This window comes from Candidatus Syntrophosphaera thermopropionivorans, assembly GCF_004353895.1.
Classification (GTDB): Bacteria; Cloacimonadota; Cloacimonadia; order Cloacimonadales; family Cloacimonadaceae; genus Syntrophosphaera; species Syntrophosphaera thermopropionivorans.
Map to the genome: position 1 here is coordinate 1 of NZ_SMOG01000001.1, position 57,671 is coordinate 57,671.

At 37.0% G+C, this 57,671-nt stretch carries 37 protein-coding genes, 4 tRNA genes and 1 pseudogene (1 of these 42 running past the window's edge); 24 read left to right on the forward strand and 18 right to left on the reverse strand.

The genetic code is table 11. From position 1 onward, the window contains the following. The 8 genes and pseudogenes from E0946_RS07195 to E0946_RS00035 form a co-directional block, all read left to right on the forward strand. Positions 1 to 345, forward strand: a pseudogene (locus E0946_RS07195) (hypothetical protein); the annotation flags it as partial. Positions 346 to 625: 280 nt separating this feature from the next. Beyond that, positions 626 to 937, forward strand: a complete 312-nt coding sequence (locus E0946_RS00005; RefSeq protein ID WP_133200423.1) for a hypothetical protein — start codon at positions 626 to 628, stop codon at positions 935 to 937. Positions 938 to 1,137: 200 nt separating this feature from the next. Continuing rightward, entirely contained in the window at positions 1,138 to 1,743 is a 606-nt protein-coding gene (locus E0946_RS00010) for a hypothetical protein (protein WP_243713666.1), read from the forward strand. A gap of 175 nt (positions 1,744 to 1,918) precedes the next feature. After that, positions 1,919 to 2,449, forward strand: coding sequence for a 16S rRNA (guanine(966)-N(2))-methyltransferase RsmD (rsmD, locus tag E0946_RS00015; protein ID WP_133200424.1), 531 nt, complete (start codon positions 1,919 to 1,921; stop codon positions 2,447 to 2,449). Positions 2,450 to 2,578: 129 nt separating this feature from the next. Further along, positions 2,579 to 2,664: transfer RNA gene (locus E0946_RS00020), tRNA-Ser, on the forward strand. A gap of 22 nt (positions 2,665 to 2,686) precedes the next feature. Next, a tRNA-Ser gene (locus tag E0946_RS00025) sits at positions 2,687 to 2,778 on the forward strand. 8 nt (positions 2,779 to 2,786) lie between these two features. Next, positions 2,787 to 2,861: transfer RNA gene (locus tag E0946_RS00030), tRNA-Gln, on the forward strand. 10 nt (positions 2,862 to 2,871) lie between these two features. Beyond that, a tRNA-Gln gene (locus E0946_RS00035) sits at positions 2,872 to 2,945 on the forward strand. 30 nt (positions 2,946 to 2,975) lie between these two features. On the opposite strand, the gene mltG is transcribed toward E0946_RS00035, so the two are convergent. The 5 genes from mltG to E0946_RS00060 form a co-directional block, all read right to left on the reverse strand. Next, the gene (gene mltG / locus E0946_RS00040; RefSeq protein WP_133200425.1) at positions 2,976 to 3,986 is read right to left on the reverse strand and encodes an endolytic transglycosylase MltG; all 1,011 of its coding nucleotides are present in this window, start codon (positions 3,984 to 3,986) and stop codon (positions 2,976 to 2,978) included. Further along, positions 3,983 to 4,411, reverse strand: a complete 429-nt coding sequence (gene ruvX / locus E0946_RS00045; RefSeq protein ID WP_133200426.1) for a Holliday junction resolvase RuvX — start codon at positions 4,409 to 4,411, stop codon at positions 3,983 to 3,985. The genes mltG and ruvX overlap by 4 nt, the downstream gene beginning before the upstream one ends. Next, entirely contained in the window at positions 4,399 to 4,986 is a 588-nt protein-coding gene (locus E0946_RS00050) for a hypothetical protein (RefSeq protein ID WP_133200427.1), read from the reverse strand. The genes ruvX and E0946_RS00050 overlap by 13 nt, the downstream gene beginning before the upstream one ends. Continuing rightward, the gene (locus E0946_RS00055; RefSeq protein WP_133200428.1) at positions 4,970 to 5,530 is read right to left on the reverse strand and encodes a hypothetical protein; all 561 of its coding nucleotides are present in this window, start codon (positions 5,528 to 5,530) and stop codon (positions 4,970 to 4,972) included. Before E0946_RS00055 ends, E0946_RS00050 begins: the two co-directional genes overlap by 17 nt. A gap of 201 nt (positions 5,531 to 5,731) precedes the next feature. Next, positions 5,732 to 6,241: a hypothetical protein gene (locus tag E0946_RS00060; RefSeq protein ID WP_133200429.1), complete on the reverse strand. Its 510-nt coding sequence runs from the start codon at positions 6,239 to 6,241 to the stop codon at positions 5,732 to 5,734. A gap of 339 nt (positions 6,242 to 6,580) precedes the next feature. On the opposite strand from E0946_RS00060, the gene E0946_RS00065 reads away from it, so the two are divergent. Then, positions 6,581 to 9,376 (forward strand): FlgD immunoglobulin-like domain containing protein, encoded by a 2,796-nt coding sequence (locus E0946_RS00065; protein WP_133200430.1) that lies wholly within the window; start codon positions 6,581 to 6,583, stop codon positions 9,374 to 9,376. A gap of 761 nt (positions 9,377 to 10,137) precedes the next feature. Here E0946_RS00065 and E0946_RS00070 read toward each other — a convergent pair. Further along, positions 10,138 to 15,117, reverse strand: a complete 4,980-nt coding sequence (locus tag E0946_RS00070) for a carboxypeptidase regulatory-like domain-containing protein (protein ID WP_133200431.1) — start codon at positions 15,115 to 15,117, stop codon at positions 10,138 to 10,140. 680 nt (positions 15,118 to 15,797) lie between these two features. Between E0946_RS00070 and E0946_RS00075 the strand changes: the two genes are divergently transcribed. Genes E0946_RS00075 through E0946_RS00110 form a run of 8 tightly spaced genes read left to right on the forward strand, consistent with a single transcriptional unit; the run spans position 15,798 to position 24,874 of the window. Continuing rightward, on the forward strand, positions 15,798 to 17,057 hold the full coding sequence (locus E0946_RS00075; RefSeq protein ID WP_133200432.1) for an adenylosuccinate synthase: 1,260 nt from the start codon (positions 15,798 to 15,800) through the stop codon (positions 17,055 to 17,057). A gap of 14 nt (positions 17,058 to 17,071) precedes the next feature. Beyond that, positions 17,072 to 18,262, forward strand: coding sequence for a hypothetical protein (locus E0946_RS00080; RefSeq protein ID WP_133200433.1), 1,191 nt, complete (start codon positions 17,072 to 17,074; stop codon positions 18,260 to 18,262). After that, positions 18,259 to 19,380: a DUF362 domain-containing protein gene (locus E0946_RS00085; RefSeq protein WP_133200434.1), complete on the forward strand. Its 1,122-nt coding sequence runs from the start codon at positions 18,259 to 18,261 to the stop codon at positions 19,378 to 19,380. Before E0946_RS00080 ends, E0946_RS00085 begins: the two co-directional genes overlap by 4 nt. Continuing rightward, positions 19,380 to 19,760 (forward strand): FtsB family cell division protein, encoded by a 381-nt coding sequence (locus E0946_RS00090; protein ID WP_133200435.1) that lies wholly within the window; start codon positions 19,380 to 19,382, stop codon positions 19,758 to 19,760. The genes E0946_RS00085 and E0946_RS00090 overlap by 1 nt, the downstream gene beginning before the upstream one ends. A 4-nt stretch (positions 19,761 to 19,764) precedes the next feature. Further along, entirely contained in the window at positions 19,765 to 21,414 is a 1,650-nt protein-coding gene (locus E0946_RS00095; RefSeq protein ID WP_133200436.1) for a GGDEF domain-containing protein, read from the forward strand. 56 nt (positions 21,415 to 21,470) lie between these two features. Next, positions 21,471 to 22,574: an ABC transporter ATP-binding protein gene (locus E0946_RS00100; protein WP_133200437.1), complete on the forward strand. Its 1,104-nt coding sequence runs from the start codon at positions 21,471 to 21,473 to the stop codon at positions 22,572 to 22,574. Between the two features lie 33 nt (positions 22,575 to 22,607). Next, on the forward strand, positions 22,608 to 23,366 hold the full coding sequence (locus E0946_RS00105; protein ID WP_133200438.1) for a hypothetical protein: 759 nt from the start codon (positions 22,608 to 22,610) through the stop codon (positions 23,364 to 23,366). After that, positions 23,363 to 24,874: a hypothetical protein gene (locus tag E0946_RS00110; RefSeq protein ID WP_133200439.1), complete on the forward strand. Its 1,512-nt coding sequence runs from the start codon at positions 23,363 to 23,365 to the stop codon at positions 24,872 to 24,874. The genes E0946_RS00105 and E0946_RS00110 overlap by 4 nt, the downstream gene beginning before the upstream one ends. A gap of 5 nt (positions 24,875 to 24,879) precedes the next feature. Here E0946_RS00110 and topA read toward each other — a convergent pair whose 3' ends face one another. Then, positions 24,880 to 27,099: a type I DNA topoisomerase gene (gene topA / locus E0946_RS00115; RefSeq protein WP_133200440.1), complete on the reverse strand. Its 2,220-nt coding sequence runs from the start codon at positions 27,097 to 27,099 to the stop codon at positions 24,880 to 24,882. A 25-nt stretch (positions 27,100 to 27,124) separates the two neighbouring features. Next, positions 27,125 to 30,289: a preprotein translocase subunit SecA gene (secA, locus tag E0946_RS00120; protein WP_133200441.1), complete on the reverse strand. Its 3,165-nt coding sequence runs from the start codon at positions 30,287 to 30,289 to the stop codon at positions 27,125 to 27,127. A gap of 560 nt (positions 30,290 to 30,849) precedes the next feature. Here secA and E0946_RS00125 point away from each other — a divergent pair. Together E0946_RS00125 and E0946_RS00130 are read left to right on the forward strand one after the other, a co-directional pair. Next, positions 30,850 to 34,650, forward strand: a complete 3,801-nt coding sequence (locus tag E0946_RS00125) for a C25 family cysteine peptidase (protein ID WP_133200442.1) — start codon at positions 30,850 to 30,852, stop codon at positions 34,648 to 34,650. Between the two features lie 96 nt (positions 34,651 to 34,746). After that, a complete protein-coding gene (locus E0946_RS00130) occupies positions 34,747 to 38,442 on the forward strand; it encodes a C25 family cysteine peptidase (protein ID WP_133200443.1) in 3,696 nt (1,231 codons plus the stop codon). Positions 38,443 to 38,537: 95 nt separating this feature from the next. Here E0946_RS00130 and E0946_RS00135 read toward each other — a convergent pair whose 3' ends face one another. From E0946_RS00135 to E0946_RS00150, 4 genes are read right to left on the reverse strand one after another with little or no spacing between them, the layout of a single operon-like run. Then, positions 38,538 to 39,833 carry a serine hydroxymethyltransferase gene (locus E0946_RS00135; RefSeq protein ID WP_133200444.1) on the reverse strand — a complete coding sequence of 432 codons (1,296 nt, stop codon included), beginning with the start codon at positions 39,831 to 39,833 and terminating at the stop codon, positions 38,538 to 38,540. Next, the gene (gene rpiB / locus E0946_RS00140; RefSeq protein ID WP_133200445.1) at positions 39,830 to 40,270 is read right to left on the reverse strand and encodes a ribose 5-phosphate isomerase B; all 441 of its coding nucleotides are present in this window, start codon (positions 40,268 to 40,270) and stop codon (positions 39,830 to 39,832) included. The genes E0946_RS00135 and rpiB overlap by 4 nt, the downstream gene beginning before the upstream one ends. Beyond that, positions 40,267 to 41,187 (reverse strand): phosphate acyltransferase, encoded by a 921-nt coding sequence (locus tag E0946_RS00145; protein WP_243713667.1) that lies wholly within the window; start codon positions 41,185 to 41,187, stop codon positions 40,267 to 40,269. The genes rpiB and E0946_RS00145 overlap by 4 nt, the downstream gene beginning before the upstream one ends. Further along, on the reverse strand, positions 41,184 to 42,098 hold the full coding sequence (locus E0946_RS00150; protein WP_133200446.1) for a phosphate acyltransferase: 915 nt from the start codon (positions 42,096 to 42,098) through the stop codon (positions 41,184 to 41,186). The genes E0946_RS00145 and E0946_RS00150 overlap by 4 nt, the downstream gene beginning before the upstream one ends. A 767-nt stretch (positions 42,099 to 42,865) precedes the next feature. Here E0946_RS00150 and E0946_RS00155 point away from each other — a divergent pair. Further along, positions 42,866 to 43,807 carry an SPFH domain-containing protein gene (locus tag E0946_RS00155; protein WP_133200447.1) on the forward strand — a complete coding sequence of 314 codons (942 nt, stop codon included), beginning with the start codon at positions 42,866 to 42,868 and terminating at the stop codon, positions 43,805 to 43,807. A gap of 18 nt (positions 43,808 to 43,825) precedes the next feature. Then, the gene (eno, locus tag E0946_RS00160; protein ID WP_133200448.1) at positions 43,826 to 45,103 is read left to right on the forward strand and encodes a phosphopyruvate hydratase; all 1,278 of its coding nucleotides are present in this window, start codon (positions 43,826 to 43,828) and stop codon (positions 45,101 to 45,103) included. A gap of 529 nt (positions 45,104 to 45,632) precedes the next feature. Here eno and E0946_RS00165 read toward each other — a convergent pair. Together E0946_RS00165 and E0946_RS00170 are read right to left on the reverse strand one after the other, a co-directional pair. After that, positions 45,633 to 47,831 (reverse strand): FG-GAP-like repeat-containing protein, encoded by a 2,199-nt coding sequence (locus E0946_RS00165; protein ID WP_133200449.1) that lies wholly within the window; start codon positions 47,829 to 47,831, stop codon positions 45,633 to 45,635. A gap of 118 nt (positions 47,832 to 47,949) precedes the next feature. Then, entirely contained in the window at positions 47,950 to 49,323 is a 1,374-nt protein-coding gene (locus E0946_RS00170; RefSeq protein ID WP_133200450.1) for a B12-binding domain-containing radical SAM protein, read from the reverse strand. A gap of 215 nt (positions 49,324 to 49,538) precedes the next feature. Between E0946_RS00170 and E0946_RS00175 the strand changes: the two genes are divergently transcribed. Both E0946_RS00175 and E0946_RS00180 read left to right on the forward strand, forming a co-directional pair. Beyond that, positions 49,539 to 50,444 (forward strand): CBS domain-containing protein, encoded by a 906-nt coding sequence (locus E0946_RS00175; RefSeq protein WP_133200451.1) that lies wholly within the window; start codon positions 49,539 to 49,541, stop codon positions 50,442 to 50,444. Next, positions 50,441 to 51,730, forward strand: coding sequence for an ArsB/NhaD family transporter (locus tag E0946_RS00180; protein WP_133200452.1), 1,290 nt, complete (start codon positions 50,441 to 50,443; stop codon positions 51,728 to 51,730). Before E0946_RS00175 ends, E0946_RS00180 begins: the two co-directional genes overlap by 4 nt. Before the next feature lie 17 nt (positions 51,731 to 51,747). Here the strand turns inward: E0946_RS00180 and E0946_RS00185 are convergent, their stop codons facing one another. Then, positions 51,748 to 52,425 (reverse strand): SOS response-associated peptidase, encoded by a 678-nt coding sequence (locus tag E0946_RS00185; RefSeq protein ID WP_133200453.1) that lies wholly within the window; start codon positions 52,423 to 52,425, stop codon positions 51,748 to 51,750. A 95-nt stretch (positions 52,426 to 52,520) separates the two neighbouring features. On the opposite strand from E0946_RS00185, the gene E0946_RS00190 reads away from it, so the two are divergent. After that, positions 52,521 to 53,171 carry an endonuclease III domain-containing protein gene (locus E0946_RS00190; protein WP_133200454.1) on the forward strand — a complete coding sequence of 217 codons (651 nt, stop codon included), beginning with the start codon at positions 52,521 to 52,523 and terminating at the stop codon, positions 53,169 to 53,171. A gap of 5 nt (positions 53,172 to 53,176) precedes the next feature. Here E0946_RS00190 and E0946_RS00195 read toward each other — a convergent pair whose 3' ends face one another. The 3 genes in view from E0946_RS00195 to E0946_RS00205 are tightly spaced (at most 32 nt apart) and all read right to left on the reverse strand, a layout consistent with a single transcriptional unit that may run on beyond the window. Then, positions 53,177 to 56,449 carry a tetratricopeptide repeat protein gene (locus E0946_RS00195; RefSeq protein ID WP_133200455.1) on the reverse strand — a complete coding sequence of 1,091 codons (3,273 nt, stop codon included), beginning with the start codon at positions 56,447 to 56,449 and terminating at the stop codon, positions 53,177 to 53,179. 32 nt (positions 56,450 to 56,481) lie between these two features. Beyond that, complete coding sequence (locus E0946_RS00200; protein ID WP_133200456.1) at positions 56,482 to 56,985, reverse strand: FumA C-terminus/TtdB family hydratase beta subunit; 504 nt, start codon at positions 56,983 to 56,985, stop codon at positions 56,482 to 56,484. A 25-nt stretch (positions 56,986 to 57,010) separates the two neighbouring features. Further along, a protein-coding gene (locus E0946_RS00205; protein ID WP_133200457.1) for a fumarate hydratase crosses the window boundary here: on the reverse strand, positions 57,011 to 57,671 show its 3' portion. Its footprint extends 209 nt past the window's final position; 661 of the gene's 870 nt are visible here — the last part of the coding sequence; its start codon lies beyond the right edge, outside the window; it ends in the stop codon at positions 57,011 to 57,013.

Genomic DNA, 57,671 nt, shown 5'->3' on the forward strand with positions numbered 1-57,671 from the left:
CTCTATGCCGATATCGCAAAAAATATGAAGAGATTATCTCCCTCTCCAGGATACCGACAGGACCTCACTAACTATATCAATGCTTATAACTCTATGAAAGAATATCGGGAACATCCTCTCAATAACTGGTATAATGCCTTCACTAAATTGATGTGGAATATGGCAAAAACCTACTCTCTTAATGGGATTCCTCTCACGGAAAATAGCACCCTTATTGACCTTACCACTCTGACCCGTGAAGACATTATAGAAAATAACCTTTCCTGCAGAACCGTTAAACAAGCTATTGAAGCGGGGTTGTTACCAGAAGTTCCCGGATATGAATTCTATAATAATGAAATATAAAAGACTCCCAATGGCCCATAAAATCCATAGCATTAAGACCAAATTTTAATTACTCAGCTATACCTTACAGTCCAGAAGTCAAAATCATAGCTATTCCTGAATCAGGGGAAGAGCTTGATTTTGAAAAACGAATCCTTGCTTAATTAATTTAAATAGGTTCAAACGACCAGGCAATATACCCTTCTGGTTTTTTCTTTTTGAACGGATTCTATTCTTTAATTTACCGACAAAAGGAACAAAAGAAGACTTACCTGAAACAGGTATATCAAACCTTTTACCTGTGAATCCTGAAATTAACTTGGTCTTCACTAAACATAATGATAACCCGGTAACTATAATATGGGATAGAGGTGATAAGATAAGTTTTAATCGCTGTTATCTGGCATGGGAACTGAAGTTAAATAAAATATACCAGCAAAAAATACCGGAATCTGTTACTATGAGGGCTTATATTGATATTTTCCATAATGCTCTGGATGTTTGTAACTTAGCACTTAATCCATATGCAGGAAAAGCATTGATAAGTCCCACCTTAGATTTAGTTATCAATTATGGTAATCCCCTGATAACCAGAGCTTTAATCTGGAATTAATACTCAGAATTGTATAAGATACCCCAATTTTCTTAATCTGGAAAGCTGATTTCCTGGATTACAAGTCCTGTTCTCAGCTTTTATCACTTGAATTCAAAAATATAAAATAGCCAGTCTCAGTTTAAAATATTTCAATTAAAGCTCTTATTCTGGAATACAGGATAAGGTTTTCATTGACATAAATTGGCAGTTTAACCTTTATGAACTATATTTTAGATAAGGAAGAAGGTATGAAGACCAATAATCCAAGTTGGACACCCACGCTAACTCTGGCGAAACTTTTTGAGGAGCAAAAACAGTTTTATGAAGCGTTAGCAATTTATGAACTTATCTATCAAACGGACAAATCTCCTGCTATACAGGAACATATAGAAGAGATGCATTCTCGCATTGTGAATAATCCTAACAATCGTTATGATCCCAGGATAGAGCAGCTTTTCACTCCCGAAGAATTAGCCTATTTCAAGATTCTTGACCATCAGGGTTTTGAAAATATGTGCCAGGCAAGGGAAAAATTACAAGAGGGTTCGCTGACTACTGAAGTATATATTGAAGAAGATGAGGATTATTTAGAGCTGGAAGATGAGGACAATGTTAAGATTCTCTCCCAGATACTGGAAGAAATAGAACAACAAGCTCAACTTAATCTAATGGAACCGGAAAATGAGATTACTGAATACACTATTCAAGACCTCCTGATGGCTCTACTTTCTAAATTTAACAAAGAGCAAAAGCTGACTGAAGTAAGTCTCAGCGATATAGTGTCAATCATTCTGGAGATGCAGGGCTCTAAATTAAATTCTTAATGACCCCAAAAAAGGAGCAAAAATATAACAAGCTCTGTGAAAAATGCGCTAAACACTGCAAGCAAAGAGCCGATGTTAAAATAATAACCTGTCCTGACTTTGAAAAAGCCTGGGAACAGATGACGATTAAATGGGTGCTTTCTTCATCCTCTTCTAAAAAGGCAAAGAAGTAAAAATGCGTATTATAACAGGTAAATATAAGGGTCGCCCCCTTCAAACAGTTGAAGGTCACACTACTCGTCCCACTTCTGCTTTCAATCGTGAACTGGTATTCAGTGTCTATCAGGATTATACGGACAAAAGAGTTTTAGACCTCTATGCGGGAACGGGTTATTTTGGACTTGAAGCTCTTTCTCGTGGTGCTATCTGGGTAGATTTTGTAGAATTTGCTATTCCAGCTTTAACGGTTATCCTCAAAAATGTTCAGAATTTAGGATGTAGTGATTTTTGTCATATCTGGAGAAAGAATGTCTTTGCTTTTCTCAGAAGCACGGAAGAAAAATGGGATGTAATCTTTCTGGACCCTCCTTATAATAAAAGATTACTGAATCCCACTCTGGAACTTATTTTTGACAGGGATTTACTTAATCCCGAAGGAACAGTCATTGCTGAACACAGTCCTGAAGAAACTGTGGCAGACATTTATAAGGACAGAATAATCAACTTTAAAGAAGGAAAAACCACCTGTTTCACTTTTTTGCAGTAAGAGAGAAACAAATTAAACAGTTCTTTAAAAGTCAAACTGATAAATTTAAGTGAAAATATTTTAATAAACAACGGAAAGAAACTGATTGACAAAAAAGGCTGTTTAAGATGAAGAGATAAAAATGGTGAGGGAGGATTAGTCCTAATTGGTAAGGCAGCGGTCTTGAAAACCGCCGGGTTTTACCCATGGGGGTTCGAGTCCCTCATCCTCCGCCAGTAAATATAGTGTTTTTTAAATGGAGAGGTGACCGAGCAGGTTTAAGGTGCACGCCTGCTAAGCGTGTGTGGGTCAAAAGCTCACCGTGGGTTCAAATCCCACCCTCTCCGCCAGAATTTGTTGGGCAGTCGCCAAGCGGTAAGGCAGCGGGTTTTGGTCCCGCCATTCGGGGGTTCGAATCCTCCCTGCCCAGCCAGATTTTTTTATGGGATGTCGTCTAATGGTAGGACAGCGGACTCTGGATCCGTATGTGAGGGTTCAACTCCTTCCATCCCAGCCATTTTAAACCCAGTCATTTGACTGGTTTTTTTTATTCCCACTCTTTTCTGCGATATTTCTTAGTTTTCGCTAAATGTTCCTCTGCAGTCCGGGAAAAATCGTTCCGCCCATCTCTATCCGAAACAAAATAATAATAATCAGTCTGAGCAGGATTCAATGCAGCCATAATAGATGAAAGTGATGGATTGCATATAGGTGTTGGAGGAAGTCCATAATTTATATAAGTATTATAAGGCGAAGGGATTCTGGTATCTTCAAAAGACAGGACTTTCTTTTTTATACCTTGTTGTTCCAGAATGTAATTTACTGTAGGACAGGATGCCAGCTTCATTCCTGCTTTTAGACGGTTATAAATAACTCCCGCTACCAGTTGTCTCTCTTCAGGATAATTACTTTCTTTCTCCACGATGCTTGCCAGAATCAATATATCATAAAAATTATCTATAGCATAAGGGTCTATCTTTGCTTTCTTTAAAGTATCAAAGAAATTCCGCGTCATCGTTGATAAAATTTCCTGAACTGTAACATCTGGATCAAAAGCATAGGTATCCGGATAGAGAAATCCTTCCAGAGATTTGACTTTGAAACCAGTAAGTTGAAAGACGAATTCCGGATTAGTTGCTGCTTTATAGAGGTCTTCATAACTGGCTAATCCACTTCTTTCTAATCTGTGCAGGGTTTGATATAAAGAGAACCCCTCAGGAATAGTCACTCTAACTGCGGTAACATTTCCTTCTTCCAGCATTTTTAAGGTTTGCAAAAGGTTATGTTTCCCGCCAAGAGTGTAAGTTCCCGCAATAAGATGCTTATCCGTGCCTCTCATAGAAGCAAGAGTGCGAAAAAGAAATTTACTCCTGATTATTCCATTCTGCTCTAATTTTTCTGCAATGGTGGCAGCAGTATCGCCCATATTTATTTTGAGCAGCATTTCTTCTGAAGATATGGGAGCATATATATTCCAGAGCAAAACTATCACTAAAACAAGAAGGATAGCTAAAATTAGAATCCATAGATACCGAGATAAATTTTTAAGTTGTTTCATTGATTTTCCAGATAGCTTTTTAATATCATAGCCGCTGCCATTGCATCCTGAAGCTGGCGGCGCTCTTTCCAATCATAACCCATTTTAATCAATTCCTTAATTGCCTCATCGGTACTATACCTTTCATCCCAGGATTGAACTGTGATGGTAAGATGTTTGGACAGTTTAGACATAAAATTTTTGGTTTCAACTGTCTTTGGAGTGTCTCCACCTTCAATAGCATAAGGCATTCCTATTAACACCAAGGTCACCCCATATTCATTTATAATAGATTCAATCTCGGATACTAAATGCTCAAATCCTTTATTTTCTAAAACTTTAAAAGGAATTGCAAGAATGCGCGAAGGATCAGATAAAGCCAGACCTATCCTTTTTTCTCCATAATCCAGGGAAAGAATTCTTCCCTCTCGTTTTACAGATTGGATTCATCCCTCCAAATTGCTAGATACCATCTATTATTCATTGGTTTAAGGTAAAAACGAGCTACTCCACTGGCGGTAATCATAGAATTGGAAGCATAATAACTAAGTTTTAAATCGAACATACAAGGGATAATCACCCAGTCTTCGTGTCCTACCTGAGGGTCTATTTCCCAGCTACTTTCAGGTGGTATCTGAAGATGTAATTGCAACTCATCTGGAGGAGGCATTGAACCATCTGAAGACCCCGTAGTAAAAAGATTTTTAGTATATAATATCTCCTGGTCATAGCCCCACCAATCATCCCTTAAACCATCATTATTAACATCCACACCGATCTGATTAACTTCTGAAGATATTAATTCAAAGCGGAAATCTTCAGAAAGCAATTCTTGGTATATATTTATGTTTCGCTCTTTATAGGATAATTCCAGATTCTCCAGCACTTCTTGAGGGGTGCGATTTTGAATAGTGGTATCAGAATGGTCTTCCATACGAGGTCTAAAGGGATTCCAGCAACTGGTCAGTAATAATAATACTGATAACAATAAAAGAGATAATACTCTATTGGGAGAAGTCATATTTCAATTTCCCCCAGGTTGGATAGCTTGCCACTCTATAATCAAACCATTTGCGAATATACCAGTAGGCACCAGATTTAATAAAATGAAGCTCAAGCTCTCCTTGATATTGTTGTGGGATAGATTTATCAGAAGGATAACGTATTAGCTCATATTTCCGATAGATTTTAGCTTCTGTAGCAGTTATGTCATCTGGTTGAGAAACAATCTCCTGTAAATTTACTTGAACACTATCCGTCCAGGCAAATAGATTAAGCAGCATATCCTGCTCCTGTTGAGCATTCCAGCTGACAGGAAAGTTATAATCATTAACATCCTGGGCAGCAAAACGAAAGTTAAAATCTTCTGTAAAAAGACTTATATATTTAACCGCATTTCTACTATCTTCATAGCAATACTCCAGATTCTGTAAACATAAATCCCAGCTAGTCATATAACTATTCCAGGATGGAGGTTTGGCTGGAGTTTCAGCTTCCCGTAAATCAAAAAGATTACAGGAACTGAGAATTATAAAGACTAATAGAATAGGTATAAGTTTTTTCATATTTTCAATTTAAGCCTATATCTTGAATTGTCAATAGATATTTTGTCCCTCAAGCTATTAGTTTATATTTCAAAAAATTCTTAATATATAGAAGAAGTGAGGTTTCTATAAATTCACTTTTCCCCACGAAGGACAAAAATCAACCCCCCAAAATAAGAAGGTTGACTAAGAATTTCTTTAAAAAATTTTATCGGGTTAGTATTATTGATAAATCCAATCTTCTTTGATGGTAGGTTTCACTTCCGGATTTGGGTCTTCTATATCATAGGTGTTTTTTGCTATGTCGTAGGTAACTTTAATTCCTTCTTTGCCAAACTCTTTAGTAGTAGTCATAATAACCGTTCCATTTTCTTGAAAGCTGAATTTAAATTCGGGAGTATTGACCTTAGCGGGGTCAATAATTTCTTCTATCATTGAAGGCCAGGAGGCAAAGGGATCATTCTTTTGATATTCCTTAGCTAAGTTACTAATAAGGGTAAAATTAGGCAACACCTGTTCAAATTTCTTTTCTGCTAATAGTTCTTTTTCTTTCTCTTCCTGCATCTGCTTCATCCCAAAGATAAAGATGAAGATAACTCCCGCTAAAATTATGAAAATTAACAGTTCAACGATTCCTATGGAATGACCTTCTTTCATTTCCATATTATTTGTTTTCTTAGCTGGAGCAGGTTTATTTGCTTCTTTTTTTCTATTATTGGCTTTGTCAGGCATTATACCTCCAAAACATAAATCCTTTTTTTCACTTTTATAATATTATGATTTTTGTCAAAGTATTTGTTTGATTTCATTAGTAAATTGCAAATTTAATAGCCCGTTCCCAACAATGTTCTGGTTTTTCTCTTCAAAAATATGTTTTTCCTAAGATTGGCTTCTTTCTTGCATATATAATTTAGAAAATCAACTTTTTCAAAGTAGAAAAATTAAATTGCCTTATTTTAATACTCTTTTAAAAAAAACTTTAATGTCTAAGATAGGTTCAACCCCACTGAGTTCTAATCTAAAAAAGATGAAACAATTTTATTTTAAATCATAATTAAAAGGAGATAAAAGATGAAAAAATCAATGACCATCCTGCTGTCGTTGATAATGCTGATATTTAATTTATCAGCAACTATGTTTTGTCCTGATACTGGCGAAACCATTCCTGGCTTTGCCAATTCTAATTATTTTGAACCATCTACTCCAGAAAATATTGACATAGGAGCAAAGGATGTCAATTCCTGGAGTGGAACAGGACCCTGGGGAGGAAATATTCGTTACCTCACCACTGATCCCACTAATCCCAACCGTGTTTTTGCTGCCAGTGGTTCAAGTTTAACTGCAGTTGAAGGTGGAGTTTATTACAGTATTGATGGCGGAATAAACTGGCTTCCCACCACTTTACCCCGTAAAGCTTATAATGCAATAGCTTCTTCTCCCTCACAACCTGGAGTATTTTATGCTGGAGCTCGCAATGGACTTTATAAAAGCACAGATTATGGAATAACCTGGCAAGCCGCTGGACAATCTTCATCTTATATTTTAGGTTTAGGTGTCCAAGCTAATAATGGTAATGTAATTGTAATGGGAAAATCCGGTAATGTCGGTTTTTTAGTTTCTAATGATGGAGGTGCAACCTTCAATTCTGTTGGTGTAAACTCTGGTTTTATGCGTCATTTTGCCTGGCACGAAAACAATCCTCAAAGAATGTATGTAGTAATGGGAAGTTCCACTTCTTCGGTGTTGACCAGTGTAGATAACGGTCAAACCTGGACTAATTTTGGTCCAGCAGGAGATGGATGGGGTATGTATGCTTCTCCTACTGATAGCCTTTTCTGCTTAATAGCTCACGCAAATGGAATATACAGAACTACTGATGGAGGATTAAACTGGACTAATGTGCTGGGTGGCACTTTTCGCAATGTTACAGAATTCAATGGTTCATATTTTGCCTCCTCTAATGCTGGGGGAATTTTTGAAAGCAATGACCAGGGTTTAACCTGGCAAGTTACACCTCATCCAGTTGTTCAATCTACCTGGCAAGCAGCTACTTCTACCAGTGCTGGAGCACTTTTTGGACACTGGGGTGGAATATTTCGCGTCACAGGTTATCAACAACCTATAGTTCCCTCTCATACAGGGATCAATCTCGCCCTGGTACACGGTCTGGCTTATTATGCTGATACTAATGAACTCTGGGGTGGAACTGAAGGAAGTGGTCTCTATTGCAGCACTGATAATGGTCTAACCTGGGAACATAAAGTAAACGGGTTGAACAATTGGATGGTTTATGAATTGCAACCGACCAATCACCAATTCTATCATTCTGGCAGAATGTTGGTTGGAACTTTGGATGGTGCTTACACTTCTATGGATGGAGGAAACACCTGGTCTTATGTGTATTTCCAGGGTACTCAGGTTTCTGCCTGCGAAGTCCATCCTACTAACCCAAATATTTTTTGGCTTGGCTCTGCTTCCGGTGAAATTAAATATACTACAGATGGTGGTCAAACCTTTAACACTTCAGGTGGCGGATATTTTGGATACGCACCTCGTTTAAAATTGGGAAAAGCTCCTGATGGAAACTTACGTCTCTTCTTATGTTTCCAGGGAAGTGCTACTGCAGTTTGGTATTCTGACGATGGAGGTGCTAATTTCGTTCCTACTACCGGATTAGAAAGTACCACTTATCAACCTATGGTCTCTATCAGACCAATTTTGGGAGATCAGCCACAAATTATTTATGCTTCCACAAACTCAGGAGTTTTTAAATCAACCGATAATGGAGCTACCTACTCTTTAACTGGAATGACTGGTTTCAGTTGGAGCGTTTTAGCCGGACCAGGTCAACAGGTTGTTTCAGGAAAGGATAATGGAGTTAGTTATAGCACTAATGAGGGAACTACCGCTACCTCTATAACCCAGAATCTTGAAGCTAATGCCACGATCTGGCAAATAGCCTGGGGCAGCAGTACCAATCAGGTATATATCGCTACTCGTGGAAGAGGCATCCTGGAAAATCGCTTTGACTCGGAAGAATATCTACCTCCTACTAACCTAACTGCAAATCCACTGGATAGTGCAATCCTGTTAAATTGGACTCCTCCAGCAGGAACATTACTTCCTGTTTCCTATATTATCTGGCGAGATGCCTATCCTCTTGTATCTCTTCTTGCTTCTCAAACCTCCTATACCGATTCAGGTTTAATCAACGGACAAGAATATAAGTACTTTGTATCTGCGGTTTATGAAAACGATATACATACTTCAAGTATACAGATAATCACAGCAATACCTGCAATTCCAACTTATCAACCTGTGGTTAATCTAACGGCTGAAGTCTCCAATTATGATGTAATTCTTAGCTGGACTGCACCCGGAGCTGGTGAAACTGGGTATAAAATCTATAGAGATGACAACCTTATCTATACGATAACCGACCCTTCTATTACCAGTTACACTGATACTGGACTTACTGCAGGCAATTATTTATACGGTGTTACAGCAACTTATCCCACTGGAGAATCTGCACCAGTTACAGTTAGTGTTACTGTTGTATCCAATTATGACCCGAATATACCGGGATTAATCACAGAACTGAAATCCTGTTATCCTAATCCTTTCCAGAACTCTACCTCTATTCATTACTCAGTAAAAGAACAGGTACCAGTGGAAATACGTATTTATAATGCCCGAGGTGAATTAATCCGTAAATTGGTAAATGATAACAGAGCACCAGGAAATTATAATATTGTTTGGGATGGACGCATGCAGAATGGTTCTCGTGCTCCCAGCGGAATCTATTTCTATCAGATGAAAGCAGGTAACTTTAATAGCCAACCCCAAAAACTGCTACTGATGAAATAAGCATATGAGATAGGCTCTATTTCATAAAAAAGGGAAAGATTGAACATACCTTGATCTTACCTTAATTATAGAAATGAAAAGGATAGGAATTATCTTTTAGAAGAGCATAACTCTCTCTGATTAAAGATTTCTTTATCCTTTTCATTTCTTTTACCATTTATATATTAATTTTTAGGGTTCATTATCATCAATCGGTGTGAAGATGTCCTCATCTGCATCATGCAAAATCAGCTAAAAACATATCCGAAAGAAATTGAAAGCGGGATAAGTAATAGTGTGCAGATGTCTTCATCTGCACCAAGCAGTATAACCTTTACACTTATTTGAAAGAAATTGAAGGCGGGATAACTTTTACATGTGGTTTTATAAGTAATTTTATAAGTTAATCACGCACTTGTGAGCTTGCGATAAAGTGAAAGTCATTAGGACATTATGCAAAGAAGGACCTTTGCATACCATAACCTTTGCATACTATAACTTTTTCATACTATTCCTTTGTATACCATTACCAATTTATATAACATTTTGAAGTTAAGGATATTTCTCAACTTTTATTATAGGCTCTGACAAATTTAAATCTTACTAATACAATCATAATATAGACCTAAAGTCTATACTAAGTTATAAATAAGCGCTGGCAAGTTTAAATTGTGCACGAATACAATCATAGAAATAAACTTAAAGTCTATAATAAATAAGCCCTGACAAACCGAAACTTGGTACTCTGTCAGGGCTTTTATTCTTTTTGATAAAGAAGTTTTTTACTTCATCAGGATCATCTTCTTAGTACTGCTATATTTACCACTGCTCATCTTATACAGATATACACCACTGGCTACAGGCTGATTATGATTATCTCGTCCATTCCAGACTACTGAATAATGACCTGGAGTTTGGACCTCATTCACCAGAGTACGTACCAGCTGTCCCTTCAAGTTGTAGACCTCTATGGTCACAGGACTGGTCTCTTTCACACTGTAGCGAATAGTGGTCTCTGGATTGAACGGATTAGGATAGTTATTAAACAATTCTGTTGCCAGAACAGGAATATTCTCATCATCTACTGGTGTTACACTTCTAACCATCACATCATCTACCAGGAAAATAAAGGCATCATCAGAGACACACTGGATTCCCAGATAGACATCACTGTTCATATAATTGGTAAGAGGATAGGTGTATTCCGTCCAGGCTACCGGTGCTTCTACTGGGTTGTCTCCACTGATAATAATAAAATCAGAAGGATTTGTCCCACTCGTAGAGACTCCCACTTTAAATCTTTCTAATCCATATTGATTGGTATAGGAGCGTGCCCAGAACTTCAATTCTACAGGATAATGTAAAAGAGGACTGATTAACCAATCATTATTAGGTGGATTAATGCTGGCAAAAGAAGCTGCTTCCTTGATGCCACTATGAGGATTGGCTCCGGTCAAAGGAGGAGTGGTAGCGGAAGGTACAAAGATAATGTATGCCATTGGAGAACCAGAATTGGGAAAAGTAACATTCTGTATTCCCACAGTATTGCTCTGGTCTACATCTATCAGTGTCCAGGGTGCAAAGCTAAGAGCAAAATTGGCATAACTTTCAAAACCATCCTGGAAAATTAATATACTTTCGTTCAATACAAAATTAACCGTAGTTGTCTGTCCAGTTACTACAACTACATTCTCTTGAATAGCAGGTAGATATCCTGAAGCAAAAACGGATACTGTATGAGTTCCAGTTTGAACTAACATACTGTAGGCTCCACTGGTATTGGTAATAGCAGTTACATTCCCACAGGAAACAATAGCTCCTGCTATGGGAGCATTAGAGGTATTACGTACTACTCCAGCAATAGTGCCAATATAAGTTACTTTAATTAAAGTATTGGAAAAAGCTGCTTCAGATTGGACATTATTGCTATAGACAGATTTTACTGCCCATTTATAAGTACCATCAGGTAAGTTAGACCAGCCTGTATCAATAAATGTAGTATCCTGAATAGCTGTATCCGTTAATAAAATCCAGGAACTTTCATTGTTTTCCTGTCCCTGTAAGAGACGCCAGACTTTATAGCCCAATAATATCCTATCCTGTACAAAAGATCGCGACATCTCAATTCTGGATATTCCACTCTCCCGCATTCTTGCTCTATTAGAAGCTTCTTTTTCAGCGAACGCTGCCGCTTCCCTTTCTGATAGACCTCTCATTTCAAAAGGAACAGAACAAACAGGCGAATTTATTACCTTCCCTTGAGCAGGACCGACATATACATCATCAATATACCAACCCGCATAATTGACTACCGTAGTAGCATACATTTGGAACTGGATTTCTACTTCGGACAGACCAGCATAGGAACTGAGGTCAACCACTCTTTCTTGCCATTGGGTATTGGTGTAATCCCAGGAAGGACCCCAGATTACTGTCCCATTAACCGCTACTTGACAGAAATCAAAATCACCAAAGACATTCTCCCAACTCCAGAAACGAAGTTCAGGATTGAGAATACCAGCCAGATTAAAAGTCTTGGTGAGATAATTGAAGCCCCCGGAATTGGTATAGTTGGTGTAAATTTTAGTGCCCCACATTCCTGTCCCAGAATAGCAAGTGGGGGGTGGAATTACATTAGTTCCGGTATATTCCGGTACCCAGTTTGCTACATCGTAGGTATTTGTCCATTCCCAATCACCTAAAGGATTAGACCAATTAGAAGAAGGTACCCATCCACCATCATTGAGCTCAAAATCATCCACTCCAGAGATATTTGTTGAAGAAGGACTACGCCAGGCTATAGAAACATGGTTTTGGGTTGGAATTTCTGTGGCTATTACCTGGGTTGGAGGATAAGCAAGTTCATTAAGAACTATATCTCCCATATTTACATTAGTTGAACCGACATCCACCGTTCCCGTTGCATTCTGATATCCAGAACAAGAGGCAAGATAGCTATAAGTGTGATTCGCATATACATTATTAATAGTAAACTGACCAGAAGCATTAGTAGTAACCTGATAATTCGCATAACCCGTAAGATTTATGGAGGCATCAGCAAGTCCTACCGTAGGTTGGTCACTTCCTACAATCCTTCCAATAACTGTTACCTGAGGCAATGGAGTGAGCACAAAGTTAGTGGTCACCGTCTCATTTTCTACTACATTAACGGTATTGGTAGCATCATTATAACCAAATTTACTTGCTTTAACCTGATGCGTTCCCACCTGGACATAAGGAAATGTGAAAGTTCCCGTAGAACTGGTAGTGCAGGATAAGGTAGTTCCAAGAACCACGACCGTTGCTCCTTCCAGCGGAATATTACCTGGTCCGTAAACTGTACCCGTGATAGATCCTAAACCCGAAGTGATAAACATCAAAGTTGTCTTGGGAAAAGTAGCTGTCGGTGTAGCTGTAGGAGGATTGGAAGGATCATAATCTACCGTATCACTAAAGACATTGCGAGTCCTATTTGCAACTGTTCCAGTTTGAGTGCGAAAGAGATCTGAGGAGCTATAATATTGAGTATCCATAGGACGCTCAACCATTACTACCAGGTTTCCTCCACCATAAGGATAAGGGTTGGTGAGATGGATCAAGATATCATTCTGCCCGCTGGGATAATCCACATTGTCACTGAATACAGAAGTCAATTGAGTTGAGGGTATCCATCCAGCTGCAAGGTCAGTCTGAGTGGTCTCTCCTATCCAGATATTAGTTGGCATATTAGGTAGATTAGTCACAAAGTTATTATAAAATTGGATATCGGTAAGCAAACCTCCTACATTGATTTCTGAAGCAAGATATACGGTTTCAAAGAGGGAGTTCTTATAGTACATATCTACTGGCATACGACCGGTGCTGGTTCCTGTGCCTATTGTTACGCCTATCGTACCTTGAGGATACACCAGTACATTTAAATTAGAGCTCTGATTATTTGCAGCTATTTCATCTCCAGTTAAGGATACTTCACCATAAATATAAGTAGTACCAGATTCGGTGGGAGTCCAGGGAATAGTGAAATCCAGAGTCTGTAGAGAAGCAATAGCTGTTCCTGCTACAGAATTAAGCAGAATTCCGTCTTCTTTCATTAATTTGACCGTATAGTTAGTCTGGGTTGCGGTTCCATTATTCTTTACTTGTATGATATAGGGGGTAACTGCGCCCACACTGGTATTGGGAGGACCACTGATACTCAAGCATCCTAAATCATTTACAATTGCTTGTCCCGTGTAGAAAATGGTAGTCTTAGGGAATTGACCGGACACAGTTGCACTTGCTGGAGGATTGGCAGGATCATAGGTGGTACTATCACTCTGAACTTTTCGTGCCCTATTAGAGCCTACCGTCTGAGCTAAGAAATAATCGGATGAAGAATAATACTGAGTATCCATAGGTCTTTGGACCATCATTACCAGATTTCCAGGAGTATGCATATAAGGAGTCTGTAAGGGTATAGTGATGGTATTAGTTCCTTCTGGATAAGTAACATTACCGTCAAACACCAGAGTTAATTGTGTGGAAGGTATCCAACCAGCACTCAAATCTGCTAAATTAGTTGAACCTAACCAGATCTTGGTTGCTCCGTTTGCCGGAGAATCAGCAAACTGATTGTAGAAAGCTAAAGAAGTTATGGTTCCACTGGTAAAACCAAGTTCATCAGAATAATAAAGACATTCAAAAAGTGAATTCTTATAGAAGAAATCCATTGGGATACGAGCTGTTTGATCTCCTGCACCTATGGTTACTGCTTGTACGCCTTCTGGTTGGACAGCAATATTAAGAGGAGGAGTTTGATCGTTATTAGGATTTTGATCTCCGGGTAAGACTACCTTACCATAAAGGACACCAGGACCTGCTGTAGTAGGTGTCCAGGGAATAGTATAGGTTAAAATTTCACTAGGTTGAATGGTAGTTCCATTTACCGAACCAACTTCCTGAGTGTCTAATAATAATTTAACTTGATAAGTTGATTGAGCATTACTACCCCGATTACGAACAGTTACGATGTAATTATAACTCTGACCTGCAGTAGGAGTGGTGTTTCCAGTAATAGAAAGAGCTGCTAAATCATTCGGAACAGCTACTACGGGATTAAACTCATAAACAGTTCCTTCACCGGGCCATACATTAACAGCATTATTTGCAGTAGTAGTAGAAGCAGTAGCCGGAGTACCTGGTGTCACACTATAGAACCAGCCTGAACCTCCAGGAAGCATATTGATACCAATGGAGGCAGAAGGGTTATTTGGTGTTCCTTCGGCTGAGCCATAGACAAAGTCAATTTTACCATTTTCATATAATCTAACCTGTAAGTTGAAAAAAGGGGATAAAGTTGAACTATAGTTCCACCTCAGGTTAGTATATTGAATGGTAAAAATGCGATTAGGAGCTGTGCCGGAAAGTAGATATTCACAAGTACCTGCTGCCAGGCTGCAGTCATCCCATAGGGGTGCAATGACGGGAACAATAGTGGTAGAAGTTAAATTATTACTCAAGTTACTACTCGTCTGAGAAGTACCTAAACCAATCCAGCCATTTGATGAGATTTTAATCTCTGTATAGCTATTTTCTCCATAGGGGAAGGTAAATTCAATAGGAATAGCTGAGGAAATAGCATCATCAGAGGAAATACCTGCATTTGTTCCCGTGATGGGAGTGTAGGTCCCATTTGTGGCATTGAAGGTATAGTATTCATCAATACCTGCAAAAGCAAAACCTATGATTACCCCCATCAATAAAATTAAAATGAATCGCTTCATTATCTTTCTCCTCTTTTGTATATTTACAATATTATTTAAAAGTTTATATGCATAAAACTGTCAATTAAAATATACCAATTATTATAGAAATATTAGGTTGATGTTGCAAATATTCCATCTTCATAAGACAGAAAGAGTTTCACTCTTTTTATGATGTTAATGTTCCAGCTAATTTGATTTCCTTAGTGGGCAAAGTCTTCCCTGGCTTGTTAATTTGCCTGGTATAAGAATATCTCTATCATGCTGATATGCTTAGGGTGCTCATTCTTATGGTATTCAGATATTTCTGGGGTATAGATGCCAATGGTGTGCAGATGTCCTCATCTGCACCAAGCGTCATCAGCTAAAAGCATATCGGGAAAAAATTGAAGGTGAGATAACTTCAAAATGTAGTTTTATAAATAATTTCATAAGCTAATCACGCAACTGTGGTCTTAGCGATAAATCATAATCTTGAGGACTTGATGCAAAGGAGGACCTTTGCATACCATTAGCTTAGCATACCATTACCTTTGTATACCATCATCTTTGAATAACATTACCTTTGAATACCATAAAGGGTACCTTTATATACTATTCATTTTTCATTTTAATCAGCTTTAGATAACGTACCAGACAAGAAATAGTTTGACAGAATAGAATTATAGAAAAAAAGAGAAGTATTGATAAAGGAGCAGTTTATGAGTTCTATAACCATTCTGGGATGTATGTGGGGTGATGAAGGAAAGGCAAAGATAGTAGATTTTATTGGTGCAGAAGCTGATGTGGTTGCTCGTTTTCAAGGTGGAGCTAATGCTGGGCATACTATTGTGCTTGAAGATAAAAAATATATATTCCATACAGTACCTTCTGGGATTCTTTATCCTGAAACAAAATGTGTAATTGGCGCGGGAACAGTGATTGATCCTTATGGGTTAAGGGACGAAATGGAATCACTAATAGCACAAGGAATAGATTTTACTAATAGATTATTTATTGATGACCGAGCAGGATTGGTTTTATCTTTACACAGACAATTGGACCAGAAATCTGAAGAAAATCTGGGAGCAGGAAAAATTGGAACTACGGGAAAAGGAATTGGACCTGCTTATTCTGACCAAGCTGCCAGATGTGCATTACGAATAGGAGATTTACGCTATCCAGAATGGTTAGAGCAGAGGCTGGATAACTTTTATAAATACCATCAGATAACTCTTTCTGCTTCTGAGCGCAAAGAAGAGTTAGAATCTCTTCTGGAAGTGGGAAAGTTTTTTCAACCATATATAGCCCAGACTGACCAAATGCTAAGGAATTGGTATAGAGAAGGGAAAAGCATACTTTTTGAAGGAGCTCAGGGAACTCTTCTGGATTTAATCTATGGCACTTATCCTTTTGTCACCTCTTCTCATACCGTTTCGGGAGGTGTTTGTATAGGAACTGGTTTCCCTCCTCGCTGGTTAGATAATATTTTAGGTGTCTTTAAAGCTTATACTACCAGAGTTGGAGCAGGACCTTTCCCAACTGAAATAGAAGGACCGCTGGCAGATCAGATTCGGCAAAAAGGAAATGAATTTGGTTCAACTACTGGACGTCCCCGTCGTATTGGTTGGTTTGATGCTGTAGCTGCTCAATATAGTGCCTCTTTAAATGGCATAGATAGTTTAGCCATAACTTTATTGGATGTATTAACTGGTCTTCCCGAGTTAAAGATATGCACATCCTATCTTAAACATAATCAAAAACTACCTGGCTTTGTTACTCATCCGATAGAATTAAAAGAGATTCAACCTGAATATCTTACACTTCCTGGATGGGATATAGATATCAGTAAAATGCAGAAATGGGATACTTTACCGAAAGAAGCAAAACAATATCTTGAGGCAATTCAAGACCTGCTTAAATTGCCTGTAAAAATTGTCTCAGTCGGACAGGATCGTCGTCAAACCATAGTTAATAAATAAAGAGAAGGTATAAAATGAAAAAAGGTTGCTTATTACTTTTATTATTGGGGATAGGATGTATTTTTGCTCAACCATTAGAGTTTCCGCAACCCCAGTTTATCACTCCTATCTTTGATAGTTTCACCCGAAACTACGTATCTACCAGCGCTATGGGTCGTGGCTATACTGGAATAACTATTCCTGGAGGTATGGATAATGCGCTTTTGAATCCAGCAGCCTATCTACCTGATAAACCTGCTCTTCATCTGGAACTGTTAGCCAAACCCTCTATTAAAGTAGATTTTTATGCTGCTCAGGATACCAGCACAGGCTATAATATGACTGCTAATGATAGATTGACCTCACCTGTTCCTTTTGGTATCTTTGCTGTCGGAAGTTCTGTGAATGACCATATCAGTTATGGATTTCTCTATTCAATGCCCAAAACGGTCAGGATGGAAGATTTTAGCGTGGCAACGAATATGGGAATGAGCTTGATTGTGCGCTATCCTACTTTTAATTTGCATCAGTTCACTGCTAATGCTGCTTATCATAAAGACCAATTTCACTTTGGAGTAAATCTACATAATCAGTTTTACTATCTTGGAGATGTGACCTTTCTTCGCACTTTTGATAGAGTCAGGGACACCAAATATCTTCTGCGCCCTCAGTTTGGCTTTCTTTATACAGGAGAGAATATAAACACTGGGTTAACTCTGGTTCCTCCTCAAAAAACTAACTGGGATCTTAAATATGTTATATACGATACAAAACTTCCTTTAAATGTTTCCGGAGGAGTAGCCTATAAGCATAATGGAACTCAGCTGGCAGCAGAACTGGAATATGAGCAATGTAGTGCTATATGTGATGAATTTAAGGATCGTTATACTTTTCACTTAGGTGCAGAAAAGACGATTGAACAATATACCTATCGTCTGGGTTATATCTATCATCCAGAAGTCTGGCATGGAGATTATTTACTTCCTGATGCTGCATCAGATACGATTTCTATTTGGTGGGATAAAATTCTTCCTGGTGGAACGGTGAAAAAGAATACTCAACATATTCTAACTGGAGGATTTAGCTGGCATCATAAAGATGTCAATGTCAATCTTTCTGGATTGGTGAATGTAGCTAACACTGCACCAGTAAGTCAGATAAGCCTCTCTGTAGATTTGTATTTTAGTGCTTTTCAAAGGAAAGATTTCCTTTATTTTGGTAAATGACTAAGGTTCAAATTCGGCGTTTAGATGATTATAATTTGCCTCCTCTGCAAGAAGCAGTGGATGAATTTCTTAATCAAGAATTTAATTCTCACTGGAAACATAGTAAAAAAGTTTTATTAAAACCAAATCTTCTGGGCGCTTTTCCTCCTGAAAGAGCTGTGACCACTCATCCTGCTCTGTTAGAAGCTCTCATTCTCTATTTTCTGGATTTGGGCAAAGAAGTATGGATTGGAGATAGTCCAGGGGGAACAGCTAATGTTGAAAAGGTGTGGCAGACTTGTGGATTACAGGATTTAGCGGAACGTTATCCAGTAAGACTGCTCAATCTTTCCACTACAGGCTATAGAGAATTAATCTATGAAGATATATCGGTCAAAATCTCTGATATTCTCTGGAATTTTGGAATAATCATCAACATTGGTAAACTTAAAACTCATAGTTTAGTCGGTTTCACTGGAGCTCTGAAAAACCTTTTTGGATTGGTACCTGGTTTGGCTAAAAGTGATTATCATAGACTTTATCCCAACACCAATGATTTTTGTAGATTGTTAGTAGCAATCTATCAATTAACCAAAGAATACATATCTTATAGTTTTATTGATGGTATTTTGGGAATGGATGGACCAGGACCTTCAGCTGGAAGAGTTCGTAAATTTGGATTGCTTCTGGGCTCTAAAAGTATATCCTCTCTGGATTATGTAGCTTCAAAACTGATGGGTTTTAAGTTAAAGGATGTGCCTTATCTCTGGGATGCTTTACATAAAGATGGACAGTTAATCTCTGATATCCAGATTCCTACCAGCTTCCAGGATTTCAAATTGCCAGATGTGGATATCCGAACGGTTAAAATGAGCAATAAGTTTTTGCGTTATGTCCCCAGGATAGTTCGTTATCCTTTTCAACGCTTATATGACCGTCGTCCGATAATAGCATCCCGTTGTCAAAAATGTAGCATTTGCGTAAAAAGTTGTCCTGCTAAAGCTATCTCTCCTCCAGATAAGATAAACTTTCCTGTTATAGATAGAAAGAAATGCATCAAATGCCTCTGCTGTCATGAGATGTGTCCCTATGAGGCAATAGATATTCATAAGACTTTATTAGCAAAGATGGTGGGATAATGAAAAAACAAAGTAACAAAAATAGACGGTTCCTCAATTTCATCTATGTTCTGCTTATTTTATTGTTGTTAAGCTGGATTCTTTTCTGGGGAAATAATAGTTTTTATAAAAAATGGAAGCTTAAACGAAAAATAAACCGTATGGAACAACAGTATAACGCATTAAAAGCACAAAATGACAGTCTTGCTAATTATAACTACCGATTAAAGACCGATCCAGAAGCAGCAGAAGAAGTAGCAAGAGAAGAGCACGGCTTAATAAAATCTGATGAGACAGTTTTTATCTTCAAAGAAGCCACTAATGATAGTCTCAAGCAAGATCAACAGACTGGTAAAAAATCATCTAAGTTTCCTGTAACTAAATCTATTATAAAAAAATAGGGTTATGGCTAACCAGAAAGTTCCACTATTTTCAGCACAGGAAGAAAGAGAGCTAAGAAAGCAACTGTCTTTATTACTCTGCTGTTCCCAAGCCAGTCAATCTCAGGATATAATTAATCAACTGCTTCATTTTTATGTTCCAGATAAAACTAAAAAAGAACCTTCTTTAACCAGATTTCGCTATTTCTCTGCTGCTCTTATAGAACAGTTAATAATACTTCTTCAAGATGAACAATTTTTAAAGCCTTCCAGATGGACGGATTTTTTTGAGCTTTTAAACTATTTTCCTTTATCTTTAGAGAATCCTATCCCTCATCATCTCAAAGAGACCATATCCAGTTCAGCTAATGACAATCCTTTTTATCAATCTGATAACTTTATTCCCTTGCAGCTATCTTATCTTCTTGCTCAATTGGAAGATAGTGATACTGCTTACTCACTATTAAAACAACTAAAAGAAGATATTTCTATAACCACATCTTTTTTTCATTTAATTTATAATCTCACTCTTGCCAGATTACTTATTCTGAAAAACAAAAGATTGGATTTTACTGAGCTCTGGCTTAAGTTAATCTATAAATACTATCAAGAAGATGGAAGCGAAACTGCTCTCCATTTAATCCTCCAATGGCAAAAAATGATTCCCTGGGGGAAAAATGCCTCTTTAAAGAAAAAAGTGCTGCAAACCTATTCAAGTGATTGGAAGTATAATAAAACTCTGCTTTCCGCATTTATACTGAATGAGTTGGTTACCCTGGAGAATCATTTGATTAAACCAGAAGAAAAAATAAGATATGTTCACATTTTGCTGTCCCTACCTTCTTCCTATATGTCTTTTGAACAGTTGCAATATCTATATTTTTTCGCCGGGAATTATTATTCGGGAGTGGAACAAAACTTCCCTAAATCTATCAGAGCATATCATCATTCCACTTACTATCTACATAAGAGCTGGCTGGCTCTGCAAAATTTATCTCAATTTTTGAGAGAAAATCTTTCCCCAGAACAGATGGTGCAAATTATGCCCTATCTGGAAAAAAAGGTTATCTCTCTGGCTAATCAAATTAATTTACAAAATAGCACCTATGTTGATACTTTGCACAAGAATTACCTTTTGATAAGTGACCTGTATCATCAGGTGGAAGCTCTTTCTATAACAGACCATCTCACTGGTTTGAAAAATAGGCACTATCTGCATAATAATCTTTATCATACTTTCCAATTAGCTGTTCGTCATAAAGTACCTATTAGTTTTGCCATACTTGATATTGACCATTTTAAACAAGTAAACGATATTTATGGACATCTGGCAGGAGATTATGTACTCCAAACCCTTGCTGAGTTATTGTTGAGTTTTTTCAGAAAAAGTGATGTTATTATTCGCTATGGAGGTGAGGAATTTCTCTTAGTTCTATTTGATATAAAGAAAGAGAATATGTTGAAACTGATGGAAGAATTTCGTGCTAAAATAGAGAATTATGAATTTATCTATCAGGAGAATAAGTTTCATATTACTATCAGTACTGGTTGCGTTTGCAATTGCTTTGCTTGTTTAAATGACACTGCCTTAAATTCCTATATAGAAAAGGCGGATAAGGCACTTTATACCGCAAAAGAAGCAGGACGGAATACAGTAGTTTGTTTCACAGAATAAAATTCCTGCTTGACAGCTTATCTTATATAAAATATTGATTTATTGAAGGAGTAGTAATGGCAAGAGTACTTGTTCAAAATCTTAATAAAATATATGATAATAATGTTCATGCCGTTAAAGATGTAAGTTTTGAAGCGGAAGACAAAGAATTTTTAGTGTTAGTGGGACCATCCGGTTGCGGGAAAAGTACTATCTTGAGAATGATTGCTGGTTTAGAAGAAATTACCAGCGGTAATATCTGGATAGGCGATAAACTGGTCAATGATGTCCCCCCTAAGGATAGAGACATTGCTATGGTGTTTCAGAATTATGCCCTTTATCCTCATATGACCGTCTTTGATAATATGGCTTTTGCCTTAAAGCTTAGAGGTGAAGATAAACAGGTTATCAAAAAGAAGGTTCAGCATGCAGCGGAGCTTTTAGGTATTCAGGATTTGCTGAAACGCAAACCAGGTCAACTTTCAGGGGGACAGCGTCAGCGTGTAGCTTTAGGGCGTGCTATTGTCCGTAATCCCAAGGTTTTTCTCTTTGATGAACCTCTTTCTAACCTGGATGCAAAGCTCAGAGTGGCAATGCGTTCTGAAATCGTTAAACTACATAAACAACTGGCTAATACAATGATTTATGTGACACATGACCAGGTGGAAGCAATGACTATGGCTAATCGTATAGCGGTTATGAAAGATGGCATCATCCAGCAGATTGATACCCCTCTTAATATTTACAACCATCCTGCTAATATTTTTGTTGCTGGTTTTATCGGTTCTCCTGCTATTAATATGGTGGAAGGTAGAGTGGAAAGTGATAATTCAAATCTGCTCTTCTCAAGTGAAGACTTTAAAGTTCAGATATATCCTGAACATCAAAAACTGCTTATCTCCTATGTCAATAAACCCATTATAATGGGAATTAGACCAGAAGATATATATGATGCACGCTATGATTCAATGGCAGAATTCCCTCAGCAAATAGAAACCATCTGTGACTTAGTAGAACCTCTGGGAAGTGAATATCATGTAGTTCTGGCTACTTCTCATCACAATTTCATCGCTCGCTTGGAACCTAAAGAACTTCCCAAAATGAATGAAAAGCTAACTATTAGCTTAAATATGTTTAAAGCTCATTATTTTGACCCTGAAACGGAACAGTGCTTGGTTTGAAAATGTTCTGATTCATAACGATAAGAGGCTTTTATGCATTTAAAGGTAGGTAGCTTTCTCCTCATTCTTTTATTATTTCCCACCTTAAATGCTATCATAACTCTGGATACTGCTTCCACAAACGCCTTATCTGGCATAACTATTCTCTCAAATTCTATCGCTGATTTTGCTCTTTCTCCCAATATTTCTAACACTGGTATAGCTTTTTCTGCACATATTCCATTCGGTATGACTGATTGTACAGTATATTGCTTAAATACTGCCACTCAGTTTAATCCTTTTATTTTAAGTACTGGTATTGCTCATCTGGATCAGGGTGACTATCGTAATCAGGATTACTTTTTAGGTCTGGCTTTTCACTACAAGAATCTAACACTTGGTTATACTGAACATCTTCAGTATGAAAAAATCAGTACTGGTAATAGTTATCACACCTGGTTGAGTAATATTGCGTTAACCTATTCATGTCCCGAATATGGTGCTGAAATCAAATCTTTACATTTAACTTCATCGGATGAAGAATGGCATATCTCAGCTATGGTTAAAATCATAGATGAGGTTTATGGTGCTGGCAGTTATGTTTATGTTCCAAATTATGAAGATAACTATCGGATTGCTACTTCTATTAAGCTGAACGAACCTCTTTCTTTGCTGGTATCCTGGCAAAATACACCTTCACAATTGGGTATGGGAATTAAATTAAAGATTAAACGGGGAGAGCTTACCTATGCCATCAGAACCCATCCAGAACTAAATCTTTCTCATAGCCTTGACCTTGGTTTCAACTGGTGAAAAGCTTTGTTGTCATCTCTTTCCTGTTATCTTTAACTTTTTTACTTTATTCCCAATACTATGATGAATTAATTGAACTGGATACTCCTGCTTTAGTAGATTCTGCCTGGAATAACTATTATCAGGAACTGATGGAGCTTGAAAAGCCGCTTAATGTTAGCACTCGTCTCTATCTTCAAGATACGAATAATTACTGTCTGAACAGTCTACAATATGAAATTCCTCAGGGAATATTGCTATTAAATAATCGGTATAATATAGATACAGGAAATAATGATTGGGGACTTCATCTTAATCTTAAAACGGATAGAGTAAATTTGGTTTTGGGTTCCTATAGAGTTCGTTTTGGAAGAGGGTTAGTTTGCGGGACTGGTTCTCGCAAGTTACCAGATTCTCCTTTTAAGCTTTATATGCCAACTTCTCCTTCTACATACACTCCTTCAGGTGCAGCTTTTATCTATCAAGGTAACTCATTGCAAACCCTGGCATTTGCTTCGGTCCAGAATAGAGTAGCCAGGTTAAAAGATGAAAGAATAACAAGCTTACCAACCACTAATTCAGATAATTTATCTCATACTCAGGAAAATATTTATGGCACTTCTGTAGCCTGGGTAAATAACTCTTTTCAGATTGCTGGATTACTTTATAGACAGCAATATGATAGAGCTTTTAACGATTCCCTTTTAGTATCCAATCTTAATGCTTACAGTCTTTATGCAGCCTTAAAATTACCTAATAATCAGATAAGTACAGAATTATCATATGCTAATCATCAACTTAGCACTATTCTATCCTGGAATTATCATTTGAAATCATTCAGCCAGACTCTATCCTATGCTCAAAACACTATCTACCATCAATTTCCCTATGCTCTTTCAGCTTCTATTTTAAATCATAATACCGACCGAAAAGAGATAAACTGTGATTTGAAGTGGAATGTTCTCACTAATACAAATTTACAGATACATTATAGTATTAATATAGGTCCTGCTTTTTCTGGAGAGCCTTTTTCCAGATTCATTTCTTCTCTTGCTTATAATAAAAGAGGTACTCGCTGGAAATTGAACTTCTATCAGTATGACCGAGAGTTAATCACCTGGATTGATTCTACTTATATTTCTACTATACCTGAACATTATAGAATCCAGACTACTGGTCATTTACCAATAACAACCTATTTGTTTCAGCAATTTGAATTTTCCTATACTCTCCAAAATAAAGAGGATTACACCAAAAATACCTACCATTTCCAATATTTTCTGGGTTATAAAAAGTCAATCTGGGAAATGAGATTGGGGTATACCAGCTGGCAAAGTCCACATAACTTTTATATAGCAGATGAAATTAGTCCTGAATATTACAGTATGTGCAGCTCTGAAGAAACAGCCATTTCCATTACTACTAGCTTAAAATTTAAAGAAGCTAATTTTTCTTTATATGGTGAAAAGTCTCTCTTATCTTCTAAAAAATACAGGATTAGGATTCAGCTAAAAGTATCTATCTTTTAGTTTTATTATTCCATCCTGCTCTTGCATTTAGGGCATTCTTTATAACTATCACCTTCTCTGGTCTTTTTCTCCACCAGATAAGGATTTCCACATTCCGGACAAGAGATAGGAAGGGGTTTATAAGAACTGATAAATTTACATTCGGGATAACGATTGCAGGAATAGAAGATATTTCCTTTTTTATTGCGTCTTTGAATTAGTTCGCCTTTACCACATTCTGGACAGGTAACTCCTGTTGTCTTATTTCTGGAATACTTACATTTAGGATAGTTGCTACAAGCAATGAATTCACCATATTTTCCCTTGCGTTCTATCAGAGGACTTCCACATTTAGGGCATTTCTCTTCCAGGGTTTGTGGTTCTACAATAACAATGTTCCCTTTATCATCACGAATGAATTTTTTGGTATTTTTACAGGCAGGAAAACGACTACAGGAAAGAAATTCGCCATTTTTGGAATGCCTGATTACCATCTTTCCTTCTTTACATACATCACACACAATATCTGTTTCTTCAATGAATTCCTGTTTAGATTTCTTCACATCAACTTTATTTAATAGATTCATCAGTTCCTCATAATAGTTTTTTACCAGCTCATGCCAGATTACTTTATTTTCTTCCACTTCATCCAGTTTTGTTTCCATATCGGCAGTGAATCCTACATTGAAGATATCATCAAAATTAGATACCAGAAAACGATTTACATCAATGCCTAATTTGGTTGGGAAAAAGTTCTTCTTTTCCATACCAACATATCTTCTTTTCCGGATTGTACTGATAATAGTAGCATAAGTGGAAGGTCTTCCAATGCCTTTTGCTTCCAGTTCCTTAATTAAAGAAGCCTCTGTATATCTTGGAGGTGGAGTGGTAAAATGCTGAGAAGATTCAATTTTCCCATATTCAAGGTTGTCTCCTTTCTCATAAGCAGAATCTATGGCTTCCCCAGATATTATCTTCATATAAGGATAAACCTTCAAAAATGCCTCATCTTCTACTACATTTCCATTAGCACTGAAAATTGCCTTTCCCACAGTGACTTCCACCTTGGTTCTTAGCAACTTAGCAGGTTTCATCTGAGTTGCTACAAATCTCTGCCAGATTAGAGTATATAATTTTAACTGGTCTTTGGTGAGATTTTCTGCTACACTTTCTGGGGTATAAAAAGTATTGGTGGGTCTTATAGCTTCATGGGCATCCTGAGCAGTAGATTTATTTTTATATACTCGGGGTGCAGGATTGATAAACTCTTTACCAAATCGCTCTTTTACCAATTTTCTACAATTTTCTATTGCCTCATCAGCAATGCGTAGACTATCCGTACGCATATAGGTAATAAGACCTGTTCTTTCCCCTTTAAGGTCCACTCCTTCATACAATTCTTGAGCTATTTTCATTGTCTTTTCCGAGGAAAAACCCAGAATCTTGGATGCTTCTTGTTGAAGTGTACTGGTAATAAAAGGAGGTAGAGGTTCCAGCTTATGAGTGTTTCTCTTTAAATCGGAAATAACTGCTGGGGAAGCATCTATCTCTTCTATCAACTTTTGTGCCGTAGCCGCATCCGGAATATCTATTTTCTTATTTTCCCATTTTTCCAGAGCTGCCTTAAAAGGAGGAAGATTATCCCTATGGAATTTTGCTTCTAATTTCCAGTATTCTTTGGGTACAAAGTTCTGGATTTCTTCTTCTCTTTCACAGATTAATCTTAACGCCACACTTTGCACTCTTCCAGCACTTAGTTTCTTTGCAATGACCTTCCATAATAAAGGTGAAACTGTATAACCTACAATACGATCAAGCACTCTTCTTGCTTGTTGTGCATCCACTTTAGCCATATCTATGGTAGTAGGATTTTTAATTGCATCTTGAATAGCTCGGGAGGTAATTTCATTGAATACAATACGAAAAACTTCCTTACCGCCTAGTTCTTTCTCCAGAACTTTGGTCAAATGCCAAGCTATGGCTTCTCCTTCTCTATCATGGTCACTAGCTAAATATATAGTATTGGCATCCTTAGCTGCTTCTTTTAGTTCATTGATAACCTTACTTTTCTTCTTATCTATCCTGTAAACTGGACGAAAGTTATGGGCTATATCAACTCCCAGTTCATTTTCTGGTAAATCTCTTATATGACCCATTGAGGCTTTAACATCATATTTATGTTCTAAAAACTTAGAAATAGTATTAGCTTTAGCAGGCGATTCTACAATGATTAGATTTTTAGGCATTAGGTTCCTTTTCCAACTTTTTTATTTATTCGTCGTTTTCAAAACGTCCACAGCATTTCTTATATTTTTTCCCACTTCCACAGGGACAGGGATCATTTCTACCAACATGCTGAGCTACACGAATGGGTTTTTGTTTTACAACCCCAGCATCTGGCTCAGAAAAATTAGGTGGTTCACTCATATTCTGTTGACCAGGTCTCAATTCTTGAGATTTCAGGAATGCACTAACATTTTCATGTTGCAATTTGGAGTCTTTCATCATATTCTGGACTTGTTCTTGAGTCAGAATATAGGTGGTAAACACTTTTTTGGTTACATTTTCCTGAATGCGAGAAATAAGATTTTGAAAAAGTTTAAAACTTTCTCTTTTATATTCTATCAGGGGGTCTTTTTCTGCATAAGCACGAAGATATACTCCTTCTTTAAGGAGGTCCATTTCATGCAGATGGTCGCGCCATTCTTCATCAACTACTTCCAAAAGACAACGGCGTTCAATTTCTCGCATTGATTCGGAACCCACTTGTACTTCTTTCTTTTCATAGGCTTGCAAAATCAGCTCTTTTAAAGTATTCCTTAAAAGAGGTTCACTTAGATGGTCTGATTCCAGGTCTTCTGGCTCTATGGCTACATTTAAGGCAGATTTGAACCATTGAGTAAGCCTTGCCAGATTCCATTCATCTGGGGAACTATCAAAGGAAATATTTTCCGAGATAATCCTGTCTATTGTCTCTTCAATCATCTCTTGAACTTCACGCTTTAGTGAATATCCTTTCAAAACACTTCTACGATAAGAATAGATAACCTCTCTTTGTTGATTCATCACTTCATCATATTTTAAAAGATTACGACGAATCTCAAAGTTATTTTCTTCCACTCTCTTTTGAGCTCTTTCCACCGTTTTTGTCATCCAGGGATGTCTGATGGCATCACCAGGTTTCATTCCCATTCTGGTCATCATTGGCGCAATTCTTTCTGAACCAAAAAGACGAAGAAGGTCATCTTCCAGAGATAAATAAAACCTTGAAGTGCCAGGGTCCCCTTGACGTCCTGCTCTTCCACGTAATTGACGGTCTATTCTTCTACTCTCATGTCTTTCACTACCAATTACATGAAGTCCATCTAAAGGCAAGCCATAAGGATATTCTGGTGTTATGGAAGGGTCTATACCCCTATATTCTTCAATACTTTTAGTCACCACCCCCGGTCCAAGTTTGATATCAGTCCCACGACCAGCCATATTGGTAGCTATGGTAACTGCACCAGGTTGTCCTGCTAAAGCTATAATCTCAGCTTCTCTTTGATGTTGACGAGCATTTAAAACATTATGAGGAATATTACGACGTTTTAGCATACGACTGATAGTTTCCGAAACTTCCACACTTACTGTACCCACTAAGACAGGCTTATTCAGATTGTGCCAGTAAATAACCTCATCAATCAAAGCCTGATATTTCTCATTTTTAGTCATATAGATTACATCTTCATGGTCAATTCGGGTAACAGGAACATTGGTTGGTATCGTTATTACAGGAAGATTATAAATCTCTACAAATTCAGCTTCTTCCGTTGCTGCAGTACCAGTCATACCTGCTAATCTTTCATATTTTCTAAAGTAATTCTGCAAAGTTATTGTAGCAAAAGTCTGAGTGCCTGCTTCTATTTCTACATTTTCTTTGGCTTCCAGAGCTTGATGAAGACCATCAGAATACCTTCTTCCTGGCATTAATCTTCCGGTAAATTCATCTACAATGACCACCCGATTATCTACAACCACATATTCTACATCTTTTTCAAAAAGGGTATAAGCTTTTAAAAGTTGATTGATATTGTGGAGTTTCTCACTTTTATCCATAAACCGGTTGGTTTCTCGGGCTTTTTTCTTTAGTTTTTCCTCTTCGGTCAAACTCTCATCTTCATCTATGCTATTTAAAATTTCATCCAGGCTTTCTACTACAAACAGATTTTTGTCGTGTTTAGATAGGAAATCTCTGCCCTTTTCACATAGGTCTACCGTGTTTTGATGTTCATCTACCACATAGTACAGATTGTCATCCAGTTCTGGCAGCTTCTTGTCACGCAAGTAAATACCTTCTACATCATTGACCAGCTTTTTTAGTTTGGGGTCCTGCATTATCTTGGTAAAAGCTTTATTTCGTGGTGCAGCCCTTTGAACTAACAATAGATTTCTTCCCAATCTTTCTATATCAGAATTCGGATTATCTTCTCTAAGATCTTCCCTAATCTCAGATAAAACTTTCTGTACCAGTGTGTTTTGTGCTTGAACTAATTGATTTATTTGAGGGCGAAGTTCCTGGTAAAAATTTTTATCCTGAGCAATAGGTCCACTGATAATCAAAGGTGTTCTTGCCTCATCAATAAGAATGCTATCTACTTCATCCACAATGGCATAATAGAAATCTCGTTGCACTAATTGTTCAGGTATAACCGCCATATTATCACGAAGATAGTCAAAACCAAATTCACTATTCATTCCATAGGTGACATCACTTTGGTAAGCTTTTTTCCGGGAATCAAAATCCATATCGGTTGTGATGCAACCTACGGTTAGATTATGAAAATTAAATATGGGAGACATCCATTCAGCATCACGAGCAGCAAGATAATCATTAACCGTAACTAAATGAGCTCCTCTTCCTACTAAGGCATTAAGAAATAGAGGCAAAGTGGCAACTAAAGTTTTACCTTCTCCCGTTGCCATTTCAGCTATCTTGCCATCATGCAAAACCATTGCTCCTATTAATTGCACATCAAAAGGAACCATATCCCATACAACTTCATGCCCTCGCACCATAAAAGTTTTCCCAACCAGTCTACGACAGGTATCTTTTACGATAGCATAAACTTCTGGTAAATAATCATCTAAGGTGGATTTAGTTAAAGTCTTAAGTGCTTTTTTGGTCTCATCAATTTGAATATCTATCCTGTTACGTTCCGCTTCATCTTCTTCTTCACGATAACGAATTTCCAGTTCTTCCAGTTTTTCTCTCAAATCACTTAGCTTTTCAGCTATTTCCTGTTTTATTTCTGCTACTCTTTCTCGCAACTGGTCATCATCATACTGCGCTAAACCTTCATAAATCTGGTTTATGAGCTGAACTTGTGGTAAATATTTATTTAAATCACGGGTGTTTTTATCACCAAACATTTTACGGAGTATTTTTTCTAACATTTTTCAAGTCCCCATCATATATCTACTAACTGCTAAAGAAGCAAAATAGATACATAAATCATTTCATTTTTTCTTTAAAAACTGATTGCCCTATTATGTCAATACCAAAATCTCTTTTTCTTACTGCAAAAAATAACAGACAAGCTGATTTTTATATCTTACTAATTTATAATGGATAATAATTTCTTCCTTAGCTCTCTCTTAGCTCTCTCTTACCAATTTTGTCAAGAAGTAGATAAGAGACAGATAGTTACGGAATTTTTTGTGGTCATTAAATTAATTTTTCTTAATTATACCACAAAAATAATATCTGAACTTGCATAAGTTATGGTGATACGAAGCAACAAATAAAGTGGTATGATAGATTGGATTTATATCTAAACATCTTTCTGGTTTAATCCACAACATTTTTATAGGAAAAAAAACAAATAATTCAATTGACATAATCTCTATTTTATTTTAAGAGTATTCTATTGAGACCAATTTTCCTCTACTTTGGGAATTTAATTTGCATGATAATTTAATTAACTTAGTAGATATATAATAAATAAGGAGATAGAATGAAAAAGCATTTATTAATCATCCTAATCTTGAGTTTGGTGACATTTGTTTTTGCCGCTCAAGGTTCCATTAAGGTGAGCAACACTCCTACCGCTGCGGTAGTAACTAATAGTAATGATTATGGATTGAGTGTTAGCTACAGTATAGAAAAGCTTGATTTTCAGGAAATACAGACCTCGGAAGGTTTATTTACCGACTTATGGGTAGCTGATTATGCTGCCACCAATACCATAGGTCTTCCCAAGCTTCCCCTTTTGCGTCAGATTTTCAGTGTTCCTGAAGGATCTGATGTTCAGGCAAGTATGAACTCAGTTTTGCGTAAGAATATAGACCTGAAATCTGAAGGAATAAATAATCCCATAATTCCAAGACAGGAACCTGTATCTAAAAGCGTTGACCCGGCAACTCTTCCATTCATCGTTAACCGGGAATTTTATCAAAGTCAAAACTGGACAGATTTCCCCTCTATTCAGGTTACTGATTTAGGTTATATGAGAGGCTACCATCTTTATGCTCTGGATTTTACACCCGTTCGTTACAATCCAGGGACGGGCGAAATTGAAGTAATTTATAGTGCTGAGGTTAATGTCCAATTTCTTCATCCAGACTTAGTTTCAACCAATGAATTAAGAGCCAAGACTTATTCTCCAGTTTTTGATTCTATGCTTAAAACCATCCTGATGAATCCAGATTCTAATCGGGCAAGTCTGAATCGTTATCCTATGAGTTATTTAATTATTACTCCTCCTAATTTTGTGAATGCTTTACAGCCATTTGTAAACTGGAAAACCCAGGAAGGGTACAATGTGATTGTGGCAACAACTACACAAACTGGAACAACCACTACTTCCATTAAGAATTATATTCAAAATATCTGGGATTCTGCTACTACTGAAAATCCTGCACCGACCTATTTATTGATTGTTGGCGATGTGGCACAAGTTCCAGCAAACTCCGCTTCTGCCAGTCCTGGTGGACATGTTACTGATTTAACCTATGTTCGCTTGCAAGGAACTGATTTTATACCTGAGATGTATTTTGGAAGATTCTCTGCTACAACGGAAGCGGAAGTAACCAATCAGGTTAATAAAACTTTAATGCATGAAATGTATACTATGCCCAGCGATGCCTATTTAAGTGAAGTCGTAATGATTGCTGGTGTTGATGCAAACTGGTCACCTACGCATGCTAACGGTCAGATTAATTATGGAGTAAACAACTATTTTAATGCTGCACATGGTATTAACTCTCATACTTATTTATATCCTGCCTCTCAGAATGCCTCTTCTTCCATAATTAATGATATATCCAATGGAGTTGGCTATGCCAATTATACTGCTCATGGAAGTGAAACTTCTTGGTATAGTCCTTCTTTCACTATTGCCAATATTAATAGCCTTCAAAATGTAAATGAATATCCAGTAGTGGTAGGAAATTGCTGTCTTACCAATGCCTTTGATACCGGTGTCTGTTTTGGAGAAGCCTGGTTAAGAGCAGAAAATAAAGGAGCCGTTTCTTATATTGGCGGGACTAATAGTACCTATTGGGATGAAGATTATTATTGGGGAGTTGGTTACAAACCACCTATCGTAGGAACAGGTTCACCTTTTGTCCCAGGTCATACTGGAGCTTATGATGCAATGTTTCATGATCATAATGAACCTTTTGAAGATTGGGGAAATAGTGTTGGTGCTATTATATTTATGGGAAATATGGCAGTAGTCCAAGCGAATAGTCCACGAATCAACTATTATTGGGAAATATATTCCAATATGGGTGATCCGAGTTTGATTCCTTATTTGGGCATCCCTGCTCAAAACAGTTTTGTCCCTCCAGCTACTCTCTTCTTAGGACTTGGTTCTTTAGATATAACTGCTGATCCCTATACATATGTAGCAATTTCAATGAATAATGAATTACATGGAGTTGGTTTAACTGATGCCTCCGGTAATTTAACACTTAATTTCACTCCCTTTACCGAACCTGGTACAGCTCAGTTAGTATTAACTCGTTCCTTACGTAGACCAATGATTGCCAATATTCAAGTTATTCCAAATGTGGGACCATATGTAACGGTAAGCCAAATTACAGTAAACGATCCTAATGCTAATGCAATAGCAGAAGCTGGTGAAACCATCAGTATGAATTTAACATTCCATAATGTTGGCGTTCAACCTGCTGCTAACCTTACTGCTACCCTTTCTACTACTTGTCCTTATGTAACTATTTTAGACGGAACCGCAACACTCCCGGATATTCTTCCTGATCAGACCATCTCTCTGGAAGGTTTATTTAGCGTACTTATTAGTATTTATATCCCAGATCAAACATCCGTCCCCTTTGATATTATTGTTTCTGATGGAACTAACACCTGGACCACCACGCGTAGCATTGTGGTAAATGCTCCAAAGCTACAATTTGGCGATCCTATTCTCTTTGATCCTGATGGTGATGGCTTCTTTGAACCTGGCGAAAATATATCTATAGGGATAACCATCACCAATGTTGGACATATGAATACAGATAGTGGAACCCTAATTATCCTGGTAAATAATCCTTTTGTCACTCTTAGCAGTAATTACTTTGTATTGCCAACTATGGCAGCTGGTGTAAATATCCCAATTAACTTTACCGTTACTCTTGCTCCTGATATTCCAGATGGAATTATTGTGCCTATAAGCCTTTCCATTTCTGCTGGACAAATAAATATAAATCATTGCATACTTTTACCTATTGGAGTATATGGAGACGGTTTTGAAACGGGAGATTTTAGTGCTTATCCCTGGGTAAATAACAGTCCTATACCCTGGACGGTGGTAAATGATCCTGCCAATGCACATTCTGGAAATTATGTAGCAAAATCTGGAGCAATAGGACATAGTGCAAGTACTGAACTTTCTGTTACATTAAATGTTAGTTCTGCAGGTAATATCAAGTTCTGGCGCAAGGTATCTTCTGAACTCAATTATGACTTCTTACGCTTTAGCATTGATGGAGAAGAAAAAGGTTCCTGGAGCGGAACCCTACCCTGGGCTCAATTTTCTTATCCAGTTACAACCGGTCCTCACACTTTCAAATGGACCTATTCCAAAGATAGCTCAGTATCTTCTGGAAGTGATTGTGCCTGGATTGATGATATTACCTTCCCAATCTCTGCCAGTGGTGAAATTGCTATAATTTATGTGCCTCAGACAGAATTTAGTTTCTTAGAACTTCATCCTAACGATCAGGTTTCAGCAGATATTGTTATCAACAATGTGGGCACGGTGGAACTTACTGGAACTATATCTTATCCTTCCGTTATGAATCTTTTATACAATGGATTTCCCGTGGAAAACGATCATAATTTTAGCATTCCCGTGGGTGAAGCAAGAATCTACACTTTAACCTACACTGCACCCGAAACCGCTGTGAATCTTGATTTAGAACTTATAATCACTTCCAATGATATTAATAATTCCCCAATTATTATTCCGATTCACATTACTACTGTACCTAATAATGATCCTGCAACTATTCCGGTGGTTACTTCTCTGGAAGGAAATTATCCGAATCCCTTTAATCCTGAAACCGCTATCAATTTCTCTCTGAAAGAATCAGGTAAAGTTCGTATTAATATCTATAATTTGAAAGGACAGTTAGTCAGACAACTTGTAGATACTGAACTACCTGCCGGAAGACATCAGATTGTCTGGAATGGAAAAGATAATCAAGGAAGAAGTGTTGCCAGCGGTATTTATCTCTATAGGATGGAAGCTAAAGGTTACACTAATACTAAGAAAATGATGCTAATGAAATAAAACTTAAAGAGGGAGACTAATATTTAAATGTAGTCTCCCTCTTTTACCTCTTGGCTCATAACTAAAGAGTTTTTTTATAAAGTCAATGGAGTAAAAATGAAGAAAATATTACTTATAATAACCCTCCTATTAACCCTGACTTTTGCTTTAACTGCCAGGGAAATAACTGTTAGCAGTTATGATAATCACATCCAATTATTGGATAGTAATCCAGAACATATGGTAATGCAACTTACGCTCGGTCATTTCAATGCTGAACCAGTAGATATAGATGGAAACACCTGGAATTTGATTAGCCTTAAAAAGGAAGGTTTAACCCTTGAAGCTGGATATCCGCAGGTTCCTGTTTTAGCAAGAAGTGTTATTATACCAAACACCGCTAAAATGGAACTAAGCATCCTTAATAGTGAATATGTAGAAATGATTTTGCCAGTTGCTCCTTCCAAGGGTAATCTTACCCGTGATATAAATCCCGAAATGGTTCCATATTATTTTGCCGATTTTTATTCCGGTAACGAATTCTGGCCTGAGAATCTTTCTTATTTAACAGAACCGTTCATCCTCCGTGATTACAGAGGAATAACCGTCCGTTTTCAGCCATTTGTTTATTATCCTACCACTCAAACTTTACGTATCTATACCAAACTGACAGTTGCTCTTGAGGTTAATGGCACTGATTTAACTAACTCCTTATCAGTTGTTAAAACTTCCTATGCTCAAGAGTTTGCACCACTTTATGAAAATATGTTTCTGAACTTCAATCAAGCTAAATATCCTTCTCTGGCAGAGCAGGGAAGAATCCTGGCTATTAAGAACTCTATGTTTGATAATGTAATGCAACCCTGGATTGATTGGAAGCGTCAAAATGGCTATAGAGTAGATGTAGTTGATGTCACTGTTGCTGGACCTACTGCCACACAGATAAAGACTTACATTCAAAACCAGTATAACTTAAATGATGGCTTGATGTTCGTGCAAATTTTTGGTGATGCTCCTCAAGTTCCCACTCTTACCTCTGGTGGTGGAGGTTCTGATCCATCCTATTCACTTCTGGCAGGATCTGACAGTTATCCTGATATTTATGTGGGTAGATTTTCTGCTCAAACGGTAGCTGAAATGGAAACTCAAATAACTCGTTCAGTTCACTATGAAAGAGATATTCAAGCGGGAAGTCAATGGATTCAAAGAGCTATGGGAATAGCTTCCAACCAGGGAGGTGGTTCTCAAGGTGATATGGGTGAAAGTGATCAGCAACATCAGGAAAATATCCGAACTGATCTTCTTAATTATGGTTATTTAAGCGTTGACCAGCTATATCAATCTATGGGTGCTACAGCTGCTCAAGTCAGCACAAACCTTAACCAAGGAAGAGGATTTATCAATTATACTGGTCACGGTTCTGATACTTCCTGGGTTACCACTGGTTTTAGCAATACACATGTAAATGCACTGGTAAATGATTATATGCTTCCTTTTATTCAGAGCGTTGCTTGTGTAAATGGAAACTTTGTAAGTCAAACCTGTTTTGCTGAAGCTTGGTTACGATCAATTAATGAAGCAACTAATGCTCCCGCAGGGGCTATAGGATTTTATGGTAGCTCCATAAATCAAAGCTGGAATCCTCCTATGCGTGCTCAAGATGAAACTGTAGATCTTTTAGTAGCAGAACAGAAACATACTATGGGAGGTCTATTCTATAACGGCTCCTCCAAAATGATTGAGGTTTATGGTCAGGATGGAATCAGTATGTTTTTGACCTGGAATATCTTTGGTGATTGTTCTCTTATGGTTCGTTCCAAGGATCCGCAACCTATTACAGCCACTTATACCCCTATCCTTTTCATTGGTATGAATACCTTCCCAGTTAATACAATTCCTGGTGCAAAAGTTACCCTTTATAGTGCTGGAACCGTATATGCTACAGGATATGCTGATGCCAATGGAGATATTAATTTGACTCTGGAAAATCCTCCCCTGGAACCTATGGATTTGACTTTGACTATCTCTGCTTTTAATAAAGTAACCTATCTGGACACTATCCAAGTGCTTCCTGCTAGTGGACCGTATTTGGTAGTTGCAGATATGATGGTGACGGATAATAACAATAATATCCCAGAATATGGAGAATTAATAACTTTGAATCTGATGTTTAGTAATGTAGGGAATGACATTGCCATTAATCCTACTGTTTCCATTCAGACTGAAGACCCTTATCTAACTATTATTAATGGAACCGAAAACATTCCTGATATTGCTGCCAATAGCATCGGTGGAACGGTCAATGGATTAACTATACAGGTAGCAAGCAATGTTCCCGACCAACATACTGCTTCTATTCATATTATTGCTACCGTTGCTGATGAAAGTTATGAATATGACCGTAATCTGGTGCTTAATGCTCCCGCATTTACCTGGGAAGGATTAATTATTGAGGATTATCTTGGTAATAATAATAGTGTTTTAGATCCTGGTGAAAGCGTTACTATATGTCTTCCCGTGACTAATACTGGACATGCTCAGGCAAATAACATTTCTACAGCTCTGGCAATCGTCGGAGGAATGAATGTAATTGAACCTATGGACGATTCCTTTTCTGCTTTAGCGGCTGGAGAACAATGCCAAATAACCTATTATATTACCCTGAGTTCACAGGTTGCTCAAGGAACAAACTTACTATTAACAGCGATGCTTTTTGCTGGAGATTATAGTTCTGTTCAGAATTATCCTATAACCGTAGGTTTATTAATGGAAAACTTTGAAACCAATTTCTCTGGCTTTAATTGGCAATTTTCCAATGGGAACTGGACTATAGATAATACCAGTTATAATAGCACACATTCTGCTAAATCTGCCACTATCAATCATAATCAGACTACTTCAATGAGTGTTACCCTAAATTGCCCGGTAGATGGGACAATTAGCTTCTGGAAGAAGGTCTCCAGTGAACTGAATTATGACTATCTCCGTTTTTCTATCAATAATGTAGTTCGCAGTCAGTGGTCTGGCACTTCAGATAATTGGAGTCAAGTCTCCTTTGATGTTCAAGCAGGACAGAATACTTTCACCTGGTCTTATTCAAAAGATAGTGGTATCTCTTCAGGTAGTGATTGTGCCTGGATTGATGATATTATTTTCCCCTCCAGTGGAACAATTATTGGAACACCGGTTATAGCTATTGATACCATGGTAGTAGATTTTGGCGTTGTTCCCATAGGTCAAATTGCTCAACGCACTTTCACTGTTAATAATAACGGGGATGCCGTGTTAATCGGTACTGTTCAGGTAGCTCCACCTTTTGCTGTTTATCAGGGAAATGGATATCCTGGATTTGCTATCAATATTGTAGTTCCCGTTCAATCCTATCTGGGCTTTAATCTTAACTTTACTCCTGTGGATACTTTGACTTATAATTCTACGATGCAGATTAATACTGATGACCCAGTGAATCCTGTTATAATGGTGCAACTGGTTGGAAAGGGAATGGTTGTCTCTAACGATGATCCCTTATTGCCTGCGGTTACAGAGCTTAAAGGTAATTTCCCCAATCCATTTAACCCTTCAACCACCATTGCTTACAGTGTAAAGAATACTGCTCCCGTTAGCATTGAAATATTTAATGTTAAAGGACAGCTGGTTAGAACCTTAGTAAATGAAGTCAAGACCGCTGGAAACTATAAAATTGTCTTTGATGGTCTGGATAATAACCATCGTCCCCTTGCCAGTGGAATATATTTCTGCCGTATGCAAGCTGGAGATTATCGTCAGACCCACAAAATGTTAATGTTAAAATAAGGCAAATGTAGCTTATCCTCTCCTTATTTAGCATAGAAAAACCGCCTTCAGTAAAAACCACTGGTAATATCTGGAGGCGGTTAATTTTATCTGGTTTATCCCAATTCGGGATAAAGAGGAAATCGTGCGGTAAGTGCTCGCACCTCTGATTTCATATTAGTTAGATATTCTTCATCTTCAATATGTTCTCTCACTCTTTGAATGAAATCGGCAATCTGTTTCATCTCTTCTATTCCCATACCACGCGTAGTTACTGCTGGAGTGCCCAAACGAATACCACTGGCAACAAAAGGACTGCGAGTCTCAAACGGAACAGTATTCTTATTAGCTGTTATTCCTGCTTTATCCAAAGCCTCTTCCATTTTCTTACCGCTAGGTCCACCTTCTTCTTCTGAACCAAGATTAATTAGCATTAGATGAGTATCCGTGCCACCTGAAACCAAGCTAAAACCATTAGCGATTAAAGCAGTAGCCAGCGCTTGAGCATTATCAATAATATGTTGCTGATAAACTTTGAATTCAGGCTGTAATGCTTCATTAAAAGCAGCTGCTTTTCCAGCAATTACATGCATCAGTGGTCCACCTTGAACGCCAGGAAATACTTTTGAATCAATCTCTTTAGCAAACTCTTCTTTACAGAGAATAAGTCCTGCTCGGGGTCCTCTTAAAGTCTTATGAGTGGTAGAAGTTACTACATCAGCATAAGGAACAGGATTCATATGCAACCCTGCTGCCACTAAACCAGCAATATGAGCCATATCTACCATTAACTTAGCACCTACTAAATCAGCAATCTCACGAAACTTAGCAAAATCCATCTTTCGTGGATAAGCTGAAGCTCCCGCAAGAATCATCTTAGGCTTATGTTCTTCCGCCAGACGAGCTAACTCATCATAATCAAGTTCCTCTGTTTCTTTGCTAACTTGATAAGGAACAATGTTATAGAATTGTCCACTAAAGGAAAGAGGGTGACCATGAGTTAGATGACCACCATGCGATAATTCCAGAGCCATAACGGTATCTCCAGGGTTAACCAGAGTAAAATAAGCTGCCATATTTGCCTGAGAACCGCTATGAGGTTGAACATTGGCATGCTCTGCACCAAAAAGTTGTTTAGCTCTTTCTATAGCCAATCTTTCTACTTCATCAATATATTCACAACCTCCATAATAACGACCATAAAGGTTATAATTGATTTTCCCGGTCTTTTTGCTCCAGCGATAGGGATAGCCTTCAGCATATTTATTGGTTAGCACACTACCCTGTGCTTCCAGAACTGCCAATGAAGTAAAATTCTCTGAGGCTATTAGTTCCAGATTTTCCCTCTCCCGGTTTAATTCTCCCGTCATTGCAGCATAAAGTTCCGGGTCTTGCTCTTGGATATGTTTCACTGCCTTTCTCCTTCTATTTCTTTAATTTTATCCACCCTAATCTGATGCCTACCTCCCTCAAATGAAGTAGTTAACCAGGTATTTACAATTACCAGAGCATAATGTACCGCTATAAATCTTCCAGCTAAACAGAGGACATTGGCATCATTATGCATTCTGGAAAGCCTTGCCAGATCAGCATTCATACATACAGCAGCACGGATTCCTTTAATCTTATTAGCAACTATGCTCATTCCTATTCCTGTTCCACAGATTAAGATTCCTCTCTCTGCTTTTCCTTCTGCTACTGCTCGGGCTGCTGGTAATGCTGTATCGGGATAGTCCATAGCATCTACCGAATAAGTGCCATAATCTTGAAACTCGTGTTCGGGAAAATGACTTTTAATTGCTCCCTTGAGTTCAAATCCAGCATGGTCACTGGCGATTGCTATAATCATATTTCACCTCCCATTAAACATGATAGTGCTATACAATAAAACTTAGAAGCGGCGCTTTCGCTTCTACTCATAACAATTACTGGTTTTATAGTACCTTGAATCAAACCTGCCAGTTCTCCCTTAGCAAACAGCATCAATCCTTTATAAAAACTATTGGCACTCTCCAAACTGGGAAAGATGAGCACATCAGCATCTCCAGCAAGAGGAGAACTGACTCCTTTGATTATACTTGCTTGAGGATCGCAGGCAAGAAAGATATCCAGAGGTCCATCCAGGACACAATTTTTTATCTGACCTCGTTCTACCATCTTACAGAGTTCAGCATATTCCAGCGTATGCGGAATATTATCAGAAACCTTTTCCGTAGCTGAAATCAAAGCCACTTTTGGCTTTTCTATTCCAAAACGCTGTGCCATTGCTACACTATAATTTATCATTGCTATCTTCTGATTAATATCGGGATAAGGTATGACCGCAGTATCACTTATAAAGAGAAGCTTATGATAGCCAGGCAATTGCAAAGCACAAACATAACTCATTATGGCTTTTTCAGGTAATAACCCTTTTTCTTTATCCAGAACCGCTTTAAGAAATTTATCCGTGCCCACTAACCCTTTCATTAAAACATCAGCTTCATCATCACGAACCATCCTTACAGATTCAGCCACTGCTTCTTCCTCATCTCTGGTATCAATCACGCGAAAGATTGCTGGATTTATTTGCTCAGCTTTACAGAGTTCTTCTATTTTGGGTTTAGAACCAACTAATATACCCTCTACAAATCCTTCATTAACCGCTTTCCCTATAGAGGCTATAGTATTTGGATCTTCTGCTCGGGCAACTGCAATTCGGGTGCGTTTTCCTGTGGAGCGGACATAATTGGCTAACTCTTCCAGAGAACGGATGGGCTCTTTCACTGTTTTTCTCCTGATAAAAGGGATGCCAGAGCAATAGAGTAAAGCTTGGATTTTTCACTGTCGCCACGAGAAGTGAGAACACAGGGAACCCTTGCTCCCATAACTACTGCACAAAGTTCACCATTCATCAACTTGACTACGGATTTATAAAAAGTGTTCCCTGCTTCAATATTAGGAAACAGAATACAATCCGCATCACCACAAACTTCACTTTGAACCTTCTTAATTTGAGCACTTTCTTTATCCACAATTAAATCAAATCCTAAAGGTCCTTCCACGATTGCACCTTTAATCTGACCACGTTGTGCCATTTTGGCTATCATTGCTCCTTCAGAACAGGAAGGGATTTTAGGTAAAACTTGTTCGGAAGCAGCCTGGATACCTACTTTAGGATTCTCAATACCCAGATAATGAGCTATTTTGATTAGATAATTGGTAATAGCAATTTTCTGATTGAGGTCAGGTAGTGGAATTATAGCTACATCTCCAAAGATTAGAAGCTTGTGATAAGTAGGAATTTCTGCTACGGTTACATGGGAAAGAATGGCACCTTTATCCATTAACCCTTTCTCTTTATGGAGGATAGCCTTCATATAACGATCCGTGCTAAGTAATCCTTTTAGCAAAAAATCACCCTCTCCAGCATTAATCAAATCTACTGCTTTTGCCGCAGCTTCAATATCTGACTCAGAGTGAACAATCTTAAACCGGGATGGGTCTATCTGTTCAGTCTCGCAGACCTGATATATTTGTTTTTCATCTCCTACTAATGTACCTTCTATCAAATCCATATCTACCGCTTGATAGACAGCACATATAGTGTGTGGATCAACTCCCCAGGCAGCTACTAAACGTTTACGTGGTAGTGGCTTGATGAGGTCCAGAATCTGTTCCAATCTGGTAACTTGCATTTTTACTCCTTATTTATTTATATATCCAAAATGATTGTTCACCCATGCAACCTAAATGCATTATTAATCCAATATTTCTATTGCAGTTCCCTTAAAAGTATTGAGAAAGAATTTTCTTTGTCTGAAACTTGATACTTTAAAACCATTATAAACTCATAACTTATTAATATATCAATCCGCATCTCATTCAAATTCTTTTATCTCAAGATAAATTTTATATAATTATGATTTAATTGTCCTGTTAACTATTATTTGTCAAGTGCAATCTCCAGATACCTGATCTTTAAAATGTTTTTATGCCCTTTGGTGAATAGATTTTAACTTTAACTAAATTTCAGAAATTGGTTATACGCATTTCTTTATATTATTTTAACAGTTATTTATTTAGAAATCCTTCTACTCAGTATATAAAATGAATCTCCAACTGCAACAAACAGATTAGGCTCATAATTTTTATTTCTTAGCATAAAAACCTGAGCACCAGCATATAGACCAAGCTTAGAAGTTTTTAAGATTAGGCTATGTATTGTCGCTGCTTATCACACTCTAAAAATGGATTTTATTGTCATAGAATAAGTTATTATATCCCAGATTGTATGAATATTATCATATTTTTTAATCACCATTAATTCTGATTTATCTATAATATACTTGATTTAATCGGGAAAAGTATCTTTCTTTCAGAGAAAAAAGGGTTTCTTCTTGTCAAAATACTGATTATTATATTAGTGTATTTTCATTAACTCTTTAAAAAGAAGGAGAAAAAAATGGCTGGTACTTTAATTGGCATACTTGTCGCTATCTTTATTATAGTTTTAATTTCCAGGGGAATAATAGTTGTACGACAAGCTGAAGTAGTCATTGTGGAACGTTTAGGTAAATATTATCGGACTTTAGATTCTGGTATACATATTATTATCCCAATCATTGATAAGATTCGTCCTATTCATTGGCGATACACCCGCGAGGATTATAGAGGAAACATGGTAGTCACCCAAAGATTAGAAAATAGAATTGACCTGAGAGAAACGGTATATGATTTTCCTCGTCAAAATGTTATTACCAAGGATAATGTTTCTATCACGATCAATGCTCTTCTTTATTTTCAGGTAACAGACCCTTATAAAGCTGTTTATGAAATCAGTAATTTACCTGAAGCCATTGAAAAGCTCACTCAAACCTCATTGCGTAATATAATTGGTGAATTAACTCTGGACTACACTCTCACCTCAAGAGATATCATAAATGCCAAGTTAAGGGACATTCTGGATGAAGCAACGGATAAATGGGGAGTAAAGGTCAATAGGGTAGAGCTGCAAGAAATTCTACCTCCAGAAGAAATCCGCACTGCTATGGAAAAAGAAATGAGGGCAGAACGGGATAAAAGAGCTAAAATCCTACAAGCTGATGGTGAACGAGAATATCAAGTGCGAGTGGCTGAAGGTGAAAAACTTGCTAAAATTGCCCGAGCAGATGGTGAAGCACAGGCAAAATTGCTGGTGGCTGATGCAGAACGTAAATCTATTGAATTGATTGCAGAAGCAGTGAAAAATACCGGAACTGACCCCGCTCAATATCAGATTGCTCTTAAATATATCACTGCTTTCCAGGAAATCGTTAAACAGGGTGATAAGACTGTAGTGGTCCCTTATGAAGCCACAGCTATGCTTGGTTCCCTAAAAACAATGGAGGAACTTTTTCATAAATAAAATACAAAGGAGATAGAAGTGTCTGAAATCGTCTACATTAAAGGAAGAGAAATACTGGATTCAAGAGGGAATCCAACTGTGGAAGCAGATGTGATGCTGGATAGTGGTGTTTTTACACGTGCTGCTGTTCCAAGTGGAGCATCCACTGGAGAAAGAGAAGCTATAGAATTGCGAGATGGCGATAAAAAAAGATATGACGGGAAAGGTGTCTTAAAAGCCGTGGAAAACATCAATTCTATCATTGCTCCTGCTCTGCTAAATATTGAAGCAACTCACCAAGAAGAAATAGATTCGGTGATGCTAAATCTGGATGGGACGCCCAATAAAAGCAAACTTGGAGCTAATGCAATTCTGGCTGTTTCTATGGCTGTTGCCAGAGCAAGTGCTATTGAACTGGACCTTCCACTTTATAGGTATTTAGGTGGAGTGGGTGCAAAAACACTGCCTGTTCCGTTGAGCAATATCTTAAATGGCGGAGTTCATGCTGATAACAATATTGATATTCAGGAATTTATGATTATGCCATTGGGCGCTAATTCCTTCCATCAAGCCTTACAGATGAATGCTGAAATCTTTCACGCTTTAAAGGGTATCCTCAAAAAACAGGGTCTATTCACCGGTGTAGGTGACGAAGGAGGTTTTGCTCCAAACCTTAAAGACAATGAAGAAGCTCTTAAGGTTATTATGGAAGCAATCGTTGCCGCAGGTTATCAACCAGGAAAAGATGTCTATATTGCTCTTGATGTTGCAGCTTCCAGTTTCTGGAAAGATGGTAAATATCTGTTTGAAGGAAAGACATTCTCCTCTTCAGATATGATTGACTATTACATCAATCTTGTCCAGAAATATCCTATTATCAGCCTGGAAGATGGATTAGCAGAAAACGACTGGGAGAACTGGATTATTCTTACCCAAAAACTCGGAAATAAAATTCAACTCGTAGGTGACGACCTTTTTGTGACCAATCCTGCTATAATTAAACGTGGTATTGCCGAAAATGCTGCTAACAGTGTCCTTATCAAACTAAATCAAATTGGAACAGTTAGTGAGACCATTGAGGCAATTCAAACTGCACATAAAGCTGGCTGGACTTGTGTGGTAAGTCATCGTAGCGGTGAAACTTGCGATACTTTTATTGCTGACCTCGCGGTGGCTATGAACACGGGAATGATTAAAACTGGTTCTCTTTCCAGAAGTGAACGCATAGAAAAATATAATCAACTACTTCGCATTGAGGAAGAACTGGGTTCGGCAGCAATTTATCCTGGTAGAGCAGTGATTAAACAGCTAAGTTAATCCACTGCATATCATTATATTAAACAATTATAAAGGCAGGCTAATCCTGCCTTTTTCTTTTTTCTAAGCTTTAATCTAAAACTTTTATAAAATCTTGCATCAAGTCTTAATCAAGCGTTAATTAAGTCTTTAATTATTAACGCTTGATTAAGATATGATTAACACTTGATACCAGGGATAAGCTAAGAGAATCACACTTATAAATTTAAAATCATTCAAAAACTAATTAATCTTCCAGATCCTATTTTTGTATTGATTTATTTGAAAGAATAATAACTTTTCCAGCAAACAAAATAATCAGCTTAACTGATTCATAAATATAATAATTAGTATGCTATAAGATAGTTATAGGAGAAAAAATTTAGGGGAAAAATAAAAAATAAACTTGACAAATAAATAGCCTAAATTTAATAGAACTATCCTACATAGAATGCCCTCCGATACCGTGAAGACACCGCCCGGTGCTCTTCACGGTTTTTTCATTTATTCTCTAAGAGTTAGAACTCCTGTTAACAATGTTTCAGTAATCCTATTTTATTAAAGATATCTTACGGGTTATAGTGTTTTGAGGAGTTTTTACATTCAATAGATAGATTCCGTTTGCAACTGGTTTACCCTGCTTATCTTTTCCATTCCATATGAGGTTATGATTTCCTTTTGATACAACTTCCCAGCCAATTATTTGTTGACCTTTGAGATTGTAGATTGACACCGTGGCTTTATCTTCAGATTTCAGGGTTAAATTAATATTAGTTATATCGGTAACTGGATTTGGGTAAATGCTAATAATACCGATAGATTGGTATTCATCATTAAGAGGAGTGGCAGGAATTTCTATTATAGCTGGCACTGATTCTCCTGCCACATACTGAGCGGTTACTTTCACTATATGAGCCACGGTAAAATCCCAATTAAAGAAAGAGTAGAATGTAAAGGTCGTTGAATCTACGAACTCATTATCCAGATAGATGTTGTAATGTTCCAGAGGAGAGGTACTTCCTTGAGGCTCCTCCCAGCTAATAGTAACAGGTTCATCCGTATTAGCTAATAAATTTAGTGGAGGATTTAAAACTGCAGGTGAATATTTTAGATTACGATAAAATTTGAAAGTCCCATCATAATCACCTAAAACGAGATCAAGGTCTCCATCATGGTCAAGATCTGCCAGAGCAGGAGCCGCGTTTTGATTCGTTTCTATACCAGCAAATAATTCTGTATTATTAACCCAGTTATGATTTTGATATAGATAACAATGTAGTGAACCGAACAAATCACCTGCCAATAGGTCCAATCTTCCATTTTCATCCAGGTCACCAAAAGTGGGAGAACAGTCTGAGCCAACATCTATATTGCCAAAAAATCCGCTAACTAAAGTCCATTGAGGTAATTCTGGCGAACCATTATTTTGATAATAATAAATATTCCCTGCTTCATTGCCAACTGCCAAATCCAGGTCTCCATCTGAATCCATATCAATTAAGCGAGGTACACTCCAGCCACCAACAGAAATAGGGGGGAGGACATTATTCACCTGAATAAAACCGGTTCCGGTATTTTTATGGAAATAAAGATTCCCACTCAAATCACCTACTATGGCATCCGGCAGTCCATCAGCATCAACATCTCCAAGAGTTATAGCTGAATAAATGGAATGGTCTATACTGGAAAAATAAGAGCTATCTTCTTGCCACGCTGGAGCATAGGGATTTCCTATATTTTTATAAAATTTTATATCTCCCAGCTGTGTCCCACAAATCAAATCTAAATCTCCATCACCGTCAAAATCAAACAGGACAGGAGAACTCGCTCCACCAGCATCTATAACACCACCAAAAAGATTAGTATTCTCTTGCCATTGAGGAGAAGATGGAGTTCCATTATTCACATAATACTTTAAGGGTCCATCTGCAGTTCCGAAAATCAGGTCAAAATCCCCATCTCCATCTAAATCCACCAGGTCTGGAGAATTCCAATAAGTAGAATTCCCTAAGCCACTAAAGAGGGCAGAATTATTTTCCCATAAGGGAGATGAGATAGTTCCATTATTTTGATAATAGACAAAACCATGCGCATCTCTGCCACAAAGTATATCCTGATCACCATCATTATCCAAATCACAAAAAACAGGATAAGCATAAAGACCAACATCTCCTATTAGTTGCATTGATTCTTCCTGAAAAATACCATTGGAAGCAGTACCAGTATTAAAATAGACTCGCACAGCTCCATCTTCACTTAAACCGACCACTAAATCCAAATCGCCATCACCATCTACATCAGCAACATCGGGCACGGGATTATTTCCCACTTCCAGAGTGGAAAAATAACCCAGCTGCTCTGTATAAACAGGTGATTGAATTGTTCCCGTATTGAGAAATAGATGCAGACCGGTATAACCACCGGTAATTAAATCTAACTTCCCATCTGCATTCATATCTGCACAAACTGCTAATTCCGCATCAATAAAGGATATATTGGCTAAAAGGTTATCGCCAATAACAAAATGAGGAGAAGTTGCTGTGCCAATATTACAGATATATAAAGGTGCACTATTAGTGTTTCCCAGAAAGAAATCCATATCTCCATCAGCATCAAGGTCTACAAAACGAGGTTGAGAAAAGGGTAAACTGGGAATACCACTGGGATTAAAAATCGCATTATCCTGTTGCCAGGGTTGAGCAAAAATCATTACAGGCAACAATAGTAGTAATAGTAGGTATTTATTCATTTTTATGACTCCTTGTTTCTTATTTTAATCTTATAATATATTGATGTATTATCAGTTAATCTTTATTGTAACTTATTCAAAAGTTTGAAACTTAAAATTCTAAACTTGAACCTGGAACTCAGAGATTTGAAACCATGGCAAAGATATTATAACGCTCCTGACGCGAAATGCTATGTAAAGGTATATGATTTTCTTGGTGATAAGCAAGTAAAGAAAGTGCCAGCTGAGAAGCCTTTTTCCCCGAATCAAGCAAAGTTCTCCATTCAGAGTTAAACTCTTTCTTATTCCAGTAAAGATTTAGTATCTTACTGAGGGCATTTAAAGTAGAAAGCTCTGCAAAAGAAAGGGTATCAGTTCTTAGTACCTGCCATAAAGGAGTATCCAGCCAGAGATAATGTTTTTGCTTTGCCAAATCATACATTGGTGTATCAGGCAATATTTTTAAGCTACCTAACTGTATTTCATCAGGAAAGATAGATGCCAATTCATCAAGAGAATGCAACACCGATGCCATTGACTGTCCTGGTAAACCTGCTAACAGGTCAGTATGAAGCTGAACCTGAGTTTTCTCGCATAAGAAAGCTAAGGATTTTTTTGCTTTCTCCCAATTAGAGCTTCTACCACAAGCTTTCGCAATATCAGGATTGACTGTCTGAACTCCTGCTTCCAGACGAATCCTATGAGCAGGAGCTTTAGCTAATAGAGTGAGGTCTTCTTCTTTTAAAAGTTCGGGAAAAATTTCAAAATGAAACTCACAATCTGCTTGCATTTGAATGACATAATCCCAGATAAGATGAGCTAAATCAGGATTTAAGTTAAAGCAACGGTCTACAAATTTCACGGTTCGTGGCTTTAAAGTTAAAAGCTGCTCCATTTCATCGTATAATCTTGTTCTATCTTCTGAGCTTTCAGGATTAAAACGTAGTTCTTTTCTGTTATCTCTTGCGGAAAGACAGTAAATACAATGGAAAGGACAACCCCGCGAGCATTCATAATAGACCAATTTTCCTTCCAGTGCAGCCCTATCTTCTTCTTTATAAAGAAAGGGAAGTGTATTTAACGATGGAGCTGGAACCTCATATATTCCTCCTTCCAGAGAAAAATTATTCTCCGCTAAATAACGAAAAACTCCTTCTCCTGCTCCTTTAACTATAAAATCAGAATCGTTCAATTTATAATCTTCACCAAGAGCAGAAGGACCTCCAATGACGATTTTAGTTTCTGGAAGAAGTTTCTTAATTTCAGGGATTAGAAGCTTTAGATACAATTGATTCCAGATATAGGCAGAAAAACATAAGATGTCGGCTTTAGAACTAACTATGGTGCTCAGTACATCAAAAAGTGGTTCATCAGGAATAAATTCATATATTTCAAAATGATAAGGAAGACCTTCTAAGGCATTGCGTAAATAGTATAAAGCAGGATTGCTTTGATACCAAGCACTATTAACAGCTATAAAACAGATTTTTTTGTTTTCTTGATTGCTGAGCATAGATTATTTTCCTTATTTCCTTTACTGCTTAAAAGAATCTATCCTTTCTGGCAAGGAAAATATAACTTTGATTAGAATATAATCACTAATGAGAATAATAAACATAATTTCAATTTATAAAATATAACTTAAAAGAAGATTGAAAATAAAAGAACTTGACCTAAAGATATAATACATTAGTTAAGAATAAATTTTGACTAAAGTGAGGCTAATTTATGTTATTAGCAGATTTTCTGGAGCCCAGTACTATAGTTTATGAGCAAAGAATTCTAACTCGGGAAGAGGTCTATAAAGATATTATAAATCGTATCTGTCAGTTAAGATCAGATATTGTACCTAATTGTGGAGAAACACTTCTTGAGTTAATACTGGAAAGAGAGAAGGAAGCTCCGATGGTTTATCCTTCAGGTATTGCTATACCTCATATTCGTCTGGATGGATTAGCAGACACACTTATCGGAATGACCTTTTTACAGAATCCTCTGAATTACGATGGCATAAAGGTTGACTGGATTGTAATGATTTTTACGGATAAGACTTCTTCTAAGATATATTTAAATATTGTGGCGGCTTTACTTAAAATATCCGAAGATGAAGAGATGATGACTCAATTACGCTCCTTTAATGATGGTTATGCAGTAGTTAACTATTTACGACAATGCAGGATAAAAGTAGGACAGGAACTTTGTGTTTCCGATTTGATGGTAAAAAATCCTATCTGTGTCACTCCTGATACTCTTTTAAGTAAAGTAGATAGTCTTATGAATGTACATAATATTTCCTGCATTCCTGTTGTAGATAATGAAGGTAGATATCTGGGAGAGATTAATATTCTGAATATTCTAAAAGTTGGAATGCCAGACTATCTAATGATGATAGATAATGTAGCTTTTTTGAGGTCTTATGAGCCACTGGAAAGTTTATTTGAAAAAGAGGAAATAGTTAAAGCAGGAGAGATAATGCAAAAAAATACACGAGTGCTCTCTTCTGATGCCTCCATTGTAGAGACTGTGTATCATATGCTTAAAGATAACAAAAGGTATTTTTGCGTGGTAGATAACGGACGTTTAGTTGGTATTATTACAGCTATGGATATTTTCAGGAAGGTTATAAAAGCATGAGTGCAACAGTCAGTATGTTAATAGCAGTAGGTATCTTTATCGGTACCTATATATTAATAATCACAGAAGTAATAAACAAGATGCTTGCTTCATTGATAGGAGCATTCTTGCTTATTCTAACAGGTATTCTAAGCCAGGATATTGCTCTTAGAGCTATAGATTGGAATGTAATTTTCTTTTTAATCGGAATGATGCTGGTTATTGCGGTATTACGGAGAACAGGAATTTTTATGTATATTGCTATCAAAACCGCTAAACTTGCGCGTGGAAATCCGTTACTGATTATGATGTTGATGTTTGTGGTAACAGCTTTCTCCTCTGCTTTTCTGGGAAGCGTTACCTCTATAATGATTTTAATTCCGATAATTTTATTGATTTGCAATGAACTAAAAATAACCCCAGTTCCTTATATAATCACGATGGTGGTTGCTTCCAATATGGGTGGAGCTGCTACTATGATTGGTGACCCTCCAAATATAATTATTGGAAGTGCCACGGATTATGATTTCCTTGATTTCATTTTTAATCTAACTCCAGCAATCATTCTGGCTACGATTGCCTGTCTTGGTTTAATGTGGGTTATGTATCATGGCAAATTGAAAGTGAGTAGAGAAAATAGAGCCAGGATGATGAGTTATAAAGAAGAGGGATTGATTAAAGATAAAAGAATGCTCAAAATATCTTTAATAACCGTTGCCGTTATGCTTGTTCTTCTTGCCTTAGAAAGTACTTTGAAAATAGGAACAGCATCTATCTCTATGTCTGCTGGATTATTCTTAATCCTGGTAGGCCAACGAAATGATATTGAGCATATAATGGTTCATGAAGTAGACTGGGTTACACTCTTTTTCTTTGTGGGATTATTTATCATAGTTGAAGGCTTAGTTCAAACCGGATTTATTAGTTTATTAGCACATAAAGTTCTGGAACTAACCCATAATCAAGCACGTCCAACTTCTATGGCTATACTCTGGCTTTCAGGTATTCTTTCTGCCTTTATTGACAATGTTCCCTTTGTGGCAACAATGATTCCCTTAATTAAGCAAATTGGCACTGTAATAAGTCAACCTAATCTTATGGATCCTATTTGGTGGTCAATGTCTTTGGGAACTTGTTTAGGTGGAAATGGGACACTTATTGGTGCCTCTTCCAATGTGGTAGCAATTGGAATTACTAAAAAGAACGGGATTAATATCTCATTTATGGAATTTACCAAAGTAAGTGTGGCATATACTATACTTTCTTTGATAATCAGTTCAGTCTATATTTTAATTCGTTATTTCTAAGATTGATAAAGCTTGAATTACTGGGTGATATATATTGGACGGATACACTCTTCAGAATTGTTTTGAGGATTGTTTACCACTCTACTAACTGGATACATAGAAATTAAATCATCTGGTGGAGCTTTCAGTAGGGGAATAAACTTATTTATGTCTTTAATTGTATGCTCCAGCCAGGTTAAACGGTCATCTGCAAATAGCAAAACAGGCATCCTATTATGAATAGGAAGCATTACCTGATTGGCATCCGTAGTTATTATGGCTAAAGAGGGGACATAACTTCCCTCAGGACTTTGCCAGACATCGTAGATTCCTGCCATATAAATAAAGTCATCCTGGGCTGAATGAATAAAAAATGGTTGTTTATCTGTCTTACGCCATTCATAAAAACCATTAGCTGGAATCAGACATCTGCGATATTGTAAGCCCCTCTTGAATGAAGGTTTCGAAATTAAGGAATCGGAACGGATATTTATCAAATCAAACTTAGGAAGTTCCTGACTCCAGGAAGGAATTAAACCCCACCGAAAAGTGCCAATGTACCTTCCGCTATCCTGGCTCACTGCTGCTCCCACAGGTTGAGTTGGTGCTACATTAAAATTAATCGTTAACTGGTCACTTTCCCTATTCAATTTTAGTTCTTTTTCCAGCCTTTGTAACTGGTCATATTTTATAACTTGGGCAAATCTACCACACATCTTTATCTCCTTCTTATTGACAATATCTATCAGTTTCTATATCCTGCAACATATTTTTAACTCTATTTTATAATAAATAAAGCGGATTAAATTTTATGAATAATTTTGATATTGATACTGTGATGGCTGAATTGGAAAAGCACTTTACGCAAGTTAGAACTCCTGTAGTTGACCAGATACAGATTCAGACCAAAGATCCATTTAAGGTTCTGGTTACTACTATCCTTAGTGCAAGAACAAAAGATGAGACCACCTCGCAAGCAGCAAAGAAGCTATTTGAAAAGGTAAAGAATATAGATGACCTGGAAAAGATTAGTGCTGAGGAACTTGATTCTATCATTCATCAAGTAGGATTTCATAATGCCAAAACTAAGTATTTGAAACAGTTGCCGTCAGTCTTGAAAGAGAAATTTGGAGGAAAAATTCCTTCAGAAATAGATGAACTTCTACAGTTACCTGGAGTAGGAAGAAAGACTGCTAATCTTGTGAGAGCCATAGCCTTCTCACTTCCGGCTATTTGTGTGGATGTGCATGTTCATAGAATATGTAATCGCTGGGGATATGTTCAAACAAAGACCCCTTATGAAACAGAGATGGAATTGAGAAAGATTCTACCGGAACGATACTGGTTAACTTTCAATTCCTATGTAGTGGCTTTTGGTCAGAATCTTTGCACTCCAAGAAAACCCAAATGCAATCAATGCCCTATATATAATCAATGTGCCAGAATTGGAGTTAAAGAATGATGTCGTTACGGACTTAGCTCATTGGCTTCTTGCAGCCATTTAGAGTAGTATCTAGCTTTTCGTTTATTACCTATTTTATTATAGAATTTTTCCAGTGCTTTAACTATATAAAGTGTGGCATTATGATATTTCCCAAAGTATTTACGATCAATAGTTAAGCACTTATGTAACAATGCTTCAGCTTCATTCCATCTTTGTTGGTCCATAAAAATAGATGCCAGATTTTTGAAGTAAATAACTATTTGAGGATGATTTTCACCATATATCTTTTTGCCAATTTCAACCGCTCTTTGTAGAAGTTTTTCTGCCTCTTCTATCTTTCCAGACTCCGCAAAACTCATCCCTAAGTTATTACAAACGGTGGCAGTAAAGAAATGATAGGGGTCATAATTTCGGTTCATTATATCATAGGCTTGTTGATACATTTCCGTGGCTTTATCATTAAGATTTTGCAGTGAATATAAATGTCCCAGATTATTAATTCTATCAGCCACATTGGAAGAATCAGGCTCATGTTTCTTCTCTAATTCCAGTGATTGGAGAAGCAATCTTTCACTTTCTTCATAGCGTCCAACATCTTTATAGAACCTTCCCAAGTTATTAATATAAGGACTTAACTTAAGACTATCTTCTCCATATATGGCTAAAGCAATATTCATCACAGTATCATAAAGTTTTTCTGCCTCTTCCATCCTTTGCATATAATGATAGAAGAGAGCGAGATGAAATACATTTTCTCCATAATTCATATTATCTGTACCAAAAGATTTTCCAGCTAATTCAACCGCTTTTAGAAAGCACTTTTCAGCCAATTCAAAATAACTATTATCCCAGTAATAATCTCCTGCTTTATCATAATAATCGGAGGCTTTGATGATTTCTCCAGCTTTTTCATAGTGTTTTGCTATTTCTTCGGAGTATTCACTTATATTTTGAGCGAATACTTCTTCCATAGATTGAGCCGCTTTTAGATGTAAACTTTTTAGCTTATCACTAAACATTCTATTATAAGCAGCTTCCTGCAAAAGGATATGAGTGAAGATATAAAAATCTCTCTCAAGGCTTTTCCAGATACGGTTTTGTGTGCCTATTAAAAGGTCTTGCCGGATATCTCTTTTTAGCATCTGACTTAATACTTTCAGATTAAATTTCATACCCAGAACACTGGCATTATAGATACATTCACGCACTGAAAAAGGTAAACGGTCTATGCGAAAACCAATTATGTCATTGACATCAAAAGAATTATCTTTCCCCAGGATATTTAGATAGTCCGCACTATTCTCAAGCACACCACTTTCTAATAAATAAGATGCCATCTGTTCAATAATAAAGGGATTTCCTGTATCCTTCTGCAGAAGTTCCTGTTTCAAATCAGCTGGCACATCATCCAGATTCATCATTGATTTATAGAGCTGCCAGGAATAATTTTTACTTAAAGGAGCAAGGTCAAAACGATAAAAGCTAAAATTATCCATATTCAAAATTGGTAGCCTATCATTTTCAATATAACGAGTGGTTGCTAAAATACCTGTATCTTTTATATCTGATTTTCCCAAAATATGGAAGAAATTACGAGATTGTTCATCCATCCAATGTAAATCATCAATATGAAATATAATAGGATTCCTTTTTGTCTCTTCCTGAAGAACTTTTAACGCAGATTGATAAAGTTTACTCAATCTTAAGTCTGGAGGTAGGTTATAAAAATGGGAATCTTTACCTACATAACCTAATAGACCCCCTATCATTTCTTCATCCTCCTTCCATTTCTTTTCGTTTTTAGACCAATTTAACCAACTCTGATGAAAGCTTGAAGATGCATTCTGCTGATTATCCTTGATAAGGAAAAGTTGTTGAAATATCTGCCTCATAGGTTCCAATGGTCGGGAATTGGTAATGCTACACATAATATGAAAGATTCGTATGTTCTTATCTTGGCAGGAGTTAATCACTTCTGTCGCTAATCTGGTTTTCCCAATTCCAGCTTCACCTGCAATATAAATAAAGAAATTATGATGTTCAGCTATTGACTTGGAGATAATCCTCTGTATACTTTTTAATTCATTTTGTCGTCCTACAAATACCGTTCTTAGCTCAGGAACAGATGGTTGCAATTCCTTTAATTTATAACAGGGAATCCTTTTTTCCAAACCCTTTAAAGAAAGATTACCAACAAATTCAAAGTCAAAATTCCTTTCTAATTCCTTTTTTAGTGTTATATCAGTTAAAATCTCCCCCTTTTTACTTTTCCCCGATAGTCTTGCAGCCAAATTTACGGGATGACCTAAGGCAGTATATTCACGGATATGTTCTCCTCCAACAAAGCCAGTAAAACAAGGTCCCATTGATATTGCCTGACTTATAAAGGGATACTTATGAACTCTTTCCAGGATAAGTTGAAAGACCTGACTGAGCTTTTTTCCTTCATTTCGGGGCATTCCATAGTAGGATAAAATGCAAAGAGAATTATTTGTAACCGATAATTTATCTACAAAGGATCCAGAATATTGATAGAAGATTTCCAGATTGGCTATTATACTGCAGATATCCAAATCTGCTGTAAAAGGTATCCGGGTGTAATTGCTGATAATGGTTCTGATTTCATTCTCTGGATGGATATTATGCAAACGATAATGAAGGAATTTGTATTCAGTCTCTTTCTGATAAGGATAATTAATTATATTTTCTTTTACCTTTTCTGGATTGAAGTCCCGACTTATTTTTCCCTTATCATCCACTAATCTTGAAGAGATTAGTTTCTGTAAAGCCGAGGTAGAATATCTACAAGTGGTTTGACCTTTATTTAAACTTTGAACCTCTTCTATTGCATCGCCAAAGAAGACATACTCCATCTGGATATCATTGGAGAATATCATCCATTGAACCGTACCATAACCGATTCTAATTCTCATTTTTACCGGAGATTTATTTAAAAGTCTTTGTTTTTGATATTGGTTTCTTAGAAAGGATTGAATATAGTGTAAAGCAGCCATAATATTTTCTGGCTGAGCACCAGGAAAAATAGCATAAAAAGCATCTCCAGCGAAATTAGATAAGAACCCCCCATATTTTTCTATGATATTTAATGGTTCACTAAAGATATTAGTTATTAAGTGGCTAACTTCTTCAGCACCTTCTTTTCCTTTTTTTTGTAATTCATCATTTATGGTAGTAAAGCCTATGATATCCCCGAGCAGGACAAAAGCTTGCATTTTGCCTTGAACATTGTCTTTTTCATATTGAGAAAGGATGAAGGGTGGGATATAACGAATCATAATTCTACCTGAAAGAATATGATGAATAACCGTTAAATAATAGCTACATAACAGGGAAAGTCCTTTACTACAAGACGATAAATAGCCTCAGCGTCCAATTCCTTCCAACAAAATGTTTCACATGAAACCACGGATTGAGCTAATAAGGCTGATATTCCACCTACACAAATAAAATATACTGCATCGTATTTAGATATCTCTTCTGTGACATCTTTAGACCTTTCTCCCTTACCTATCATTACTCTTAAACCATTCTCCAGTAATAAAGGAGTATATTTATCCATTCTGGCTGAGGTTGTTGGTCCTATGGCACCACATACTTTTCCAGGTGGAATAGGAGCAGGTCCGCAATAAAAGAGTGCACTATTTAACAAATCGAAAGGTAATGGTTTCCCTTCTTTTATCATTTGAGTTAATCTAATATGAGCTTGATCTCTTGCTGTATATAATTCTCCTGAAAGCATAATTTTATCTCTAACTTTGAGTTCTTTTTTCTGTTGTGGTTGCAAAGGAAGATTAATTTTTATTACTCTCATATTTATTCTCTTATCTTATTATTATTCAGACAGATATGGAGATACAACGATGAGCATGACAATCAATATTAACTGCTATAGGTAAAGAAGCAATATGGCAGGGTTGAGATAATATATTTACTTTTAGAGCAGTGGTTTTACCTCCAAATCCCTGTACACCTTTGCCTTTTTGATTAATCTTATTTAGGATTCTTTTTTCCATCTGGAGGTATTCAGGTTTTTTCTCAGAATCAGGGAGAGGAATCATTAACGCTCTTTTAGCAAGAATAGCACATTGTTCAAAATCTCCTCCAATTCCAATACCTACAAAAACAGGAGGACAGGGTTTTCCACCCGCAGAAACAACAGTGTCTATAATAAAATCTTCAATTTCTGTTAAGGTTGCTGTAGGATTAAACATTTTAAGGGTGCTGCAATTTTCAGCTCCACCACCTTTTAAGGATATATGTAGTTCCAATTTATTTCCTAATATTTCGGATAAATGTAAGATGACGGGTTGCGAATAGTATTTTGATTTTTTTTGAGGGTTAGAGAAATACCTTAATGGTTCTTCAGCGATAGAATCTCTAAGGTAGTATTTTCCCCAAGCATCATTAACTGCTTCTGATACTATAGAATAAAGTGTTCCATTTTCAATTTTAGTTTCTGTTCCAATATCGGCAAAAACAATTACTATGCCAGTATCC

Bases quoted from the DNA above. Each gene is read 5' to 3' on its own strand.
- E0946_RS00150 (WP_133200446.1), bottom strand. From the start codon at position 42,098: ATGCAAGTTACCAGATTGGAACAGATTCTGGACCTCATCAAGCCACTA.
- E0946_RS00180 (WP_133200452.1), top strand. From the start codon at position 50,441: ATGAGTGCAACAGTCAGTATGTTAATAGCAGTAGGTATCTTTATCGGT.
- rpiB (WP_133200445.1), bottom strand. From the start codon at position 40,270: ATGATTATAGCAATCGCCAGTGACCATGCTGGATTTGAACTCAAGGGA.
- E0946_RS00095 (WP_133200436.1), top strand. From the start codon at position 19,765: ATGGCTAACCAGAAAGTTCCACTATTTTCAGCACAGGAAGAAAGAGAG.
- E0946_RS00170 (WP_133200450.1), bottom strand. From the start codon at position 49,323: ATGCTCAGCAATCAAGAAAACAAAAAAATCTGTTTTATAGCTGTTAAT.
- E0946_RS00195 (WP_133200455.1), bottom strand. From the start codon at position 56,449: ATGATTCGTTATATCCCACCCTTCATCCTTTCTCAATATGAAAAAGAC.
- E0946_RS00070 (WP_133200431.1), bottom strand. From the start codon at position 15,117: ATGAAGCGATTCATTTTAATTTTATTGATGGGGGTAATCATAGGTTTT.
- E0946_RS00080 (WP_133200433.1), top strand. From the start codon at position 17,072: ATGAAAAAAGGTTGCTTATTACTTTTATTATTGGGGATAGGATGTATT.
- E0946_RS00075 (WP_133200432.1), top strand. From the start codon at position 15,798: ATGAGTTCTATAACCATTCTGGGATGTATGTGGGGTGATGAAGGAAAG.
- E0946_RS00125 (WP_133200442.1), top strand. From the start codon at position 30,850: ATGAAAAAGCATTTATTAATCATCCTAATCTTGAGTTTGGTGACATTT.
- E0946_RS00175 (WP_133200451.1), top strand. From the start codon at position 49,539: ATGTTATTAGCAGATTTTCTGGAGCCCAGTACTATAGTTTATGAGCAA.
- E0946_RS00060 (WP_133200429.1), bottom strand. From the start codon at position 6,241: ATGCCTGACAAAGCCAATAATAGAAAAAAAGAAGCAAATAAACCTGCT.
- E0946_RS00105 (WP_133200438.1), top strand. From the start codon at position 22,608: ATGCATTTAAAGGTAGGTAGCTTTCTCCTCATTCTTTTATTATTTCCC.
- E0946_RS00165 (WP_133200449.1), bottom strand. From the start codon at position 47,831: ATGAATAAATACCTACTATTACTACTATTGTTGCCTGTAATGATTTTT.
- E0946_RS00065 (WP_133200430.1), top strand. From the start codon at position 6,581: ATGAAAAAATCAATGACCATCCTGCTGTCGTTGATAATGCTGATATTT.
- E0946_RS00200 (WP_133200456.1), bottom strand. From the start codon at position 56,985: ATGAGAGTAATAAAAATTAATCTTCCTTTGCAACCACAACAGAAAAAA.
- rsmD (WP_133200424.1), top strand. From the start codon at position 1,919: ATGCGTATTATAACAGGTAAATATAAGGGTCGCCCCCTTCAAACAGTT.
- E0946_RS00190 (WP_133200454.1), top strand. From the start codon at position 52,521: ATGAATAATTTTGATATTGATACTGTGATGGCTGAATTGGAAAAGCAC.
- E0946_RS00090 (WP_133200435.1), top strand. From the start codon at position 19,380: ATGAAAAAACAAAGTAACAAAAATAGACGGTTCCTCAATTTCATCTAT.
- E0946_RS00050 (WP_133200427.1), bottom strand. From the start codon at position 4,986: ATGACTTCTCCCAATAGAGTATTATCTCTTTTATTGTTATCAGTATTA.
- topA (WP_133200440.1), bottom strand. From the start codon at position 27,099: ATGCCTAAAAATCTAATCATTGTAGAATCGCCTGCTAAAGCTAATACT.
- E0946_RS00100 (WP_133200437.1), top strand. From the start codon at position 21,471: ATGGCAAGAGTACTTGTTCAAAATCTTAATAAAATATATGATAATAAT.
- E0946_RS00085 (WP_133200434.1), top strand. From the start codon at position 18,259: ATGACTAAGGTTCAAATTCGGCGTTTAGATGATTATAATTTGCCTCCT.
- secA (WP_133200441.1), bottom strand. From the start codon at position 30,289: ATGTTAGAAAAAATACTCCGTAAAATGTTTGGTGATAAAAACACCCGT.
- E0946_RS00185 (WP_133200453.1), bottom strand. From the start codon at position 52,425: ATGTGTGGTAGATTTGCCCAAGTTATAAAATATGACCAGTTACAAAGG.
- mltG (WP_133200425.1), bottom strand. From the start codon at position 3,986: ATGAAACAACTTAAAAATTTATCTCGGTATCTATGGATTCTAATTTTA.
- E0946_RS00010 (WP_243713666.1), top strand. From the start codon at position 1,138: ATGAACTATATTTTAGATAAGGAAGAAGGTATGAAGACCAATAATCCA.
- E0946_RS00155 (WP_133200447.1), top strand. From the start codon at position 42,866: ATGGCTGGTACTTTAATTGGCATACTTGTCGCTATCTTTATTATAGTT.
- E0946_RS00130 (WP_133200443.1), top strand. From the start codon at position 34,747: ATGAAGAAAATATTACTTATAATAACCCTCCTATTAACCCTGACTTTT.
- E0946_RS00055 (WP_133200428.1), bottom strand. From the start codon at position 5,530: ATGAAAAAACTTATACCTATTCTATTAGTCTTTATAATTCTCAGTTCC.